Origin of the sequence: Streptomyces plumbidurans, assembly GCF_019857225.1 — a bacterium.
Classification (GTDB): Bacteria; Actinomycetota; Actinomycetes; order Streptomycetales; family Streptomycetaceae; genus Streptomyces; species Streptomyces plumbidurans.
Genome location: NZ_JAFJSY010000047.1, coordinates 1 through 56,970, shown reverse-complemented (window position 1 = coordinate 56,970; position 56,970 = coordinate 1). Strand labels below are relative to the sequence as shown.

The 56,970-nt window shown below is 71.4% G+C and carries 50 protein-coding genes and 1 pseudogene (1 of these 51 only partly in view); 19 read left to right on the top strand and 32 right to left on the bottom strand.

The features are described from left to right. Positions 1–534, bottom strand: partial view of a LysE family transporter gene (locus JYK17_RS26760; RefSeq protein ID WP_108015643.1) — the 5' portion only. It extends 96 nt beyond the left edge of the window; only the first 534 of its 630 coding nucleotides appear in the window; its start codon is at positions 532–534; its stop codon lies beyond the left edge, outside the window. Next, positions 531–812, bottom strand: a complete 282-nt coding sequence (locus tag JYK17_RS26755) for a hypothetical protein (protein WP_108015642.1) — start codon at positions 810–812, stop codon at positions 531–533. The genes JYK17_RS26760 and JYK17_RS26755 overlap by 4 nt, the downstream gene beginning before the upstream one ends. On the opposite strand from JYK17_RS26755, the gene JYK17_RS26750 reads away from it, so the two are divergent. Both JYK17_RS26750 and JYK17_RS26745 read left to right on the top strand, forming a co-directional pair. Beyond that, complete coding sequence (locus JYK17_RS26750; protein ID WP_108015641.1) at positions 811–2,010, top strand: cytochrome P450; 1,200 nt, start codon at positions 811–813, stop codon at positions 2,008–2,010. The genes JYK17_RS26755 and JYK17_RS26750 overlap by 2 nt on opposite strands. Before the next feature lie 13 nt (positions 2,011–2,023). After that, a complete protein-coding gene (locus JYK17_RS26745; RefSeq protein WP_108015640.1) occupies positions 2,024–2,218 on the top strand; it encodes a ferredoxin in 195 nt (64 codons plus the stop codon). A gap of 327 nt (positions 2,219–2,545) precedes the next feature. Here the strand turns inward: JYK17_RS26745 and JYK17_RS26740 are convergent, their stop codons facing one another. Beyond that, a complete protein-coding gene (locus JYK17_RS26740; RefSeq protein WP_222811356.1) occupies positions 2,546–3,097 on the bottom strand; it encodes a TetR/AcrR family transcriptional regulator in 552 nt (183 codons plus the stop codon). A 114-nt stretch (positions 3,098–3,211) separates the two neighbouring features. On the opposite strand from JYK17_RS26740, the gene JYK17_RS26735 reads away from it, so the two are divergent. Then, a complete protein-coding gene (locus tag JYK17_RS26735) occupies positions 3,212–3,670 on the top strand; it encodes a nuclear transport factor 2 family protein (RefSeq protein WP_108015639.1) in 459 nt (152 codons plus the stop codon). Positions 3,671–3,679: 9 nt separating this feature from the next. Beyond that, the gene (locus tag JYK17_RS26730) at positions 3,680–4,204 is read left to right on the top strand and encodes a flavoprotein (RefSeq protein ID WP_108015638.1); all 525 of its coding nucleotides are present in this window, start codon (positions 3,680–3,682) and stop codon (positions 4,202–4,204) included. A 10-nt stretch (positions 4,205–4,214) separates the two neighbouring features. On the opposite strand, the gene JYK17_RS26725 is transcribed toward JYK17_RS26730, so the two are convergent. From JYK17_RS26725 to JYK17_RS26700, 6 genes are read right to left on the bottom strand one after another with little or no spacing between them, the layout of a single operon-like run. Continuing rightward, entirely contained in the window at positions 4,215–5,516 is a 1,302-nt protein-coding gene (locus JYK17_RS26725; RefSeq protein WP_108015637.1) for an alpha-glucosidase/alpha-galactosidase, read from the bottom strand. After that, a complete protein-coding gene (locus JYK17_RS26720; protein ID WP_108015636.1) occupies positions 5,513–6,460 on the bottom strand; it encodes a carbohydrate kinase family protein in 948 nt (315 codons plus the stop codon). Before JYK17_RS26720 ends, JYK17_RS26725 begins: the two co-directional genes overlap by 4 nt. Beyond that, a complete protein-coding gene (locus JYK17_RS26715) occupies positions 6,457–7,278 on the bottom strand; it encodes a carbohydrate ABC transporter permease (RefSeq protein ID WP_108015635.1) in 822 nt (273 codons plus the stop codon). The genes JYK17_RS26720 and JYK17_RS26715 overlap by 4 nt, the downstream gene beginning before the upstream one ends. Beyond that, the gene (locus JYK17_RS26710; protein ID WP_164932112.1) at positions 7,275–8,237 is read right to left on the bottom strand and encodes a carbohydrate ABC transporter permease; all 963 of its coding nucleotides are present in this window, start codon (positions 8,235–8,237) and stop codon (positions 7,275–7,277) included. The genes JYK17_RS26715 and JYK17_RS26710 overlap by 4 nt, the downstream gene beginning before the upstream one ends. Before the next feature lie 22 nt (positions 8,238–8,259). Continuing rightward, positions 8,260–9,555 carry an ABC transporter substrate-binding protein gene (locus JYK17_RS26705; RefSeq protein WP_108015634.1) on the bottom strand — a complete coding sequence of 432 codons (1,296 nt, stop codon included), beginning with the start codon at positions 9,553–9,555 and terminating at the stop codon, positions 8,260–8,262. A gap of 7 nt (positions 9,556–9,562) precedes the next feature. Next, positions 9,563–10,405 carry an endo alpha-1,4 polygalactosaminidase gene (locus JYK17_RS26700; protein WP_108015633.1) on the bottom strand — a complete coding sequence of 281 codons (843 nt, stop codon included), beginning with the start codon at positions 10,403–10,405 and terminating at the stop codon, positions 9,563–9,565. A gap of 273 nt (positions 10,406–10,678) precedes the next feature. Between JYK17_RS26700 and JYK17_RS26695 the strand changes: the two genes are divergently transcribed. Beyond that, positions 10,679–11,650, top strand: coding sequence for an aldo/keto reductase (locus tag JYK17_RS26695; RefSeq protein WP_108015632.1), 972 nt, complete (start codon positions 10,679–10,681; stop codon positions 11,648–11,650). A gap of 44 nt (positions 11,651–11,694) precedes the next feature. On the opposite strand, the gene JYK17_RS26690 is transcribed toward JYK17_RS26695, so the two are convergent. Beyond that, positions 11,695–12,504: a phytanoyl-CoA dioxygenase family protein gene (locus JYK17_RS26690; RefSeq protein ID WP_234548526.1), complete on the bottom strand. Its 810-nt coding sequence runs from the start codon at positions 12,502–12,504 to the stop codon at positions 11,695–11,697. Between the two features lie 72 nt (positions 12,505–12,576). Between JYK17_RS26690 and JYK17_RS26685 the strand changes: the two genes are divergently transcribed. Then, positions 12,577–13,476: a helix-turn-helix domain-containing protein gene (locus tag JYK17_RS26685; RefSeq protein WP_222811348.1), complete on the top strand. Its 900-nt coding sequence runs from the start codon at positions 12,577–12,579 to the stop codon at positions 13,474–13,476. 214 nt (positions 13,477–13,690) lie between these two features. Continuing rightward, the gene (locus JYK17_RS26680) at positions 13,691–15,532 is read left to right on the top strand and encodes a ricin-type beta-trefoil lectin domain protein (RefSeq protein WP_128801087.1); all 1,842 of its coding nucleotides are present in this window, start codon (positions 13,691–13,693) and stop codon (positions 15,530–15,532) included. Positions 15,533–15,541: 9 nt separating this feature from the next. Here JYK17_RS26680 and JYK17_RS26675 read toward each other — a convergent pair whose 3' ends face one another. From JYK17_RS26675 to JYK17_RS26665, 3 genes are all read right to left on the bottom strand, one after another. Continuing rightward, positions 15,542–16,795 (bottom strand): SLC13 family permease, encoded by a 1,254-nt coding sequence (locus JYK17_RS26675; RefSeq protein ID WP_181362654.1) that lies wholly within the window; start codon positions 16,793–16,795, stop codon positions 15,542–15,544. 93 nt (positions 16,796–16,888) lie between these two features. Then, entirely contained in the window at positions 16,889–17,605 is a 717-nt protein-coding gene (locus tag JYK17_RS26670; protein ID WP_222811347.1) for a DUF4232 domain-containing protein, read from the bottom strand. A gap of 125 nt (positions 17,606–17,730) precedes the next feature. Further along, positions 17,731–19,119, bottom strand: a complete 1,389-nt coding sequence (locus JYK17_RS26665; RefSeq protein WP_222811346.1) for a serine/threonine-protein kinase — start codon at positions 19,117–19,119, stop codon at positions 17,731–17,733. A 19-nt stretch (positions 19,120–19,138) separates the two neighbouring features. Between JYK17_RS26665 and JYK17_RS26660 the strand changes: the two genes are divergently transcribed. Continuing rightward, positions 19,139–19,708 carry an RNA polymerase sigma factor gene (locus JYK17_RS26660; RefSeq protein WP_181362653.1) on the top strand — a complete coding sequence of 190 codons (570 nt, stop codon included), beginning with the start codon at positions 19,139–19,141 and terminating at the stop codon, positions 19,706–19,708. A gap of 30 nt (positions 19,709–19,738) precedes the next feature. On the opposite strand, the gene JYK17_RS26655 is transcribed toward JYK17_RS26660, so the two are convergent. Further along, positions 19,739–22,126 (bottom strand): SpoIIE family protein phosphatase, encoded by a 2,388-nt coding sequence (locus JYK17_RS26655; RefSeq protein WP_128801086.1) that lies wholly within the window; start codon positions 22,124–22,126, stop codon positions 19,739–19,741. A 189-nt stretch (positions 22,127–22,315) separates the two neighbouring features. On the opposite strand from JYK17_RS26655, the gene JYK17_RS26650 reads away from it, so the two are divergent. Together JYK17_RS26650 and JYK17_RS26645 are read left to right on the top strand one after the other, a co-directional pair. Continuing rightward, a complete protein-coding gene (locus tag JYK17_RS26650) occupies positions 22,316–25,411 on the top strand; it encodes a glycoside hydrolase family 2 TIM barrel-domain containing protein (RefSeq protein ID WP_222811345.1) in 3,096 nt (1,031 codons plus the stop codon). A gap of 151 nt (positions 25,412–25,562) precedes the next feature. Beyond that, positions 25,563–27,806, top strand: coding sequence for a glycoside hydrolase family 9 protein (locus tag JYK17_RS26645; RefSeq protein WP_222811344.1), 2,244 nt, complete (start codon positions 25,563–25,565; stop codon positions 27,804–27,806). A 41-nt stretch (positions 27,807–27,847) separates the two neighbouring features. Here JYK17_RS26645 and qcrB read toward each other — a convergent pair whose 3' ends face one another. Beyond that, positions 27,848–29,323 carry a cytochrome bc1 complex cytochrome b subunit gene (gene qcrB / locus JYK17_RS26640; RefSeq protein WP_222811343.1) on the bottom strand — a complete coding sequence of 492 codons (1,476 nt, stop codon included), beginning with the start codon at positions 29,321–29,323 and terminating at the stop codon, positions 27,848–27,850. Then, entirely contained in the window at positions 29,320–30,225 is a 906-nt protein-coding gene (gene sigJ / locus JYK17_RS26635) for an RNA polymerase sigma factor SigJ (RefSeq protein ID WP_108015623.1), read from the bottom strand. The genes qcrB and sigJ overlap by 4 nt, the downstream gene beginning before the upstream one ends. A 173-nt stretch (positions 30,226–30,398) precedes the next feature. Between sigJ and JYK17_RS26630 the strand changes: the two genes are divergently transcribed. Then, positions 30,399–31,037, top strand: a complete 639-nt coding sequence (locus tag JYK17_RS26630; protein ID WP_222811342.1) for a hemerythrin domain-containing protein — start codon at positions 30,399–30,401, stop codon at positions 31,035–31,037. A 63-nt stretch (positions 31,038–31,100) separates the two neighbouring features. Here the strand turns inward: JYK17_RS26630 and JYK17_RS26625 are convergent, their stop codons facing one another. Further along, a complete protein-coding gene (locus JYK17_RS26625; RefSeq protein WP_222811341.1) occupies positions 31,101–31,823 on the bottom strand; it encodes a 2OG-Fe(II) oxygenase in 723 nt (240 codons plus the stop codon). A gap of 11 nt (positions 31,824–31,834) precedes the next feature. Beyond that, positions 31,835–32,326 carry a methylated-DNA--[protein]-cysteine S-methyltransferase gene (locus JYK17_RS26620; RefSeq protein WP_222811340.1) on the bottom strand — a complete coding sequence of 164 codons (492 nt, stop codon included), beginning with the start codon at positions 32,324–32,326 and terminating at the stop codon, positions 31,835–31,837. Between the two features lie 147 nt (positions 32,327–32,473). On the opposite strand from JYK17_RS26620, the gene JYK17_RS26615 reads away from it, so the two are divergent. From JYK17_RS26615 to JYK17_RS26605, 3 genes are all read left to right on the top strand, one after another. Then, on the top strand, positions 32,474–32,719 hold the full coding sequence (locus tag JYK17_RS26615; protein WP_016430733.1) for a hypothetical protein: 246 nt from the start codon (positions 32,474–32,476) through the stop codon (positions 32,717–32,719). A gap of 3 nt (positions 32,720–32,722) precedes the next feature. After that, the gene (locus JYK17_RS26610; RefSeq protein ID WP_108015620.1) at positions 32,723–33,100 is read left to right on the top strand and encodes a toxin Doc; all 378 of its coding nucleotides are present in this window, start codon (positions 32,723–32,725) and stop codon (positions 33,098–33,100) included. A 446-nt stretch (positions 33,101–33,546) separates the two neighbouring features. Continuing rightward, entirely contained in the window at positions 33,547–35,154 is a 1,608-nt protein-coding gene (locus JYK17_RS26605; RefSeq protein ID WP_222811339.1) for an RICIN domain-containing protein, read from the top strand. Between the two features lie 6 nt (positions 35,155–35,160). Here the strand turns inward: JYK17_RS26605 and JYK17_RS26600 are convergent, their stop codons facing one another. The 3 genes from JYK17_RS26600 to abmR form a co-directional block, all read right to left on the bottom strand. Next, positions 35,161–36,141, bottom strand: a complete 981-nt coding sequence (locus tag JYK17_RS26600) for a 2-hydroxyacid dehydrogenase (RefSeq protein WP_222811338.1) — start codon at positions 36,139–36,141, stop codon at positions 35,161–35,163. Then, positions 36,138–37,307 carry a lactate 2-monooxygenase gene (locus JYK17_RS26595; protein ID WP_222811337.1) on the bottom strand — a complete coding sequence of 390 codons (1,170 nt, stop codon included), beginning with the start codon at positions 37,305–37,307 and terminating at the stop codon, positions 36,138–36,140. The genes JYK17_RS26600 and JYK17_RS26595 overlap by 4 nt, the downstream gene beginning before the upstream one ends. Positions 37,308–37,383: 76 nt before the next feature. Continuing rightward, positions 37,384–38,004, bottom strand: a complete 621-nt coding sequence (gene abmR, locus JYK17_RS26590; protein ID WP_234548316.1) for an ATP-binding transcription factor AbmR — start codon at positions 38,002–38,004, stop codon at positions 37,384–37,386. Between the two features lie 324 nt (positions 38,005–38,328). Between abmR and JYK17_RS26585 the strand changes: the two genes are divergently transcribed. Beyond that, entirely contained in the window at positions 38,329–38,763 is a 435-nt protein-coding gene (locus JYK17_RS26585) for a protease inhibitor (protein WP_222811336.1), read from the top strand. 209 nt (positions 38,764–38,972) lie between these two features. On the opposite strand, the gene JYK17_RS26580 is transcribed toward JYK17_RS26585, so the two are convergent. The 5 genes from JYK17_RS26580 to JYK17_RS26560 form a co-directional block, all read right to left on the bottom strand. Continuing rightward, entirely contained in the window at positions 38,973–39,206 is a 234-nt protein-coding gene (locus tag JYK17_RS26580) for a CDGSH iron-sulfur domain-containing protein (RefSeq protein WP_128801077.1), read from the bottom strand. Continuing rightward, the gene (locus JYK17_RS26575; protein WP_128801076.1) at positions 39,187–39,858 is read right to left on the bottom strand and encodes a HemK2/MTQ2 family protein methyltransferase; all 672 of its coding nucleotides are present in this window, start codon (positions 39,856–39,858) and stop codon (positions 39,187–39,189) included. The genes JYK17_RS26580 and JYK17_RS26575 overlap by 20 nt, the downstream gene beginning before the upstream one ends. Beyond that, positions 39,859–40,872 carry an iron-containing redox enzyme family protein gene (locus tag JYK17_RS26570; protein WP_222811335.1) on the bottom strand — a complete coding sequence of 338 codons (1,014 nt, stop codon included), beginning with the start codon at positions 40,870–40,872 and terminating at the stop codon, positions 39,859–39,861. 70 nt (positions 40,873–40,942) lie between these two features. Beyond that, the gene (locus tag JYK17_RS26565) at positions 40,943–41,956 is read right to left on the bottom strand and encodes a Ppx/GppA family phosphatase (protein WP_222811334.1); all 1,014 of its coding nucleotides are present in this window, start codon (positions 41,954–41,956) and stop codon (positions 40,943–40,945) included. 146 nt (positions 41,957–42,102) lie between these two features. Then, positions 42,103–43,605, bottom strand: a complete 1,503-nt coding sequence (locus tag JYK17_RS26560) for an MFS transporter (protein ID WP_222811333.1) — start codon at positions 43,603–43,605, stop codon at positions 42,103–42,105. 163 nt (positions 43,606–43,768) lie between these two features. On the opposite strand from JYK17_RS26560, the gene JYK17_RS26555 reads away from it, so the two are divergent. Both JYK17_RS26555 and JYK17_RS26550 read left to right on the top strand, forming a co-directional pair. After that, on the top strand, positions 43,769–44,101 hold the full coding sequence (locus JYK17_RS26555; RefSeq protein WP_108015610.1) for an ArsR/SmtB family transcription factor: 333 nt from the start codon (positions 43,769–43,771) through the stop codon (positions 44,099–44,101). 6 nt (positions 44,102–44,107) lie between these two features. Continuing rightward, positions 44,108–44,635: an SRPBCC family protein gene (locus tag JYK17_RS26550; protein WP_108015609.1), complete on the top strand. Its 528-nt coding sequence runs from the start codon at positions 44,108–44,110 to the stop codon at positions 44,633–44,635. 44 nt (positions 44,636–44,679) lie between these two features. Here the strand turns inward: JYK17_RS26550 and JYK17_RS26545 are convergent, their stop codons facing one another. The 4 genes from JYK17_RS26545 to JYK17_RS26530 form a co-directional block, all read right to left on the bottom strand. Beyond that, on the bottom strand, positions 44,680–47,496 hold the full coding sequence (locus tag JYK17_RS26545) for an NHLP bacteriocin export ABC transporter permease/ATPase subunit (protein ID WP_108015608.1): 2,817 nt from the start codon (positions 47,494–47,496) through the stop codon (positions 44,680–44,682). A gap of 1 nt (position 47,497) precedes the next feature. After that, positions 47,498–49,720, bottom strand: coding sequence for an NHLP family bacteriocin export ABC transporter peptidase/permease/ATPase subunit (locus JYK17_RS26540; RefSeq protein ID WP_108015607.1), 2,223 nt, complete (start codon positions 49,718–49,720; stop codon positions 47,498–47,500). Continuing rightward, entirely contained in the window at positions 49,717–50,523 is an 807-nt protein-coding gene (locus JYK17_RS26535; protein WP_128801071.1) for an HlyD family efflux transporter periplasmic adaptor subunit, read from the bottom strand. Before JYK17_RS26535 ends, JYK17_RS26540 begins: the two co-directional genes overlap by 4 nt. A 122-nt stretch (positions 50,524–50,645) precedes the next feature. Then, positions 50,646–50,861 carry a type A2 lantipeptide gene (locus JYK17_RS26530; protein ID WP_108015605.1) on the bottom strand — a complete coding sequence of 72 codons (216 nt, stop codon included), beginning with the start codon at positions 50,859–50,861 and terminating at the stop codon, positions 50,646–50,648. Between the two features lie 716 nt (positions 50,862–51,577). On the opposite strand from JYK17_RS26530, the gene JYK17_RS26525 reads away from it, so the two are divergent. After that, positions 51,578–52,969, top strand: a complete 1,392-nt coding sequence (locus tag JYK17_RS26525; protein WP_222811332.1) for a S1 family peptidase — start codon at positions 51,578–51,580, stop codon at positions 52,967–52,969. Positions 52,970–53,066: 97 nt separating this feature from the next. Here JYK17_RS26525 and JYK17_RS26520 read toward each other — a convergent pair whose 3' ends face one another. Continuing rightward, positions 53,067–55,220 carry a PP2C family protein-serine/threonine phosphatase gene (locus JYK17_RS26520; protein ID WP_128804354.1) on the bottom strand — a complete coding sequence of 718 codons (2,154 nt, stop codon included), beginning with the start codon at positions 55,218–55,220 and terminating at the stop codon, positions 53,067–53,069. A 338-nt stretch (positions 55,221–55,558) separates the two neighbouring features. Between JYK17_RS26520 and JYK17_RS26515 the strand changes: the two genes are divergently transcribed. After that, on the top strand, positions 55,559–56,164 hold the full coding sequence (locus JYK17_RS26515) for a response regulator transcription factor (protein WP_278000515.1): 606 nt from the start codon (positions 55,559–55,561) through the stop codon (positions 56,162–56,164). Between the two features lie 279 nt (positions 56,165–56,443). Here JYK17_RS26515 and JYK17_RS40695 read toward each other — a convergent pair. Continuing rightward, a pseudogene (locus JYK17_RS40695) lies at positions 56,444–56,818 on the bottom strand (ATP-binding cassette domain-containing protein); the annotation flags it as partial. Between the last annotated feature and the right edge of the window lie 152 nt (positions 56,819–56,970).

The following is a 56,970-nucleotide window of genomic DNA, read 5'->3' as shown; positions in this document are numbered from 1 at the left end:
GCCCAGCAGCGCGCCGCCGCCGGCGAGCAGCAGTTGCCAGCTCGCGGACGCGGCGAAGGCCGCCAGCACGAACACCCCCTGCTCCAGGGGAGCCACCGCCTCGGAGGTACGGGTGCCGAGCACCAGTGCCGCGAAGTAGATCACCGTGGTGGGGTTGAGCAGCGTGATCCCCAGCAGGCTCAGATACGCGCGCGCCGCACTCGGGGGAGGCGGGGCCGCACGGGCCGCGAGCCGGTGGCCGCGATACAGCCGTACGGCCACCACCGCGCCCCGGACCGCCAGCGCCGCCAGCACCAGGGCCGAGGCCCAGCGCAGCGGCACCAGCACCGGCCGCAGGGCCGCGGCCAGGGCGGAGCCGCCGAGCGTGGCGATCAGGGCGTAGAGGCCGTCGGCGGTGGCGACGCCGAGCGCGGCGCAGGCACCGGTCCGCAGGGACGTACGAGCTGTCAGGGAGACCAGATAGGTCGCGACGGCGCCGACGGGCACGGCGATGCCGTAGCCCGCGACCAGCCCCGCGACGAGCGCGGCCGTCACGACGTGGGAAGCGTGGGCCTCCGTCGTGGGCCGGGCTGCTGCTGGGACCGGACCGGGGTGGTCGCGGTGGTCAGCGGCAGGAAGGCTTCGGTCTTGGGCATGACCGGATTGTGGGTGCCGACGCCCGCCGTCCACAACCGAATTTGGATGCCTGTGCGAGCATCCCCGGCCAGAATGCCCGCGCCACCGATCTGGCCGAACTTCACGTCGTCCCATAGATGCCTTGGGCATCTAATGAAGATCTGCACGACGCACTCTTCGTCTGCGAGGTCTTCCATGCCGGAAACGGAACCTGTGGCATTCCCTCAGGACCGGACCTGTCCCTACCACCCCCCAACCGGCTACGAGCCCCTGCGCGCCACCCGCCCGCTGAGCCGCATCACGCTCTACGACGGCCGTCCGGCCTGGCTGGTCACGGGCCACGCCCTGGCCCGCGAGCTGCTCGCCGACCAGCGGCTGTCCACCGACCGCGACCATCCCGACTTCCCCGCACCCACCGAGCGGTTCTCCGCGGTGCGGAACCGGAAGGTCGCGCTGCTCGGTGTCGACGATCCGCAGCACCGCACCCAGCGGCGGATGATGGTGCCCAGCTTCACCCTGCGGCGCGCCGCGGAACTGCGCCCGAGCATCCAGCGGATCGTGGACGGGCGGCTCGACGCGATGATCGCGCAGGGGCCGCCGGCCGAGCTGGTGAGCGCCTTCGCGCTGCCCGTGCCGTCCATGGTGATCTGCGCCCTTCTCGGCGTCCCCTACGCCGACCACGAGTTCTTCGAGGGGCAGTCGCGCCGGCTGCTGCGCGGTCCCGGGGTCGAGGACGTGCAGGAGGCGCGCCGCCAACTGGACGCGTACTTCGAGGAGTTGATCGATCACAAGCAGAAGCAGTCCGAACCCGGCGACGGGGTGCTGGACGAGCTGGTCCACCGGCAGCTGCGCGAAGGGGAGTTGGACCGCCAGGAGGTCATCGCGTTCGCGACGATCCTGCTGGTCGCGGGGCACGAGACGACCGCCAACATGATCTCCCTCGGTACCTTCACGCTCCTTCAGCACCCGGAACAGCTGGCCGAGTTGCGCGGCGATCCGGAGTTGCTGCCGGCCGCGGTCGAGGAGCTGATGCGGATGCTGTCGATCGCGGAGGGGCTGCTGCGCAGGGCGACGGAGGACATCGAGGCGGGCGGCACGACGATCCGGGCGGGCGACGGCGTGATCTTCGCGACCTCCGTCATCAACCGCGACGAGGAGGTCTACCCCGCTCCCGACACCCTCGACTGGCACCGGTCCGCCCGCCACCATGTGGCGTTCGGCTTCGGCATCCACCAGTGCCTGGGCCAGAACCTGGCCCGCGCCGAACTGGAGATCGCCCTGCACTCCCTGTTCGACCGGCTGCCGAAGCTCCGTCTCGCCGTCCCGGCGGACGAGATCCCCTTCAAGCCCGGCGACACGATCCAGGGGATGCTGGAACTCCCCGTGACCTGGTAAGAGGCTGCAGGCCATGCACATCGACATCGACAAGGACGTCTGCATCGGGGCGGGCCAGTGCGCCCTGGCCGCCCCGAACGTCTTCACCCAGGACGACGACGGCTTCAGCACGCTCCTCCCGAACCGCGAGGACGGCGGCGGCGACCCCATGGTCCGAGAGGCATCCCGGGCCTGCCCGGTGGGCGCCATCACGGTGACCGAGGGATAGGACTCCACGGGTCCGCACGGTGACGCTGCGCAGCTCGGCGTCCTTCTTGGCGGCACCGGCCACTCCGGTGGGTGCCGTCACCGTGCACGAGCAGTGAGGCTCTCCGGGCCGCGCGGTGGTGCCGTGCGGCCTGGCGCCTTCCCTGTCCGGGGTGGCGTGTCCGCTGGCTTCGTGCGGCTCGGCGGCTTCCGCCTGGCCGACTGCCCGTCGGCGGGTTCGGCGCGCTCGAAGCGTGCCATCACCGTGCCCGAGTAGCACGGCTCCGCCCGTTCGCTGGTGATGCCGTGCGGCCCTGGCGCGGTGGCTCTCGCTCGGCGCCTTCGTGGGTCACGCGGATTGCAGCAGGACCGCTGCCGCTCGGCGGGCCTCCCGTGCGGGTTGTGTGGTCGCCGTGATGCCTGCGGTCACCATGGCGCCCTCCGCGAGCAGGAAGAGCGGGGCGGTCAGGGTGGCGGGGAGGCCCGCGTCGGCGATCAGGTCGGCGAGGTAGGCGCGGAACGCGCGTTTGTGGGAACGGACTTGGGCGACCACGCGGGGCGACGTGGCGCCCAGCTCGCCGTAGGAGTTTATCCAGGCGCAGCCGCGGAAGCCGTCCTCGGCGAACCAGTGCTCCAGCCAGTCGAAGACCGCGAGGATGCGCTCCTCGGGGTCCTCGCGGCCCCGCACGAACTCGGCGAGCCGGCCGCGCCAGCGCACGTCGCGCCGCTCCAGATACGCCTCCACGAGCTGCTCCTTGGCGGGGAAGAGCTGGTAGAGCCGCTTGAGCGAGACCCCCGACGCGGCCCGGATCTCGTCCATGCCGACGGCCTGGATGCCACGCCCGTAGAACAACTCCTCGGCGGCGTCCAGCGCCTGCTCACGGGCGACGGCGCGGTCCATGACGGCCATGCTGCGGGCGGCCTCCTTGACGTGAGAACGAGCGTTCTCCTACGGTAGCAGCCCAGCGGAGAACGCACGTTCTCTGCCCAGGGCCCGCCCGCCGAGGAGGAACCCATGGCCGACCGCCCGCCCCTGCCTCCGTTCACCCGTGAGACCGCCGCGCAGAAGGTCCAGGCCGCCGAGGACGCCTGGAACACCCGCGACCCGCACAAGGTCGCGCTCGCCTACTCCGAGGACTCGGTGTGGCGCAACCGCGACGCCTTCGTCACCGGCCGGGAGGAGATCGTCCGGTTCCTCACCGCCAAGTGGGAGCGCGAACTGGACTACGCCCTGCGCAAGGACCTGTGGGCCTTCGACGGCAACCGCATCGCCGTCCGCTTCCAGTACGAGTGCCACGACGCCGACGGCCAGTGGTACCGCTCCTACGGCAACGAACTGTGGGAGTTCGACGAGCACGGCCTGATGACCCGCCGCGAGGCCAGCATCAACGACGTGCCGATCGAGGAGAAGGACCGCCGCATCCACGGACCGCGCCCCGAAGCCGAACGGGGCCGCTCCTTCCCCCTTCAGTAGGGTTCCCGGGTGACCGAACAGGCCCCAAAACCCTTCCTCTACGTCGTCGTCTGCGCCGCCGGCGTCGCCGCGGACGTCGGCACACTGATCACCACCGCGCAGGAGCGGGGCTGGGAGGTCGGCGTCTTCGCGACACCGGTCGCCATGAACGGCTTCTTCGACACCGCCGCCGTCGAGGAGCGGACCGGCCGCCCCATACGCTCCGCCTGGCGAACTCCCGGTGAACCACGGCCCTTTCCGCCGCCCGACGCCGTCGTGGTCGCGCCCGCCACCTTCAACACCATCAACAAGTGGGCGGCGGGCCTGGCCGACACCCTGGCGGTGGCGACCCTGTGCGAGGCCAGCGGCCTGGGCGTCCCGGTCGCCGTACTCCCGTGCGTGGCCGACGCGTTGGCCGCCCACCCCGCCTACCGGGACAGCCTTGCACGGCTGCGCGGGATGGGCGTCCGGTTCGGTGAGCCCTACGCGGGCGAGGAACAGGACGGCGTACGGCCGCGGTTCGCGTGGGAGCGGGCGCTGGACCTGCTGGACTGACGCCGACCGGTCAGTGCCCCAGGACCTCCCGCAACTCCGGTTGCAGCAGCTCCCCGTGCGCCCGTACGAGGTCGTCGCACAGGTCCCAGATCCGCTCGACCGGCAGCGCCGCGGCCGTCGCGGGGTCCGCCATCGCCGCGTGCCGGACATGGCGCGGGTCGCCGTCCGTGGCCGCCCGGACCACCAGGTCGGTGACGGAGACGTACCCGCGGTTGAGGGCGGCGCACTGCGGGGGCAGGGAGCCGATCCGGGTGGGCTGGACGCCCAACGCGTCCACCAGGCACGGCACTTCGACCACCGAGTCGGCCGGCAGGTTGTCGATCAGGCCGTGGTTGGGGACGTTGCCGTAGACCACGCGGGGCGTGCCCGTGACCGTGCTGTGGATGATCTGCGGGGCGTACTCCAGCGTGCCCTCCACCGGCAGCGGGCGGCCCGCGGCGAGGGCCTCGCGGGTGCGTTCGTAGCTCGCCGCGTTCTCCTCGATGATCTCCAGGTAGGCGCCCACCGGCAGCCGCAGCCGCTCGATCTCGCTGTCGTGGTGCAGGTACCAGGGCACGTACTCGGAGGAGTGCTCGCTCGTCTCGGTGGGGTAGTGGCCCAGCCTGCGGTACATGTCCACGCGGACGCGGCGCAGCAGACCGGGGTCGCGGGAGATCGCCTCGTCCAGCAGGGGGTAGAGGTTGTGCCCCTCCCTTTCGAAACGCAGCACCCACGCCTGGTGGTTGACCCCGGCCGCGAGGTAGGAGACCTCCTCGAAGGGCACGTCCACCAGGGCGGACAGGTCGTGCATGGTCCAGTACACCGAGTGGCACAGGCCGGTGACCTTCAGCCGGGGGGCGATACGGCTCAGATAGAGGACGTTCATCGCCATCGGGTTGGTGTAGTTCAACAGATGGGCGTCCGGGCAGAGTTCGGCCATGTCCTCGGCGATGCCCTTGAGGACGGGGAAGGTGCGCAGCGCCCGGAAGATGCCGCCGACGCCGAGCGTGTCGCCGATCGTCTGGCGCAGGCCGTAGCGTGCCGGGATCGCGAAGTCGGTGCGGGTGGCCGCGTCCATGCCGACCTGGACGATGTTGACGACGAAGTCCGCGTCCGCCAGCGCCGGCCGCCGCTGCAGATGCGCGGTGATCTCCGGTTTCGCCCCGCGCACCTGAGCGATGTGCCGGGCGGCGCCCTCCGCGGTCGACAGCCGTTCGGGGTCGATGTCGTGCAACGCGATGTGGGCGTGCGCGAGTTCGGGGAAGGCGAACAGGTCCGCAAGCAGACCCTGCGTGAACACCACGCTGCCCGCCCCCACGAAGGCGATCTTCATCCGTTCCCTTTCAGATCGGCGGCGGCAGTTGCTTCGTCCCACGTCGGCTGGGCCGCCGTACCGCCGTGGGCGCGTGTCGACAGCGAGCCGCAGGCGGCCGCGACTGCCAGCGAGTCACGCAGGTCCAGTCCGCGCAGCCGTGCCGCGACGAAACCGGCGTCGAAACTGTCGCCCGCGCCCACCGCGTCCACCGGCTCGACCGGGACGGCACCCACGCGCAGCAGGTCCGCGCCCGAGCAGGCGAGCGCACCGTCCGCACCGTCCTTGACGACGACGGTCGGGCCGTACCGCGCCAACGACATTGCGGCATGGCCCAGTTGATCCGCCCCCGACAGCGCGCGGGCCTCGGCGGCGTTCGGCAGCAGCACGTCCGTGACCTTCAGGACCGGGTCCAGGAGAGTGCGGTCCCAGAGGGCGGCCGGGTCGTCGTTGGTGTCGAGCGAGGTGGTCGCCCCGTGCGCGCGGGCCTGCGCGAACACCTCGGCCAGGGAACGCGCGAGGCGCGGCATCAGGAAGAAGGAGCCGGAGTGCACGTGACGCGCCGACGCGAGCAGTTCGGCCGGTACGTCCTCGGGGCCCGTCGCGGCCAGGCAGCCCGACGAGGTGAGGATGGCCCGGTCGCCGTCGCCGGTGGTCACGATCGCCGTGAGCGGCGTGGGCAGTTGGGTGTCCACCGTCAGATGGGCGACGTCGACGCCACGGCTCTCCAGGGCCTGCCGTACGAACGCTCCCGCCGCGTCGTCGCCCACCCGCCCCGCGAACGCGACCGTGAGCCCCAGCCGGGCCGCCCCGCACGCCATGATCGCCGCGGAGCCGCCCAGCACCAACCGGCCGTGCTCCACGAGCTGTTCGCGCTGGCCGAACTCGAGCCCGTTCACCGGACCCACCACCACATCGGGGTTGGCGTCCCCGATCACCACCAGGTCGTACGACACTTCGGTCACCCCTTGATCCCGCTCGACGTGAGCGACTGGATGAAAGTCTTCTGCGCGAGCAGGAACGCGACCAGCACGGGCAGCACGGTGATCACATTGCCGGCCATCACCGCGGACCATTTCGTGTGGTGCTGTCCCTGGAACGTCGTCAGCCCCAACTGGAGCGTGTACTGCGTGTCGTGGTTGATCGCGATGAGCGGCCACGACAGGTCGTTCCAGGCGGTGAGGAAGGTCAGGACCGCCACCGTGGCGAGCGCGGGCCGGGCCAGCGGCAGCACGATCGAGAACAGCACCCTCAGCCGCGAACACCCGTCGATCCAGGCGGCCTCCTCCATCTCGCGCGGCAGCGAGAGGAAGAACTGCCGGAACAGGAACACCGCGAACGGCGTCACCAGTGACGGCACGATCAGCGCGCCCAGCGTGTCGATCAGTCCGAGCCACTTCATCACCAGGAACGTCGGGATCATCGTCAGCTGGAACGGCACAACCATCGTCGCCAGCATCAGCCCGAGCATCAGCCGCGACCCGCCGAACCGCATCCGCGCGAACGCGTACCCGCCGAGGGCCCCGAACAACAGGTTCGAGACGACCGCCACCGTGGACACGATCAGGGAGTTGAGGAACCAGCGGGGGAACATCGCGTTGCCGAACACGTACCGGTAGCCGCCCAGATGGATGCCGTGCGGCCACAGCGCGGGCGGGAAGCGGTTGATCTCCGCGTCCGACATCACCGAACTCAGCACCAGCCACACCAGCGGCAGCGCGAAGGCCAGCGCGAGCGGGGCGAGCAGCAGATGCCAGCCGAGCGTGGAGCGGCGTGCGGTCATCGGGTGGCCCCTTCCGTACGGCCCTGGCGGCGTCGGACCAGGTGCAGCGCGCCACCCGCCACGAGCAGCGCCACCGCGAGGACGTACGCCGAGGCCGCCCCGTACCCGGCCGTGAACAGCTGGAAGGCCTGCTGCCAGACGAAGTAGACGACAACGGTGGTGGAGTCCAGCGGACCGCCCTTGGTCGTCACATAGATCAGGTCGAAGACCTGCAGCGCGGTGATGATCTGCCACAGCACCAGGAACACGGTGACCGGGGTGAGCGCGGGCAGGGTGACGTGGCGGAGGATCTGCCGGCGGTTCGCGCCGTCCAGGCGCGCCGATTCCACCAGTTCGGGCGGCACGTCCTGCAGCGCCGCCAGATAGACCACCACGCAGAAGCCGATGCTGTTCCACAGAGAGATCAGGACCAGCAGGTACAGGGCCTGGTTGGGGTCGGAGAGGAAGCCCTGCTTGGCGACGCCCAGATGGTGCAGCAGCGCGTTGGCGACACCGAAGTCCGGGTCGAGGATGAACGAGAACAGCACGCCCTGGGCCGTCGCCGACACCACGAACGGGATGAACACCAGCGTGCGGTAGATCCCGATGAAGCGGATGCGCCGGTTGAGCGCCAGCGCGAGGGCCAGCCCGCCGACCAGGCTGAGCGGCACGTACAGGGCCGTGTACAGCAGCGTGTTGCCCACCGCCGTACGGAAGTTGGGGTCCTGGGCGAGGGCGCGGTAGTTGTCCAGGCCCACCCAGCGGCCGGGGGTGACGAGGTCGTCGGCGCGGAACGACAGCAGCAGCGACCAGATGACGGGCACGATGCTCAGGCCGAGGATCACCAGGACCGACGGGCCGATGAACGCCCAGGCGGTGGCCCGCTCCCGGCGGGCGCGGCGGCGCGCGGCCCGCCGGGCCGAGGCCTGGACGGCGGGCGCCTGCGGAGCGAGTGTCAGAGCGCGGGGAATTGAGGACATGACGGTCTCCGTACCGAGGAGGTCACCTGGGGATCAGCAGGGCCGCGTCGGCCTTGTCGGCGCATCGGTCGATGGCGTCCTTGGGGGACGCGCGGCCGAGCAGGACGGAGACGGCCGCCTCGCCGAGCGCCTGCGAGATCTGCGGGTAGGCGGCGTGGATCGGGCGGACGCGGGCGGTGCGCAGGGCGTCGGTGAAGACGTGCAGTCCGGTGGTTTCTGCGCTGTGCCGCCGCCATTCCGGCCGGTCGGCCGTCGCCGTGCTCAGCGGCAGGCTCCCCGCCGAGGCGTCCCAGCGCACGTCCTGCGCGGGCTGCATCATCCAGCGCACGAACTCCTGGGCGGCCCGCGAGCGGGCGCTGCCGTTGTCGAACACCGTCCAGGTGTCGGGCCCCGAGATGGTCACCGGCCGCCCGCTGTAGGACGGCAGCGGCACCACGTCGTAGTCGATCTTGGCGGTCATGATGTCCGGCAGCTCCCAGGGCCCGGTCGGCACCATCGCCATACGGTTGCTGAGGAACACCTGGTACATCTGCTCGCTGCCGGACTTCATGTCGACGTACACGCTCTTGTCCCGGGCGAGTTGCGCGACCGTCTCCAGGGCCCGTGCGCCCTGTTTCGCGAAGCCGATGTGCCTGCCGTCCGCGGCGACGACGTCACCGCCGAGGTCCCAGATCATCGGCCACAGCCGCCAGACGGTGTCCTCGTCGCCGACGCCCGGCCAGCCCGTGCCGAAGACACCCCGGCCGGGGTCGGTCAGCCGCCGTGCCGCAGCGGTGAAGTCGTCCCAGGTCCAGCCCGCCTTCGGGAGGGGCACACCGGCGCGCCGGAACAGCTTGCGGTTGTAGACCACCGCCAGCGAGTCCAGCACCGCGGGCGCGGCCCGCACCTGCCCGTTGACGGTCACCGCGTCGCGCACCGGCTTCCAGTACGAACTCCACGGCGTCGGCCCGTCGCGCATCACGTCGGTGAGGTCGACCACGCGCGGGGAACGCGCGACGCTCGCCAGGTCCGAGCCGAAGATGTAGGCGACGTCCGGGTAGGAACCGGCCGCGAGCGCGGCGGTCACCTTCTGCAGCATCGCGTCCGAGAGCACCCCGCCGCCGCCCGCGTCGACGTGGATCGAGGGATGCGTGCGGTTGAAGTCGGCGACCAGCTTCTCCAGCGCCTTTCGGGCCGTGTCCGCCTGCCCGTGCCACAGCTCCACGGTCACCTTGCCGTCGGCGCCCACCCCGTCCGAACTTCCGCCGGCACAGCCGCTCACGGCGGCGACCGAGGCCGCGCCCAGCAGCAGCCGACGACGTGACATACCGTCGGTCATCGTTGCCTCACCGCACCTTGCGCACATAGTCGGAGCTGCCGGGCGTCGAGACCTGCACGTCCCGGCGGACGATGCTCAGCCGGTCGCCGAAGCCCGCGAGGGCCTTGCGCAGCCCGCTGTCGGTGTACTCGATCACGATCACCCGGTCGTCGAAGGCCTTCGCGTACTGTCCGCACTCGTCGTACTCCGCGCACTCCTCGGCCACCGCGAAGTCGAGCCCGAGCCGCTTCCTGGAGCCGGCCAGTTCCACCGTGTTCTTCTGGGCGATCGCCAGCTTCCGGGCGTGCGCGTGGCGGGACAGCAGCGTGATGAAGGCCTTGGCGTCGTCGGCGGTCAGCAGGTGCCGGGAACGGGTGTAGCTGTCGTAGTTGTCGGGCTCGACGGCGTCGTAGCCCTTGTCCGCGCAGCCGTCGATCCACCCGTTGATCCGCGCCGCCACCCGCTTGCGCCTGGCCGGTGTGCGGATGTCGAGCAGGGCCTCGCCCCAGTCCTCGTCGACGACCACCTTGCCCCGTTCGTCCCGCAGCAGCAGGTCGGCGGGCCACGAGGCGCGCTCGTCCGGCTGGGCCTGGAAGGCGTTGACGTAGCAGACGTTGTAGAGGCCGGGCGCCGGTGACGCCTTGCGGTCACGGCTGACGACGCGGACGCCCGGCGGCGGGGGGTAGGCGCCCCCGATCTGGTAGTCGAAGCCGGCGTGCCGGGGCGGCAGCCGCAGTCCGTCGGTCGAGGCCGGTGACGAGGTCGCGGTCCTGGAGGAGGAACCGCACGCCGCCAGTCCTGCGACAAGCAGAACGCAGGCGCCGACGGCCGTCCCGAGACCTCCGACGCGGTAGACACCCTTGACGGGCATGTCCGCTCCATCAATCGCGGGTACGACCCCGCCTCGGACCGGGTGTCCGGTCGGTCCTGGCGACTTTGGCCGGACTTGGAGCTCGTCCGCTACCGGCTGGGCGTACCTCTGAGTGCCCCGCTGCACGCAGGGGCACGTCCCCAGGATGAAAGCGCCCGGTGAGGCCCGCCGTCAAGAGGGGACCGGTAAAGGAGAGGCGTGCGGGATCAGGGCAGGCCCTGAACGACGTACGCTCGCCACTGGTACCCCCTCCCGAAGGCAGGAGCAGCAACGATGCAGTACGTGAAGCTCGGTGCGACGGGCCTCGACGTGTCACGGGTCTGTCTGGGCTGTATGACCTACGGACTGCCCGACCGGGGCACGCACGAGTGGACGCTCGACGAGGATGCCTCGCGTCCGCTGATCCGGCAGGCGCTGGAGGCCGGGATCAACTTCTTCGACACGGCGAACGTGTACTCCGACGGCACCAGCGAGGAGATCGTCGGCAAGGCGCTCGGCGACTTCGCGAGCCGTGACGAGATCGTCCTCGCGACGAAGGTGAACGGGCGGATGCGGCCCGGACCCAATGGCGCGGGCCTGTCCCGCAAGGCCATCCTGTCCGAGATCGACCACAGCCTGAGCCGGCTCGGCACCGACTACGTCGACCTCTACCAGATCCACCGCTTCGACCCGCACACACCGGTCGAGGAGACCATGGAGGCCCTGCACGACGTGGTGAAGGCGGGCAAGGCCCGCTACATCGGGGCCAGTTCGATGTTCGCCTGGCAGTTCTCCAAGATGCAGTACACCGCCGAGCGCAACGGCTGGACCAGGTTCGTGTCCATGCAGAACCACTACAACCTCCTCTACCGCGAGGAGGAGCGGGAGATGCTGCCCCTCTGCGCCGACCAGGGCGTCGGCGCCCTCCCGTGGAGCCCGCTCGCGCGCGGCCGGCTCACCCGGGACTGGGGCACGGTCACCGAGCGCAGCGCCAACGACAACTTCGGCAGCCGTCTCTACCCGGACAGCGACCGCACGATCGTCGAGGCGGTCACCCGCATCGCGGGCGAGCGCGGCGTGCCGCGCGCCCAGGTCGCCCTCGCCTGGCTGCTGCACCAGGAGACGGTGGCGGCTCCGATCGTGGGCGCGGCCAAGCCGCACCACATCGAGGACGCGGTGGCCGCGGTCGAACTGGAGCTGAGCGACAAGGAACTCGAGGAACTGGAGCAGCCGTACACGCCCCACGCGATCGTCGGGCACAGCTGACCGGTCCTCGGCCGGGGAGGGCCTATCTCTTCGGCTGGGGAAAGCTAATGCGGCCCCTGCGGTGCGAACTCCGTGCCGCACGGGCCCGCCCCCTCGCTCTCGGGCAGCGGCACCCGCTCGCCGTCCATCGTGAGCGTGCGGTAGTGGGTGCCGATGCGCCGTGCGGACCGGCCGACGTAGTGGCCGATGAACGACCGGCGGAAGCGGTCGGCCGTGCCGTTGGGCTGCGAGCCGTGCACCAGGCTGCCGTTGAAGAACAGCACGTCACCCGGTTCCATGTCGACCGGCACGGTGGTGAGCCCCGGCGGCGGGGGAACGTACTCGCGCGCGAACGACACCTCGGAGTCGGCCAGTTCGGGGCAGAACAGGTCCATCAGATGCGTACCGGGGACGACTTCCAGACCGCCGTTGTCCCGGTCGATGACATCGCAGGCCACCCATGCCGCCACACAGGTGCCCGGCTCCACGCGCAGATAGAAGTTGTCCTGGTGCAGCGCCTGCCCCCGGGCGCCGGGCGGCTTGAAGTAGAACATGCTCTGCGCGGCCAGGACCTCCTCGCCGAGCAGGATCTCCAGCACCGAGCGCAGCCGGGCGTCGAGCAGGACGCGCCTGGACGGTTCGCTGATCTCGTGCGGGTGCATCACCCTCGGGTACGCCGCCAGCGGGTCCTTCGAGGCGCGCGGCTGGAAGTGCCCGGGCACCGGACCGGCCGCGTGCACCTCCGTGAAGTGCGTGCACAGCCGGTCGATCTCGTCGCGCCCGAACAGCCCGCGCACGATGGTGAACCCGTCCTCCTCGAACTGCCTGAGCCCGTCCCGGGTCAGCAGGGGCGCGCCGGTGGCGCTCATGTCCATGGCTGTCATCTGTCCGCTCCTCGGTCGGTCGTCCTACGCTCGTCACGCTAGGCCGCAGGCCGCGTCGAAGGGATGCCCGTGAGCGCTGACCGATTGCCCGAGACTGCTGCGCCGCCGCCGGGCCTGGTCGTCGTGGGCCGCTACGACCAGCCCGAGGGGTACGGCGTCACCCGGCCGCGCGGCGCCGCCAGCTGGCTGTTCACCTGGACCACGGGCGGGCGCGGTCGGCTGCGCCAGGGGACCGCCGAGGCGCTGGCCGCCCGGGGCGATCTGGTGGTGCTCGCCCCGGGCGTCGAGCACGAGTATGCCGTCCAACCGGGCGCGGGCGGCTGGCGGTTCTGGTGGGTGCACTGCCAGGCACGCCCCAACTGGGCACCGTGGCTGCGCCCGTACGACAGCGGTGACGGGCTCTTCGCGGTCACCCCGACGCCGGCCGCCCTGCACGAGCGGATCGAGGCGGCCTTCGGGCGGATGCTCGCCGACGCCCGCTGGACGGGCAGCGGCTCGCCGCCCGCCACCGCGCCCGGGGACCGGGTCGCCGTGGCGCACGGCACCGCGGCACGTGAACTCGCCCTGTCCTCACTGGAGGAGATCGTCCTGCTCACGGCCGCCGCCGCGCGCCCCGCGATGCCGCCGCCGGGCACCGACGCGCGTGTGCTCCGGGCCGAGGAGCTGATCGCCGCCGACCCGGGCGCCCCGCACACCGTGCGCTCGCTCGCCGACAGCGTCGCACTGTCGCCCTCGCGGTTCGCCCATCTCTTCACCCGGCAGCACGGCCGGTCCCCGATGCGGGCGCTGCGCGAGGCGCGGCTCGGTCATGCCGCCCGGTTGCTGGAGAGTACGGACCTGTCCGTGGACCGGGTGGCGGCGGCGTCCGGGTTCGCCAGCCCGTTCCATTTCAACCGGGTCTTCCGCGAGCGCTACGGCGTGCCGCCGGGCGCCTACCGCGCGAACGGTCCAATGGTGGATTGACGATTCGTCAATATTGACAATTTGTCAATTGCGCTCGACGGGCAGGTAATGCGGGAAACCGCGAGATCCCTTGTTGGGCCTCCCTCGCCTGTGCAAAAGTGTGCCCTGTCAGTAGACGGACCATGCGCATTTTCACTGTGCTGGAGCTGCTGAATCCCGTACCCATACCGGATGGTATGGACTTTATGTGCATGCCCCCGAGAGGAATGCAGCCGTGAAAGACGCCGGCCTGTCGAATTCCCCCAAGTACGACCGCCGGTTCGACGTGACGGACGAACAACTGAGCGCAGAACTCAAGAAGTGGACCGGGTCGACGCCCGCGCTCCAGCCCGTCGGTGAACTTCTCGACCGGCACTGGGAGGCGGGTTTCACTTATGCCCGGCTGTGCACCGACAGTGCCGCATCCGCTGGAATGCTCACAACTGCCGCATTCACTCGCCTTTTCGGCGAAACCCTCCGGCAGAACGGTCCGACCTCCGCATGGCGCCCCCAACTGCTCGTGACCGTGCGCCGAATCGCGGCCGAATGGGGCAATGACCACAGACGCGAACATCTGCACCCTGAGCTGTGCGCGCCCGGCGGCGAACGCGCCGCGGCCCGGCTGCTCCCCTCCGCCGACCGGCGTCTGCTCTCGGGAGCCTTCCAGCGGCTGCCCCAGTCCGCCCGCTGCCTGCTGTGGCACGTCGAGGTCGAGGCCGAACCGCTGGACGTGCCCGCGGGCCTGCTCGGCCTGGAGGTGGAGCACGCGCGCGTCGAACTGGAGCGGGCCCGCGACCGGCTGCGCGAGGAGTGCCTCCAGGTCCACCGCGAACTCGCCCCCGAGCAGGAGTGCCGGCGCTTCCTGCGGATGCTCGACGTGACCTACCGGCGCGGCGGGGCGGACGTCGACCCCGATCTCGCCGCCCACATCAACCGCTGCCGGCACTGCCTGCACACCGCCGACCAGCTCGCCCAGTTCAACCACGGGCTGGGGCTCGCGCTGGCCGAGGCGGTCCTCGGCTGGGGCGCCGGTGCCTATCTGGACTCCCGAGTCGCCTGGTTCGAGGACCCCGGCCCGCTGCCCGCTGAAGTGCCGGTCCCGCCGATACCTGGCGAGCCCTTCGCGCCCGTGGACCCCGCCTCCCGGACGGCCCCCCGTACCGGCGGCCGTGCCGCCTCGCGCCGCTCGGCCCACAAGGCCGCCCGGCGGGCCGCCGCCCGCCGCCGCAATCTGGCCGCCGCCGTCGTCACGGTGAGCGGGCTGATCGTCCTCCCGCTGGTCCTGTGGTCCGTCCTCGGCTCCGGCGACGGATCCACCGCGGCCGACGGCGCCCACCCCTCCGGGGCACCCGGCAACGGCGCGAGCACGCCGACCTCCGATCCGTCCTGGGTCGGCACCAGCACCGGCGCCCACGGCACCCTGCGCGGCAGGCTGCACAACCTCGGCTCCGGACTCTGCGTCTCCGTCGTCGGCAAGAAGGTCACCAAGGGGGCCGAGACCGAACTCGCCGACTGCTCCTCGGCCGCCGTACAGCAGTGGTCGTACGAGACCGACGGCCGGCTGCGCAGCGTCACGGACCCCGGCCTGTGTCTGGACTCCCACCTCGGCTTCTCGGTGCAGCTCGCCGCGTGCACGGGCAACGCGAAGCCGGACGCCAAGAACATCCGCTACGACTTCACGATGCAGGGCACCCTGGTGCCGCGCTGGAACCAGGACCTGGCGCTGACCCCGGCCGCCACCGACGGATCGGGCGCCCTGGTCGTCAAGAACCGCGACGGCGGCAGCGACCAGCGCTGGGTGTTCGACACCTCGAAGGCCGACCTCCAGATGCAGGCCGTGAACTGGGACGCCGACAGCAGCCCCACGGCCTCGGCCAGGCCCACCCCGAAGGCGTCGAAGCCGGCCAGTGCCTCACCGACACCGTCCGCGACCCCGACGACCGCACAGCCGGCGCCGAGCGGGTCGAGCCAGAACCCGACGAACCCGTACTGCTACTACAACCCGTACTCCTGCGGCTGGGACGGCTCCGGGTACGGCGGCTGGGGCGGCGGACACGGCGGTGGCGGCCGCCGCTGACCGGACGGCTCAGCCGATCACCCGCAGCGACAGCCACAGTGCCGCCACGGTCGGGACCAGCGCGGCCGGGGTGGCCAGCAGGCCGAGCCGGCTGAACTCCCCGAGCTCCACGTCATGGCCGTGGTGGTGCACGATGCGCCGCCACAGCAGCGTCGCCAGCGATCCCGCGTAGGTCAGGTTCGGGCCGATGTTCACCCCGAGCAGCACCGCCAGCACCGCACCGGGCCCGGCCGGGGCGGCGAGCGGCAGCAGGACCAGCACCGCGGGCAGATTGTTGATCAGGTTCGCCAGTACGGCGGCCAGCGCGGCGATCGCCAGCAGCGCGAGGAGGCCCGAGCCGCCGGGCAGCACATGGCCGAGCGCGTCGGCGAGCCCGTTGTCGACCACCGCCCGCACCACAATGCCGAGCGCGAGGACGAACGCCAGGAACGCGGGGGAGGCGGCGCGCACCACCGACACAGGGGTGGCCTTGCGCCGTAGGAGCGCACGGGCGGCCAGCACCAGCGCGCCCGCCGCCGCCACCCAGGCCGGCTCGATCCCGACCGTCGAGGCCACCACGAACCCGGCGAGCGTGCAGCCCACGGTGATCAGCGCGAACACGGGCAGCCGCGGCGTCTCGCCGGGTTCGGGGGAGCGGGCGGGCAGGGTCAGGTCGTCGCGGAAGAAGCGCCGAAGGACCAGGTACTCGGCGCCGATCGCGACCAGCCACGGCAGCGCCATCAGCGCCGCGAACCGGGTGAAGCTCAGCCCGCTCGCCCCGAACGCCAGCAGGTTGGTCAGATTCGACACGGGCAGCAGCAGCGAGGCCGTGTTCGACAGATGGGCGCAGGCGTACAGGTGCGGCCTGGCCCGCACACCGGCACGGGCGGCGGTGGCGAGCACCACCGGCGTCAGCAGCACCACGGTGGCGTCCAGGCTGAGTACGGCCGTGATCACCGAGGCCAGCACGAACACCGCCACGAGCAGCCGCCCCGCGGAGCCCGCCGCGCGCCGGGCCATCCAGGCCCCGCACGCCGTGAAGAGCCCCTCCACGTCGCAGAAGTGGGCCAGCACCAGCACCGCGGCCAGGAAACCGACCACGGGGCCGAGACTGGCGGCCTCGGCCCGCGCGTGGTCCAGGGAGATCGCCCCCGTCGCGATCACCACGGCGGCGGCCGGGACCGCCAGCGCCGCCTCGGGCAGCCCCTTGGGGCGCACCACGGCCCAGGCGAGCACGGCGACGAGCAGGACGACCGACAGGGCTTCGGCGAGCGGGGTGTTCAGGGCAGGTCCTTCAGGGCGATGCAGAGCGACGCGACGCGGGACCTCCAATGAAAACAGGTCGCGGCGGCAAGTCCGTCCGCCCGTCCCTCCCGCTCAGGCGCCGGTACCGGCGCTGAACACTGTCAGGCGCACCGAGGACGCGTTGCCCGACACCGGGACCTGACCGCCCTTCCAGGTCACCGTGAGACTGGCCCGCTCGTCGGGCGGGGTCACCAGCAGCGACGCCGCGGTTGCCGTGCGGGCGCCGCTGACCTCGGGGTTGGAGAAGGTCAGACCGGCCCAGGCGCTCCGGCCGGGCTTGAGCGTGACCGTCGCGGGCGTGCCCGGGGTCCGCTTCGGGTCCGGGCCGAGCTGCTTGCCCGAACCGTCGACGAACGCGGCGCCCGGATAGCCCCGCACCGTGCAGGTGCGCGAGGAGGTGTTGGTCAGGACGACCGGGAAGTTCTCCTGCCCGGCACCGGGGTTGTTCCGCCCGACGGTCGCCCGCAGCTCCGAGGTGTGGCACCGGCCGCCACCGCTGCCGCCGCCCGGTGTGGCGCCCCCCTTGGCCGTGCCGGTGGAGGTGGGGGCGTCCGTGGTCGCGGTCGCCGTGCTGTCGCCGGCCGCCGTACCCCCGGCCGAGGCTGACGCGGAGGCGCTCGCCGTGTCCGTGCCGTGGTCACCGGTGGCGGGCGCGGCCGTGCCCGACAGCGTCTGCGGCGAACTCGCCGTGGAGCCGTCGTCACTCCCGCAGGCCGTCACCAGGCCCAGCACCGCGACCGCGCTCGCGGCCAGGGCCGCCCGTCGGACGGAAGGGGACTTCTTCGCCATGTTTCTCAGCACTCCCGGAGATGTGACGCACACGTTCCCCCGTGTGCGTACGGCGCTCTGTGCCCCGTCATACATCTGCGATGCGCGCCGGGACGGAAAAGTTCGCCGCCGGCCCCGGCTGCCCATCACTTCGAGACACGCAGCGAGTCGAGCACCCGGTCGGTCGCCGAGGCCCGGCCGTTCTGGCGGATCTGCACGTACACCCGAGTCTGCGCGCTGCCGTGCGCCGGGGCGAGCGCGGCCTCCGTGACCGCCCCGCCGCCCGGGCAGCCGGACCAGCTGCGCAGCCTGCCGCGCCAGTGGGGGTTGGTGTAGCCGTTGCTCCCGTCGTAGTGGCAGGCGGGGTGGGTGAGGGCGTTCACCGCGGCCGTCAGGTCGCCGTGCTCGCTCAGGCCCACGAACACGCCGTTCACGTCGGCCCCCAGGTCCTGCCACTTGGTCAGACGGTCCGCGACGGCGAGCCCCGGCTCATGCCCCGGGGGCAGCCCGAGCGACCGCGGATCCCAGCCGGAGTCGCGCAGCTGCCCGGCCCAGCCGCCGGGCACGTCGGCGACGACGCGGCCGGTCGTGTCCGTGACCCGCACATCCGCGGCCGACGACGTGCCGTGCATCAGCGGAACCGTCACACCGACGGCGGCGACCACGGCGACGGCACCTGTCAGCGCGAGGGCCGTACGGCGCCTGCGCGGCCGCAGACCGGAGGCGACGAGCCGCTCCAGCTCCTGAGCGAATGACTCGGCGTCCGGCCAGCGCCGCCTGCGGTCCGGGGCCAGTGCCCGCATCAGGGCCCGCCGCACCGCCGCCGGCAGATCGGGGCGCAGCCGGTCGGGCCGCACCACCCTGCCGGGTTCGCCCGGAACCGTGCCGGTGACCAGGTGATAGCCCACCGCGCCCAGGCTGTACACGTCGGCCCGCGCGTCGATGCCCGCGCCCGCCTCCGCCTGCTCGGGCGGCCGGTAGCCCGCCGAGCCCGCGGCCTGGGTGAGCCCGGAGGCCTGTGCCAGGCTCTTGGCGAGCCCCAGATCGGCGAGCAGCACCCGCGACACGCCGTCGGCGGCGTCGGGACGGCGGGCGCCGCCGGCCGACGCGCAGAGCAGGATGTTGCTCGGCTTGATGTCCCGGTGCACGATCCCCGCCGCATGCAGCGCGGCCGCGCCGCGGGCCGCCAGCGCCGTCAGACGCAGCGCCTCGGACACCGGCAGCACCGCACCGGCCGGCAGCTCGGCGAGGGTGCCGCCGTCGGCGTACTCCATCACGAAGTACGGTCTGCCGTCCGGGAGTTCACCGATGTCGTAGACCTGCACCACCCGGTCCGAACCGGCCCGGCGCAGCATCCGCGCCTCCGACAGGAACCGCTCGCGGACGTCCATCCGGTGGGACCAGTTGTCGGCGAGCACCTTGACCGCCACCGGTGCCTCGAGCCCGTCGTCGCGCGCGAGCCAGACCGTGCCGAACGCGCCCGAGCCGAGGCGCCGTTCCAGGCGGTAGCGCCCGATCCGCTCGACAGACTGCATACGACTATCATGCCTGGCCGTGGAACCATCCAGAGCAGAACCCCTGGTAGCGCCGACCGAGGACCTGGCGCGCGACGCCGCCGCGGGCGACGCCAAGGCGCTGGAGGAGCTGCTCCAGGCGCTCGGGCCGGAGGTGCTCAGGCGCTGCGGCCGCTTCCTGCCGTGCCGCGAGGACGCCGAGGAGGCGGCGCAGGACGCCCTGCTCCAGGTCGCCCGCAAGATCTCCACCTTCCAGGGCCGCAGCCGCTTCAGCACCTGGCTCTACACGGTCGTGGCCAACTGCTGCCGCCAGAAGTACCGCGAGCTCAAGCGGCGCTCGGCCGAACAGCCGGTGGCGATCGACGCCGAGCGGCACGTCGACCCGCGGACGACGAGCGTCATCGCGGGCTCCCGCCTCGACCTGCTGGAGGCGCTGGACCGGCTGGAGCGCGAGCACCCCCAGCTGGTGGAGCCGCTGGTGTACCGCGACATCTGCCAGCTGGACTACGCCGAGGCGGCCGAGCGGGCCGGCATTCCGCTCGGCACGTTCAAGTCACGGCTGCACGAGGCGCGCAAACAGGTCAGGCCCTGGCTGACGGAAGCATCCTGAGGGACAGCGTCCCCCAGGGATCGAGCGGCGTCAGCCCTCGTCGAGCAGTGCGATCTCCGCCCAGATCGTCTTGCCCTCCGCCGTGTGCCGGCTGCCCCAGCGCTGGGTGAGCTGGGCGACCAGGAGCAGACCGCGGCCGCCCTCGTCCCAGGTCTTGGCGCGGCGCAGGTGCGGGGCCGTGTGGCTGGTGTCGGACACCTCGCAGATCAGCGTCGCCGCGTCATGGATCAGACGCAGCCGGATGGGGTGCGCGCCGTACCGGATCGCGTTGGTGACGAGTTCGCTGACCACCAGCTCGGCGGTGAAGGCGGCATCCTGCAGCCCCCATCCGTCCAGCTGCTCGACGACCTGCTTGCGGATGGGGGCGACCAGCGCCGGGTCGGAGGGGATGTGCCAGGTGGCGACCTGGGAGGCGGGCAGCCCCCGGGTGCGCGCGAGGAGCAGGGCCACGTCGTCGGGGGCGCCGCCGGTCGGCAGCAGCGCGTGCAGGACCCGGTCGCAGGTCTCGTCCAGCGAGTCCGCGTACGTCGCGAGCGCCTCGCACAGCAGTTCCTGGCTGGCGTCCACATCCCGCTCGCGGGACTCGATCAGCCCGTCGGTGTAGAACGCCAGCACACTGCCCTCGCGCAGTTCGAACTCGGTGGACTCGAAGGGCAGCCCGCCCAGTCCCAGCGGCGGCCCGGCCGGCAGGTCGACCTGCTGCGGCGCGCCGCCCGGCGGGACCACCACCGGCGGCGGATGCCCGGCCCGGGCCAGGGTGCAGCGCCGGGACACCGGGTCGTAGACGGCGTAGAGGCAGGTGGCGCCGACCTCGCCGGGGCTGCCCTCGTGGCCGGCTTCCGCGGACAGTCGTACGACCAGGTCGTCGAGGTGGGTGAGGAGTTCGTCGGGGGCGAGGTCGATGTCGGCGAGGGTGCGTACGGCGGTGCGCAGCCGGCCCATGGTGGCCGAGGCCTGGATGCCGTGGCCGACGACGTCCCCGACGACCAGGGCGACCCGCATCCCGGACAGCGGGATCACGTCGAACCAGTCGCCGCCGACCCCGGCCCGTGCCGCCGGCAGATAGCGGGAGGCGGCGTCCACGGCGGCCGTGGAGGGCAGTGAGCGGGGCAGCAGACTGCGCTGCAGGGCGATGGCGGTCTCGCGCTCGCGGGAGTAGCGGCGGGCGTTGTCGATGCAGACGGCGGCGCGTGCCGTGACCTCCTCGGCCAGCAGTACGTCGTCGGGCGTGAACGTGTCCGGGCTCTGGAACCGGTACAGCACGGCGACCCCGAGGGTGAGGCCGCGGGCCCGGATCGGCACCGACATCGCGGAGTGGATGCCGAACTCCTTGATCCGGTCCAGGCGTTCGGGATCCCAGGTGAGCCACTGCACCAGGTCGTCGGCGTCCAGCGTGGCCACGATGGAGTGACCGGCCAGCAGGGGGTCGGCCTGCGGCGAGGCGGCGGGGTAGCGGTCCATGTGCCCGATCTCCACCACGGCCTCGGGCGTGCCGGGGTTGACGGACAGATGCGCGGTACGGCGCAGGGCGATCGGGGCGGTGGGCGGTCCGGCGAAGGACTCGACGCCGGGGTCGTGCGGGTCCAGCAGGTCGACGCTGACGAAGTCGGCGAGCGCCGGTACGCACACCTCGGCCAGTTCCTCGGCGGTCCGGATCACGTCGAGGGTGGTGCCGATGCGGACGCTCGCCTCATTGACGAGCTGCAGCCGCTCGCGGGCGCGGTACTGCTCGGTGAAGTCGTGCGCGGCGACGCAGACGCCGCGGACCTTGCCCGAGGCGTCGGTGATCGGGGACATCCGGGCCAGCCAGGTGTTCACCCGGCCGTCGATGCCGATCGGGACGTACGTCTGCACGTCGTGGCCCTGGCCGGTGGTGAGTACACGGCGCAGATGGCGCTCGATGTCGGTGCTGCTGGGTCTGCCGCTCACCTCTGACAGCCGAAGCCCGCGCACATGCTCCTCCGGCAGCCCCAGCAGCTCGGCCATGACGTCGTTGAGCCGTCTCAGCCGCAGCCGGTCGTCACAGATCGCGACCGCGCAGGGCGACTGCAGGAGTCCCGCCTGATCCAGTGGATCGTCGGCCGGCCGGGGTCCGTCACCGTCCAGCGGGCTGACCACGAGCCACCTGACGGTGCTGCCGTCCTCGGCCTCGGTGCGATGGGCGAGGACCCAGACGGAGACCTCCGAGCCGTTCTGGTGGCGCAGGGTGACGAGGCCGTGCCAGCGGGATCCCGCGGGGTCGAAGACGGCGCCCGTGGCCTCACCGATCAGCAGATCGGCGGCGGGCCGGCCCACGACATCGGCCGCCGTCCAGCCGAGCAGGCGCCGGGCGCCGGTGTTCCAGCCGGCGAGCGTGCCACTCGCGTCGATCACCGCACGCGCCGTCGCGGCATCGTCGAACGGATAGACCGGACTCATCCTCGCCACTCCATTGCGCACACTCACAGTGAACAGGCGCGTCACTTGGGTTCCAGCCTAGTGCGTCCGAGGGTTCACCGGATGCCAACCCTTGCTCGAACCCTTGACGGCCCTGCCTACCCCGCAGAAAGAATCTGTTTGTTCACGATCAATTGTGAGTACTTCTGGGCCCTGATGAGGGGAAGCTCCATGACAGTGACTCGAAGATCGGTCCTCGTCGCGTCCACCGCCGCACCGGCTGCGGGGGCGCTGTTCACCACCCCGGTGGCACGGGCCGCCGAGGCCGTCGCGGCGGGATCCGGCCGCCGCACCGTCGCCCTGCGGGACGGCTGGCGCTTCGCGCTGGTCAACCCGGACGGGATCACCGACCCGAGCGGCGCCTACGCGCGGGCGGCCGACCCCGGCTACGACGACTCGGCCTGGCGCGAGGTCGCGGTGCCGCACGACTGGAGCATCGAGCAGACCCCCACCACCGAGCACGGCACGACCAGCGGCACCGGCTTCCTGCCCGGCGGCCTCGGCTGGTACCGCCTCGCCTTCACCCTGCCGTCGTCCTTCTCCAACAAGCGGATCTCGGTGGAGTTCGACGGCGTCTACATGGACTCCTACGTCTACTGCAACGGCACCGAGGCGGGCCGGCACCCCTACGGATACACCGGTTTCGCCCTCGACCTCACCGACCTGCTGCACACCGACGGCCGCACCGAGAACGTGATCGCGGTGAAGGTGCAGAACCAACTGCCCAGCAGCCGCTGGTACTCGGGCAGCGGCATCTACCGCGAGGCCCGTCTCGTCGTCACCGAGCCGGTGCACGTCGGGCGCTGGGGCACTTATGTCACCACGCCGGACATCACTGCGGAGCGGGCCGTCGTACACGTACGGACCTCGGTGGCCAACGAGTCGGACGCCGCGAGCCGGGTCGAGATCCGCTCGACGATCAAGGATCCCGGCGGCCGGACGGTCGCCCACGCGGCCACCACGGTCGATGTCACCGACACGGCGGCCGAGACCCATGAACTCACCGTCACCAAGCCGAAGTTGTGGGACATCGACACCCCGCACCGCTACACCATGGAGACCGAACTGCGGGCCGGTGGCAGAACCGTCGACACCTACGTCACCACCTTCGGCATCCGCACCTACCGCTTCGACCCCGACGAGGGCTTCCACCTCAACGGCGCCCACACCAAGATCAAGGGCGTCGACCTGCACCACGACCAGGGCGCCCTCGGCGCGGCGATCAGCATCGACGCCGTGCGCCGCCAGATGACCATCATGAAGTCGATGGGCGTCAACGCCTTCCGCACCTCCCACAACCCGCCCTCGCCGCAGATGATCCAGGTCTGCGAGGAGCTGGGCATCGTGATGATGGTGGAAGCCTTCGACTGCTGGCGGACCGGCAAGACGAAGTACGACTACGGCCGCTTCTTCGACGAGTGGTGCGAGAAGGACGCCACCGAGATGGTGCTCGCCGCCCGCAACTCGCCCGCCGTGGTGCTGTGGTCCATCGGCAACGAGATCCCCGACTCCACCTCCACCGCGGGCCTCGCCATGGCCGACCGCATCATCGGCGCGATCAGGGCCGCCGACGACACCCGGCCGCTGGTCATCGGCTCCGACAAGTACCGGTCGGTGCCCGCCAAGGGCTCCGCCGCCGACCTGATGCTCGCCAAGCTCGACGGACTCGGGCTCAACTACAACACCGCCAAGTCGGTGGACGCCCTGCACGCGGCCTACCCGCATCTCTTCCTGTTCGAGTCCGAGTCCTCCTCCGAGACCTCGACCCGCTCGACCTACCAGGAGCCCGAGCACCTCAACACCGGGGAGAACTACACCCCGGGACGGCGCGCGACCTCCTCGTTCGACAACAACCTCGCCTCCTGGACGATGAGTGGGGAGTACGGGCACAAGAAGGACCGGGACCGTAAGTGGTTCGCGGGCCAGTTCCTCTGGTCGGGCATCGACTACATCGGCGAGCCGACGCCGTACAACGTCTTCCCGGTGAAGGCGTCCTTCTTCGGCGCGGTCGACACGGCCGGCTTCCCCAAGGACATGTACCACCTCTTCCGCAGCCAGTGGATCAGCGAACCGATGGTCCACCTGCTGCCGATGAGCTGGAACCACGAGCGGGGCGAGACGGTCGAGGTGTGGGCCTACGCCAATGTCGACACCGTCGAGCTGTTCCTCAACGGAAAGTCCCTGGGCACCCGCCGGTTCGACACGAAAAGGACCACCGACGGCCGTACGTATCTGGAGACCACCGAGGCGACCGGTGACGACAAGACCTTCACCACCGGCCCCTACCCCGGCAGTTACACCAGCCCGAACGGCAGCGCGGGCAAGCTCCATCTGATCTGGAAAGTGCCCTTCGAGCCGGGCGAGTTGAAGGCGGTGGCCCGGCGCGGCGGCAGGGCCGTCGCCACGGACGTGCTGCGCACGGCGGGCGAGGCGCATGCCGTACGGCTCACCCCCGACCGCAGGTCCCTTGCCGCGGACGGGCGTTCACTGGTCTTCGTGACCGCGGACGTCGTCGACGCCCGGGGCGTGGTGGTGCCCGACGCCGAGCATCTGATCACCTTCGACGTGCGGGGCGGTTCGCTCGCCGGGCTCGACAACGGCCGGGAGGAGAGCGCCGAGCGCTATCAGGCCACCACGCGCACCGCCTTCCACGGCAAGGCGCTGGCGATCGTGCGCTCCGGGACCAGACCCGGCACCCTGACGGTGACCGCACGCGCGGACAACCTACGGACCGGCACGGTGTCCGTCCGCACCACGCACACCCGCTCGGCCGCGACGACCCCGGCGGCCGTGTTCCAGGCCGAGCACCCCGCCGCGCCCAACTACCCTCACGCGGACGCCAGTTACTCCGGCCGTCCGGACACGCTGCCCGCCGCGATGCTCGACGGCGACGCGGCCACCGGCTGGTCCAACGCCTTCGCCAAATCGGCGACGGCGCTGCTGCCCGCGTTCAACGGTGCCCGCAAGGAGGACTGGGTCTCGGTGGACTACGGGCGGGCCCGCGCCTTCGACCGGGTGGAGGTCTCCTTCACCGTGGACGCGACGCACAGTCTGCCCGCGTCGATCGAGGCGGCCGTGTGGGACGGGCGGCGGTATGTGCCGGTCAGCGGAGCGGCGGTCGACTGGGCGACCGTCTCGGACGCGCCGACGGTTCTCACCTTCGACGCGGCGCGCGGCTCCCGCCTCCGCCTCACGCTGACCAGCGCGCATCCGGGCGAAGCGGCCGGTGCGGTACGGATCAGCAAGCTGGAGGCGCCCGGCGGCTGAGCCGGAGTCGACGGTCCGGACGGGAAAACCGGTCCCGTCCGGACCGTTGACGGGTGTCATGGCGCGAACAAGCATGAGCTGCGTCCGCATCTGGGAGCGCTCCCATCGCATTGGCGAGCGTCACCCGTACCTCCGCCCGAGGAGCCCAGACGTGAAACGACGCAGAACCGTGCTGCTGGCCGTCGCCGCCCTGCTGGGAGCGGCGCTGAGCGCGCTGCCGGCCGGACCGGCCGCCGCCGACGAGGCCGAGCAGCTCAAGAACGGCACCTTCGACACGACCACCGATCCCTGGTGGACCACCGCCAACGTCACCGCAGGTCTCACCGACGGACAGCTCTGCGCGGACATACCGGGCGGCACCGCCAACCGCTGGGACGCCACCGTCGGCCAGAACGACGTCACCCTGGTGAAGGGGGAGTCGTACAAGTTCAGCTTCAAGGCGTCCGGTTCGCCCGAGGGGCATGTGGTGCGGGCCGTCGTGGGCCTCCAAGTGGCGCCGTACGACACCTACTTCGAGGTCAGCCCGCAGCTCAGCGTCTCCGGCGACACCTACTCGTACACCTTCACCTCGCCCGTCGACACCACCCAGGGCCAGGTCGCCCTCCAGGCCGGCGGCAGCGCGGACGCCTGGCGGATGTGCATGGACGACGCGTCACTGCTGGGCGGGGTGCCGCCCGAGGTGTACGAGCCGGACACCGGACCGCGGGTGCGCGTCAACCAGGTCGCCTATCTGCCCTCGGGGCCGAAGAACGCCACTCTGGTCACCGACGCCACCACGAAGCTGCCCTGGCGGCTGAAGAACTCCGGCGGCGCGACCGTCGCCCACGGCTGGACCGTGCCGCGCGGCACCGACGTGTCCTCCGGACAGAACGTCCACTCGATCGATTTCGGCCGCTACCGCAGGGCGGGCAAGGGCTACACGCTCGTCGCCGACGGCGAGACGAGCAGGCCCTTCGACATCGGCACCGGCGCCTACGAGCAACTGCGGCTGGACTCGCTGAAGTACTACTACACCCAGCGCAGCGGCATCGCGATCCGGGACGACCTGCGGCCGGGGTACGGACGCGCCGCCGGGCACGTGAACGTGGCCCCGAACCAGGGCGACGACAACGTGCCCTGCCAGCCCGGCGTGTGCGACTACACCCTCGATGTCACCGGCGGCTGGTACGACGCGGGCGACCACGGCAAGTACGTCGTCAACGGCGGCATCGCCACCTGGGAGCTGCTGAGCACCTACGAGCGCGAACTGCTCGCCCGCACGGGCGAGTCGGGGAAGCTGCGCGACGGCACCCTCGCCATCCCGGAGAGCGGCAACAAGGTGCCCGACATCCTCGACGAGGCCCGCTGGGAGCTGGAGTTCCTGCTGAAGATGCAGGTGCCCGACGGGCAGCCGCTGGCAGGCATGGCCCATCACAAGGTCCACGACGAGCAGTGGACGGGTCTGCCGCTGCTGCCGAGCGAGGACCCGCAGAAGCGTGAACTGCACCCGCCGTCCACACAGGCGACCCTCAACCTGGCGGCGACCGCGGCCCAGGCGGCCCGCCTCTACCGGCCCTACGACCGCGCCTTCGCGGCCAAAGCCCTGACCGCCGCCCGCAAGGCCTGGTCCGCGGCGCTCGCTCACCCCGCGATGTACGCCTCCGCCGCCGACGGCATCGGAGGCGGCACCTACGACGACACCGACGCCACGGACGAGTTCTACTGGGCGGCGGCGGAGCTGTATCTCACCACGGGGGACAAGCAGTTCGCCGACTACGTCCTGAACTCCCCGGTGAACACCGCCGACATCTTCGGCCCGCTCGGCTTCGACTGGGGCAGGACGGCCGCGGCCGGACGCCTTGACCTCGCGACCGTGCCGAGCGGACTGCCCGGCCGGGACAAGGTGCGCCGCTCCGTCGTCGAGGGCGCCGACCGCTATCTGGCCACACTGAAGTCACAGGCCTACGGCATGCCCTACGCGCCCCCCGGCAACCTCTACGACTGGGGCTCCAGCCACCAGGTCCTCAACAACGGGGTCGTGCTGGCGACGGCGTACGACATCACCGGTGCCGCCAAATACCGTGACGGCGCGGTCCAGGGCATCGACTACCTCCTCGGCCGCAACGCGCTGAACATGTCCTACGTCACCGGCTACGGCGAGGCCAACTCCCACAACCAGCACAGCCGTTGGTACGCCCACGAACTCGACCCGAACCTGCCGAACCCGCCGCACGGCAGCCTCGCGGGCGGGCCGAACTCGTCCATCCAGGACCCCTACGCACAGAGCAAACTCCAGGGCTGCGTCGGACAGTTCTGCTACATCGACGACATCCAGTCCTATTCGACCAACGAGACCGCGATCAACTGGAACGCGGCCCTGGTCCGGATGGCGTCCTTCGTGGCGGACCAGGGCTGACGCTCCATCACTGCAGACGCTCCCATCAGTGCTGAGGCCCCTCAGGGCTGAGGCTCGCGTTCCACGAGTTCACCCTGCTCCTGCCGGTGCGCGGTCAGGGTGAACAGCTCGGCCTGATCGAGCGGCTGGTGCACCTCGACGTACTCACCGTGCGGCAGCCGCTTGATCACGCCGGTCTCCCGGCCGTGCAACACCAGCTCCCGGTCCCTGAGTTGGAGGCCCAGACAGATGCGGCGGGTGGCGACGAAGACGATCGCCGGCAGGACGAACACCGCGACGCGCACCGTCCAGGTGACCGTGTTGATGGACAGATGCAGCCGGGTCGCCACGATGTCGTTGCCGCCGCCCGCCAGCAGGATCAGATAGAGGCTGATCCAGGCCGCGCCGATCGCCGTGCGCACCGGGCGGTTGCGCGGCCGGTCCAAAATGTGGTGCTCGCGCCGGTCACGGGTCACCCGCGCCTCCAGGAACGGGTAGATCCCGATGAAGACCAGGAGCAGCGGGAAGACCACGACGGGGATCAGCACGCCCAGCACCAGGGTGTGGCCCCACAGGGTGATCTCCCAGCCGGGCATGACCCGCACCAGCCCCTCCGCGAAGCCCAGGTACCAGTCGGGCTGCGCGCCCGTGGAGACCTGGTCGGGGCGGAAGGGACCGTAGACCCAGACCGGGTTGATCGAGGCCACCGCGGCGATGATCGACAGGGCGCCGAAGACCAGGAAGAAGAAGCCGCCCGCCTTGGCGAGGTAGACAGGCATGAACGGAGCGCCGATCACATTGCGTTCGGTCCGTCCGGGGCCCGCGAACTGGGTGTGCTTGTGGTAGACGACCAGCAGGATGTGCGTGACGACGAGCGCGGCCATCACGCCGGGGATCAGCAGGATGTGCAGCGAGTAGAAGCGGGCCACGATGTCATGCCCCGGGAACTCCCCGCCGAACAGGAACATCGACAGGTACGTGCCGACGACGGGCACCGACAGAAGCGCCCCGTTGACGAAGCGCAGGCCCGTTCCCGACAGCAGGTCGTCGGGCAGCGAGTAGCCGAACAGGCCCTCGAAGAGGCCCAGGAACAGCAGCGTCCAGCCGAACAGCCAGTTGACCTCCCGGGGTTTGCGGAAGGACCCCGTGAAGAAGTGCCGCATCATGTGCGTGACCATCGCGGCGACGAAGACCAGCGCCGCCCAGTGGTGCAGCTGCCGCACCAGCAGCCCGCCGCGCACGTCGAAGCTGATGTCGAGCGTGGAGGCGTACGCCTCGGACATCCGGATGCCGTTGAGCGGGACGTAACTGCCGTGGTACGTCACCTCGTTCATCGACGGATGGAAGAACAGCGTGAGGTAGACGCCGGTGAGGATCAGCACCACGAAGCTGTAGAGGCATATCTCCCCGAGCAGGAACGACCAGTGGTCGGGAAACACCTTGCGCAGGTACTTCCGCCCGAGGGAATGGATGCCGAGGCGGCCGTCGAGCCAGTCGGCGACCCGCTCGCCCCGGCCGGGGGTCTCGATGGCGGTCACTCCTCCTCCTTGTGCACGTGCGTGAGCTTGTCGGGGTTGGTGACGACATAGATCCCCGAGACCCGGTCGCCCTCGGGGGTGAGGTCCATGACCATGACGGCGTACGGGGAGTCGCCGTCGAACAGGACGGCGGCGTCGTCGCCGTTGACGCGGCGGTAGCGCAGTTCGAGGTCGCTGTGCCGCACGCCGTCCCGCTGCGCGTACGCGGTGAGGAGGCGGACCGCCTTGTCCCGGCCGTGCACCGGACGCAGACCGGCCGGCTTGCGGTTGCCGCCGCCGTCCGTCCACACCGTGACGTCCGGCGCCAGGATCTCCATCAGCTCCGCGATGTCCCCGCCGAGCGCCGCCCGCACGAACCGCTCGGTCGCCTCCCGGCGCACCCGCGGATGCGCCCGGTAGCGCGGTCGCCGGGCGTGCACATGCTCGCGCGCCCGGTGCGCGAGCTGCCGTACGGCCGCAGGGCTGCGCTCGATGATCTCCGCGATCTCGGTGTGGGCGTACCCGAAGACCTCGTTGAGGACGAACACGGCGCGTTCCAGCGGGGTGAGCGACTCCAGGACCACCAGCATCGCCAGCGACACGGACTCGGTGCGTACGGCCGGGTCGTCGGCGCCCGTGTCGTCGGCCACCAGCGGCTCGGGCAGCCACGGGCCGACATAGGTCTCGCGGCGGCGGTTGACCGAGGCCCGGCGCTGCAGGGCGTGGTTGACGGAGATGCGGACCAGATACGCGCGCGGGTTGGCGACCCCCTCCGTGCCCCGGCCCGACCACGACAGCCAGGTCTCCTGCAGCACGTCCTCGGTGTCGGCGACGCTGCCCAGCATGTTGTAGACGAGCCCGAACAGCAGCTCGCGGTGGTTCATGAAGACGTCGGTCGCCTCGTCGACGGCGCTCTCGGACATAGGTGGCCTCCCCAGTGACGCGCTCACTACTTCGAGGCGCGGGAGGGGCCGTTCTGTGACATGACGCAGGGGTTGTGTGACCTAGCTCTCAGCAAAATCCGCCCGCGTCACACTCTCCCGGCGCCCCGCCCTCTTGAACGGGAGTGAATCCACTGACCGGAAGAAGCCATCCGATGACGGACAGCAAGCAGAAATCCATCGACTTCACCGCGATGTACGCCTCGCACGACGCCTTCCGGCGCGATCTGGAACGCCTCGCGGCCGCCGTCGCCGAGGGCCGGGCCGCTTCGCCCGCGGTCCGCGCCGGCTGGGAGAACTTCGAGCACCAGCTGCACATCCACCACACCGCCGAGGACAGCGACCTGTGGCCACGGGTGCGGGAGCGCGTCGCGGGCCGCCCGCGCGACCTCGCCCTGCTCGACGAGATGGAGGCCGAGCACTCCCGCATCGACCCGCTGCTCCGTTCGGTCGACACCGCGCTCGCCGACTGCGCGCCCGAACTGCCCGATCTCGTACGGGCGTTGGCGGCCACCCTCGACGACCACCTCAAGCACGAGGAGGACAGCGCCCTGCCGCTGATGCAGGACGTCCTGACGACCGCCGACTGGGCCCGCTTCACCGGCCGTATGCGCGAGGTGCAGGGCCTGCGCGGTGCCGCGCTGTTCGTGCCGTGGGTCGTCGACGGCACCCCGCCGGCCGACCGCGCCGCCTTCCTGGGCTCCATGCCCCCGCCGGTCCGTGCGCTCAACCGCCTTTTCTGGGAGCCGGGTTACCGGCGCAGGGGACTGTGGGCGGGGCCTCAGGGGGTGTAGGGGGTCTAGGGGCCTGGGGGGCCAGGGGCCTGGAGGTCTGGGAGGCTCAGCCCTTTTGCTGCGCTACGACGCGTCGTGGAAGACGAGGCCCAGGGCGCGCCGGTGGCCGGAGCGGACGGTGCTCACCCCGTGCCGCATCGCACCGGCCGACCAGCCCCGCTTGGTGCGCACCGGCCGGTCCCGGGTGGTGAAGACCAGACCGTGCCCCTGCCGCAGCGCGGTCGCGGTGCCCCGGGACTGGGCCCTGGGCCGCTGCTCGACCATCAGGAACTCGCCGCCGGTGTGGTCGACGCCGTACTCGTCGAGCCCGACGACCACCTGGAGCGGGAAGACCATGTCGCCGAACACGTCACGGTGCAGGGCGTTCCAGTCACCCTCGCTGTAGCTCAGCAGGATCTGCGCCGACCGGTCCTGTCCGGCCGCATGGCACGCCTCCAGCCACTCCTCCAGGCAGTCGGGCCAGGGCGCCGGGCGGCCGAGCCGGGCCGCCCAGTCCCGCGCGATCGGCAGCAGCCGCGGGTACAGGGCCGCGCGCAGGGCGGACACCGGCGCGGGCAGGTCGTGGGTGAAGTAGCGGTACTGCCCGGAGCCGAAGCGGTGCCGGGTCATGTCGACCGTGGTACGGAACAGCTCCGGCTTCTCGTACAGCGCCGCCAGATCACGGCACTCCGCGGCTGTCAGCAACGGTCCGGTGGGCGCGCTGCCGCAGAGGTCCAACTCCTCGGCGAGTGCGGCCCATTCGGTGCCCGCGACGCGCCTTGCGGCCTGTGCCTCGGTGAGGGTCATGTCGTCTCCCGTCATACGAGCATCTGCTGCAGCGCACCCTCGTGGGTGAGCAGCCGCACCTTGCGCTCGACTCCGCCCGCGTAGCCGCGCATCGAGCCGTCCGCGACGATCACGCGGTGGCAGGGGCGGACGATCAGCAGCGGATTGGCGCCGATCGCGGCACCCACGGCCCGGATCTCCTCCCGCGGCACCTCCAGCCGCGCGGCGAGTGCGCCGTAGGTCGTGGTGGTGCCGTAGGGGATCTCGTCGAGCGCCTGCCAGACCCGCTGCTGGAACCGGGTCCCCTCGGGGGCGATGTCCAGGTCGAAGCGGGTGAGCCGGCCCTCGAAGTAGGCGGTGAGCTGCCGCGCCGCCTCGCCGAAAGCCGTGTCGTCGCGCCGCCGGTCGGAGCGGACGGCCGGTGCGTTGCGTTGCCCCGGCATGGACAGCGAGACCAGTGCGGTGCCCTCGCCGACCAGGAGCAGTTCACCTACGGGACTGTCGATCGTCGTGTACGTCTTCATGCCTTCAGTCTGCTGTTCCGGCCTGTCCGGAACCGGCGGGAATCGGACGTGGTCCTCGGCCTTGGGTGGTCGTCGCGAGGTACCGTCGGTGGACCGCTGTGACCAGGGCTTATTTACGAGAAAGTGCCCCGGCGGTACCGTGAAGGCATGCCAGCTCTGAATGTCGAGTTCAGCGACCGCGAGCTCGAGGACCTGCGGCAGATCGCCAAGGAACGCGGTACGTCGATGAAGGCTCTCGTGCGCGAGGCCGCCGCCGCGGACATAGCCCGGCACCGCGCGCTGCAGGAGGGCGCGGAGGCGTTCCGCCGGTTCTTCTCCGCCCACGCCGACGAGTTCGCGGCCGCCTTCCCCGACGACGAACCGGCCCACGCCGGCGAAGGGCGGGTCGCCTGACCGATGGCCCCCGTCATCCATATCGATGTGCCGTGGCTGCTCCAGCGCCACGAAGAGGTCCTGCCCGACCAGCCGACCGTCAACGACTTCTCCGCGCTCGTCGCCGCCGTCGCCCGCCATCGCGTCGATCCGCCCCGTCTCGGTGTGGACTCCGACCCGGCCTGGCGTGCCGCCGCCCTGCTGCACACCCTCGCCCTGCTCAGACCGCTGCCGTCGGCCAACGCCCGTTTCGCGTGCGCGACCGCCGTGGCGTACATGTTCGTCAGCGACGTCGGCATCGATCCGCCCTACGGCGCGCTCGTCGACCTGGCCCGCGATCTGATGTCCGGCAAGACCGATGTCTACGGCGCCGCCGACCGGCTGCGCTCCTGGCAGATCTGAGGGCCGCCGACCGAGCCGGTGCAGTCCCGCCCCCCGGGGCCGCCGACCGAGGGCGGGAGGAACAAGGCCGGCGGCCCGTGTGGCGCAGGAGAGCCGCCGTCCTGCGCCGGGCCTCCGAGAAGGGCCACTGCCCAGTGCACTACGGGGTGGTGCGCGCCGGGAGCGTGCGCGGGGCTCCGGCGCGTGCGCCTGTTTCACACGGGGCGCATGGAATGGTGAATGCTCAAGCGAGCGCGATGAGTTGCCGCTGTTTCTGACCATCTTTCAAAGAGGCGGATGTTGCCCGAGTGCCTTGTTGGTCATGAGTGTCCTGTGCAAGGGTGAACCGCCCGTGCGGGGGGTGTAATGACCGGGTGTCGAAGGCCCTATCGGTAACCGGGTCGAATGGACCTGCCTGAATTCACGCCCTCCTGTGTGTCCCCAGCGCGTGGGAAGGAATCCCCTCAGTGCCCACCCCCCACCCACCTCGCCCCCCTTACCCGCCGTCCGGTGGGGTGCCCGGAGAATCCGACGAGGACCTCGCGGCCCGGCTGAGGGGCCGCCCCGACGGCGAGGTCGCCCGAACCGTCGCGCTGCTGATGGCGCGGCACTGGCAGCCCGCCCGCGACTACGCGGCCATCTGCCTGGCCTCCCCGTCCGAGGCCGCCTCCATGGTGACCTCCGCCGCCTTCCACCAGGTCCTGGACCGGCTGGCGCTGGGCGAGCCCGCGCTCGCGGTGCGCCCCCGGCTGCTGGTCGCCGTGCGCGACACGGTCCGCCTGTGGTCCGCGGAAGAACGCATATCGGCGGTTCTGCCGGAGCTGCAGAAACCCGCCGGAGGCCGCGGTATGCGCTCGGCGAAGTCCATGACGCCCGAAAACCGCAAACTGGCCGAGCGTTCATTCCTCGGACTGCCCGGGTTCCTGCGCTGTCTGCTATGGCACTGCGAGGTCGAGGCGGAGTCCATTGCCGTTCCCGCCGCTCTGCTCGGCATGGATACCGAGACCGCGTCGGCCGCGCTCGAACAGGCGCGTGAAAAACTCCGAGAGGGTTGTGTACATGCCCATCGGGAACTCGCGCCGAGCAAGGATTGCCGGTTCTACAACCGCCTCCTCGACGTTCCGATGCGCCGCGGCGGAGCCCTGCTGCCCGATGTCCAGCAGCATCTGGCGGAGTGCCGCTACTGCCGTTTCGCGGCAGAACAACTGAGCCATTTCGAGGGCGGGTTGGGGGTGCTGCTCGCCGAGGCGGTGCTCGGCTGGGGAGCCCGTCGCTATCTGGAGACCCGGCCCGGCCGCACCCGGCAGCGGACGCGCCCGCACGGCCCCTCACGGCACGGCGGCGCACGCTCGCGCATCCTGCCCCGTATCCCCGTGCCCGGCCGAAGACCTCCGGGCGCGCCCAGGAACTCGCGGGCGCTGCTGACGGGCGTGGGGGTCGTCTCCGCCGGGCTGCTCGTGACGGTCTTCACGACCGGACTGTTCTCGCACGACGACGGCGTCGACCCGGCCTCCTCCAAGAGCGCGGGCGGCGTCACGGCGCCCGGCGCGGGCTCCCGCTCCACTCCGGGCACCGCCCGACTCCCCACGATCCCGGGGCGGTCCAGGCTGCGCAACGCCGGCGCCGACCTGTGCCTGGACGTCAAGGGCAGCGTGAAGGCGGGCGCCCAGGCGGTCCTCGCGACCTGCTCGGACGCCCTCACTCAGCAGTGGTCGTTCGAGAGCGACGGACTGCTGCGCAGCCTCGCGGACGCCGCGCTGTGCCTGGACTCGCACGTGGACGCGGGAGTGGTGGTCCTCGGCAGCTGCGCCGACCAGAAGGACAAGCGCAACCAGGACGTGCGCTACGACTTCACCGTGCAGGGCGAGTTGCTGCCCCGCTGGGACGAGCAGCTCGCCCTTTCCGCCACCGCCGCGAAGCCGGGCGCGGACATCGTGGTCAAGGTCCGCGACGGCTCCACGGCACAACGCTGGCTGGCCGACCCGACGACCTCGGCGAGCCCGGGCTCACTGTCGATCACCGGGACCCGGGCCCCGCAGGTGCGGCCCGCCGAGTTGTCGGGACAAAGCGGCTGAACGAGGTCAGCTCACCACGTCCTTGAGCTGTTCGCCCGTCAGGAACCCGGTCACGTTCTGGACAGCGGCGAGCGCGATGCGCACCAGCGTCTCCCGGGTCACGCCGCCGACGTGCGGGGAGAGCACCACGTTCGGGGCCTTGAGCAACCGCAGGGCCGGGGTGGGCGGTTCGGGGTCGAAGACGTCGATGCCCGCCCCGGCCAGGGCGCCCTTCTCCAGTGCGTCCGCGAGCGCGTCCTGGTCGATGAGGGCGCCCCGCGCCGTGTTGACGACGAACGCCGACGGCTTGAGCAGCGCGAGCCGTTCGGCGTCGAGCAGGTGCCGGGTCTCCTCGGTGAGCGGCGTGTGCAGGGACACGTAGTCGGCGGTGCGCAGCAGCTCGTCGAGCGGGACGTGGCGCGCCCCGCCCAGCCGGGCCTCCGTTTCCTCGGGCACCCTGCGACGGCCGGCGTAGACGACGTTCATGTCGAACGCGACCGCACGGCGGGCCACTTGCTGCCCGATGTTGCCGAGTCCGACGATGCCCAGCGTCTTGCCGGACAGCTCGGTCAGGGAGCGCTGGAGGCGGGGGAGTGCCCAGTCCGCGTCGACGAGCGCGGTGTGCGCCGGGATCAGCTGCTTGGCGAGCGCGAGCATCAGGGCGAAGGTCTGCTCGGCGACGTTCTGCGCCTCGGCGCCGCTGGAGCCGATGTTGGCCACCGTCACCCCGCGGGCGCGCGCGGCCTCCAGGTCGACGTAGTCGAAGCCGTGGCTGGCACACTGCACCAGCTCCAAGTCCGGTGCGGCGGCGAGGTGTTCGGCACTCACCGGAGCGAGCCCGGTGATGATCACATGCGCGCCGCGCAGGGCCGCCGGATCCTCGCCGGCCGCCTCGACGACGGTGACGTTCGCCTCGCCGGGAAAGAGCGTGGCGAGCCCGGCGCCCGCGCTGCGGCCGCCGACGTGCGCGCTGATGACGGCGAGGACGTTCTTCGGCGCGGCGGTCATGCGGACTCCTCGACGAGGTCGGCGGGGCCGATCGTGGCGGGAGTGGCGTGCCCCGACAGGGCGAAGGTCAGGTCGAGTTCGGCCAGCAGACAGCGGATCACATGTTCGACGCCCGCCTGTCCGTCGAGTCCGAGCCCGTACACGTACGGCCGACCCAGCAGCACCGCCCGCGCGCCGAGCGCGAGCGCCTTGAAGACGTCGTCGCCGGTGCGGACACCGCTGTCGAACAGGACGGTCAGCCGGTCGCCGACCGCTTCGGCCACCCTGGGCAGCGCGTCGGCGGCGGCCACGGAACCGGCCACCTGACGGCCCCCGTGGTTGGAGACGACGACGCCGTCCATCCCCGCGTCGGCGGCCAGCCGGGCGTCGTCCGGGTGCAGGATGCCCTTGAGGACGATCGGCCCGTCCCAGTTCTCCCGCAGGAAGGCCAGGTCCGGCCAGGTCTTGCCGGGGTCGGCGAACATGCCGACGAAGTGCATCACGGCCGCGTTCGGGTCCTCGGTCACCGGTTTGGCCAGACCCGCCTGGAAGGCCGGGTCGGAGAAGTAGTTGGCGGTGCCCACGCCGTGCAGGAACGGCAGATAGGCCTGGTCGAGGTCGCGCGGCCGCCAGGCCAGCAAGGGTGTGTCGAGCGTGACGATCAGCGCGGTGAACCCCGCCGCCTTGGCCCGGTTCAGAAAGCTTCGGGCCACCTCGACGTCCTTGGGCCAGTACAGCTGGAACCAGCGCTCGCCGTCCCCCATGGCCTCGGCGACCTGCTCCATGGGCGTGCTCGACGCCGAGGACAGGACGAACGGCACGCCCTGCGCGGCGGCGGCCCGGGCGGCGGCCGACTCGGCGTCCGGGTGCATGACCGACAGCACACCGACCGGCGCCAGCGCCAGCGGGGCGGGCAGCGGGCGGCCCAGCACCTCCACCGACAGGTCCCGCTCGTGCACGTCCCGCAGCATGCGCGGCACGATCCGGCGCCGCTCGAGTGCCGCCCGGTTCGCGCGTGCCGTGCTGCCGTCGCCCGCACTGCCCGCGACGTAGCCGACGGGCCCGGGACCGAGCCGCTGCTCGGTCAGCTCCTCCAGGCGGGTCAGATCGGTGGGCAGCCGCGGTACGACACCCGTCATCCCGTTGAGATAGATCTCGTACTGGAAGTCCGCCCAGTGCTTGGCCATGAGGAGCATCCGCCTCTCGTCGCTGAGAACGCCGATGCCGACCCTACCCGTGGGAACGGGACCGGGAAGCAGCCGGTCACGCGGGCCCTCCGGAGGATTCCGCCCGGTCGTCGGGTGCGGTGTCCTGCGGTCCGGTGTCCTGCGATGCGGTGTCCTGCGCTCCGGCTTCCTGCGGTCCGGTGTCCGGGCCCTGCGCCCGGACGCGCCGGACGTGTTCGAGGGAGTCGCGCAGCTCGGTGAGCCAGTCGTCGGTGTGGCGCTGGACCAGACGCACGCACCAGGCGAGGGCGTCGCTGCGGCTGCGCGCGACGCCGCCCGCGATCAGGGTGTCCAGGACCTGGCGCTCGGGCTGGCGCAGCCGGGTCATCACGGGCGCGGCGACATGCGTGAACAGGGCGCGCTCACCGCCGCACTCCACGCCCCAGGAGACCTTGCGGCCGAACCGGTGCTCGGCCTCGCGCGCCACCTCGACGCGCGACTGCCGGGTGCGCTCGCGGAACTCCTGGATCCGGCCCTGCACCGCGGCGTCGCGCTCGGCGTCCGAAGCGCCCTCGGCGAGCCGGGGTCCGGGTATGCGGCCGATCACGGTGATCTCCTCGCGGTCGACCGTGAGGTCGGTCAGCTCCTCGAAGAGGTCCTCGGGGACGCGGCCGGCGAACCAGCCGCGCAGGGTGTCTCGCTGCTCTGAAGTAATCATGTAATGACGATTACTCGCCCACACCATGAACACAAGGGGGTGCGCGGGAGTCCGCCGACAGCTCAATCGGAATGTTTCAGGCCTATTAACAAAGCGCAGGAAATCGGCCAGTTGGCTGCATCGAGCGATCAAGTTCCGCTCAGTTCCGGGGTTTGCACATTCAAAGTCCGTGACTTCACGCCACTGATTGAACACACAAGGTTACTGAAACGCGTGGGGTCGAGGTGTGTTTCGGCGCCGGACTCGGCAGACTCGCGCTCGCCGGTCCGGCACCGATCCGAGACGGTCCGGCACACCCTCGACATCAGCGGAAGGATGCACACGATGCGGAACACCGCGCGCTGGGCAGCAACCCTCGCCCTCACGGCCACCGCCGTCTGCGGGCCCCTCACCGGAGCCGCGCTCGCCGCCCCGGCCACTGCCCCCGCCTCGCTCTACGCCCCCTCGGCCCTGGTGCTCACCGTCGGCCACGGTGACAGCGCCGCCACGGCGACACCGCAGCGGGCCGTCACCCTCAACTGCGCGCCCTCGGCCTCCGGCACCCATCCGGCTCCTGTCGCGGCCTGCGCCGAACTACGCGGCGTCGCCGGCGACTTCGCCGCTCTGACCGCGAGAGACGACGTGCTGTGCACCAAGGAGTACGACCCGGTCGTGGTCACCGTCGACGGCGTTTGGGAGGGCAAACGCGTCTCCTACGAGCGCACCTTCGCCAACGAGTGCGTGAAGGACTCGTATCCGACGACCGTCTTCTCGTTCTGAGCGACCGGTCGTTCCGAGACCGGGATCGCGGAGTCCCCGTGAGCATCTGAAGCGGCCCGCAGGTGGGGAGTGCGAGTCCTTGGCGCGGGGCATCCGGCGATCTCGTACCAGGGGTCGGGCGGGCGGAGTGGGGCCGCCCGCCCGGCTGCTGGGTCAGGTCCGCCCCTTCCCGGGGAGAACAGGGAGGGGCGGAAGCCGTTTTCCGGATCTCAGGAGGCCGGGTCGCCGTCGTCGGTCCGGCGGCTCTTCGTACGTTCGCGGTGGCTCGTGTCGCACCACGGGAATCGGCGGCTGCGGCGGCAGGTGCACAGCGCCACCCGGAAGCGGTCCGAGCGGACCGTGCTGCCGTCCTCCAGCTCGACCTCGACCGGGCCCTCCACCAGCAGGGGGCCACGGCGCTGGACCTTGATGCGGCGCGCGGGTTCAGCAGGGGAGTTCGGCACGGACGACCACCAGCTCTTCCTTCTCGTCGTCGGACACCAGACCGCGCTGCCGCAGCCAGTCCGCGCGCGAGTGCAGCACCGGCCCGAAGGCGATTTTGCGGCGGTGGGTGACGGCCGCCCGGAACCCGGCGTCGTGCAGGCGGCCCAGCGTCCGGTCGGGGTCGCTGAGCGCCGAGTGCACCATCAGCAGGACACCGCCGGGGCGCAGCACCACCGGGGCCTCCCGGCAGATCCGGTCCAGTACGAGCCTGCCGTCCTCGCCCGCGTCCCAGGCCCTCGCCGCACCGCGCGGCGGGGCACCGGCGGTGGGTGCGGGGACGTAGGGCGGGTTGGAGAGGATCAGGTCGAACGACTGACCCCGCACCGGCGCGAACAGGTTCCCGCGCCGGGTCCGCACCGGAACGCCTGCCAGCCGGGCGTTCAGGCGTGCCGTCCACACCGCCCGCCACGAGACGTCCACCGCGGTCACGCGGGTGCCGCGCCGTGCGGCCGCCAGCGCCAGCGCGCCGGCTCCGGTGCCGACGTCGAGAACGTCGGCATTGGGTGAAAGAGGTTCTTCGGACAAGGCTCCGACCAGGAGGTCCGTATCGTCCTGCGGGGCGTACACACCCGGGGGCACCAGTGGTTTCACCGGGCTCAAGTACCCCGACATTCAGGAGATAAAAGAGATTTCCGAAAAGACGGGTGTGCGCAGTGACGACCTGCCCTCGCGCCAGTTGCCGAGCAGTTCGTCGGCGAAGCGGCCCTCGAGGTACTCGGTGGCGTCGATGCCGAACGCCACGTCGGACGCCAGATGCGGCTCCTCCGCGAGCAGCCCTCCGATGACCTCATGGCGTACGACCTGCTCGTGGACGGCGTCGGCCTCGACGTGCTCGTCGTAGAAGTGCTCGGCGGCCGGACCCGCCCCGGTGCGGCGCATCGCCTCGGCCAGGCGCCGGGACCCGGGGGAGGAGGTGATCTCGACCGAGGCGAAGTGGCCCACCAGAGCGCCCCGCAGGGCCCGGTGCAGGCCGAAGAGCGACATGAGGTTCACCGTCGCGAGCATCCGGGCGCTCGCCGCGTCGAGATAGCGGCCGTACGTCGTGTCCAGGCCCAGGTCCGTCATCAGGGCGGCGAACAGGTGCGCGTGCACCCGGTCGGGGCGGCCGCCGCCGAACTCGTCGAACTCCACGGCCGCCATGCCCGCCTTGGCGCGGCCCGTGAGCCGCGGCAGCACCCAGGCGTGCGGGTCGGCCTCCTTGAGGTGGTAGAGGGAGCGTTGCGTCGCGTACTCGCGCAGCTGCCACAACTCGCCCTCGTCGCGCAGGAAATGGGAGACGCCGTCGCCCTCGGCCGGTTCGACGAGCAGGTCGGCGAGCGCGTCGTCGACGGTGTCGTGCACCGGGGTGTCAGCGCGCAGGGCGGACAGGAAGCGGTGTTCGAGCGCCGCCCGGGTGCGCAGCAGGTCGGGGTCCCACTCGCGGTCCGCGGGCACGCCCGCGAAGCCGCGGTAGTGGAGCTCGTAGCAGAGGTAGAGGGCGAGCTGGAGGTCGTCGCCGTAGGCGGGGGCCGCCGCGACCGCCTCGGGGCGCGGCAGCGGGCCCGCGTCGAGCAGGTAGTCCTTCACTGCGGCCGAGACCGGTCCCCGGGGCTCGGGGAGCCGCGGTCCTTCGTGGTCGTGCGTCATACGGGCCGGGTACCCGGACAGCGGTGGGTCATCCACGGCGCGGGAACGCGCGCCGGACACCTGCCCCGGGTCAGCGGGTCAGGCTCGGGATGCGCAGGGGCAGCGGGTCCGGGGAAGAGGGTTGGGGCATCTCGTCGAGGCGGCTGATCTGCGCCCACCAGGACGAGCCCTCCTCGATGTGGCGCAGCAGGATGCCCTCGCGGATCGCCCACGGGCAGATGCTGACCGTCTTCAGGCCGGTCAGCTTCATCGCGGTGTGGCCGACCACCGCGCCGGCCAGGCTCTGCCCGGCGCGCGGCGCCGAGATGCCGGGCAGCCTCGCGCGCTCGGCGGCGGGCAGGGCCGCGAGCCGGTCGATCGCCGCCCGCAGGTCCCCGCGCCGCATCTGCCGCGGCACGAACGGCCCCTGCCGCCCCGGCGCCGCTCCGCACAACCGCCCCAGCTGCTGGAACGTACGGGAGGTGACCACCGCGGTGCGCGGGCCCTCCCAGCGGATCCGCGCCGCCACGTCCCGCAGCTGGTGACGGACCTTGCGGCGCAGCGCCCGCACCTGGTCCGGCGCGGGCGGGCCGTCCTCCGCGAAGAACTCATGGGTCAGGCGTCCCGCGCCGAGCGGCAGAGAGGCCACGAAGTCCGGCAACCGGCCGCGCCCGAAGGCCACTTCGAGCGAGCCGCCGCCGATGTCCAGCAGGGCCAGCGGCCCCGACTGCCAGCCCATCCAGCGCCGCGCCCCGAGGAAGGTCAGCTCGGCATCCAGCTCGCCCGGCAGGGTGCACAGCGCGACGCCGGTCCGCGAGCGTACGGCCCGCAGCACCTCGTGGCGGTTGGGGGCGGCACGTACGACAGCGGTGGCGAAGGCCTGCGGTCCTGCGGCGCCCCAGCGGGTCGCGGTACGGCTCGCCTCGCTCACCGCGTCGACGAGCCGCTCGACGCACTCCTCGGGGATACGGCTGCCGGGCCTGACCTGTTCGGCCAGTCGCAGCCGCCACTTCGCGGTGTGCACCGGCAGCGGAACCCCGCCCTCCGCGTCCGCCACCACGAGCCGGACCGTGTTCGAGCCCACATCCACCAGGCTGAGTCTCATGAGCCTGTGGGTACCCATGTGTATACGGGCCAATCACACACGGTGGCCGTGCCGGACGCCGGACCCCGGACGCCGGGCGCACGCGAGGGGCCGCCGTCTCCCTGCGGACGGCGGCCCCTCGGATCATGCGGCTCGGTGCGGTGGGATCACATGTGGACGACGGGTGCGGCGTCCGCGTCCTGCTGCGGGAGCCCGCGGCGGTAGAGCAGGAAGGCGATCACCGCGCCGGCGGCGAACAGCACCGCCGACCACCAGAACGCGGTGGTGTAGCTCTCGATCGTCGCCCGGGCCTGCACCAGCTTGTCCGTCGGGTCCTTGCCGGCCAGGTAGTCGGTCGCGGCGCTCGCGGCCAGGGTGTTCAGCAGCGCGGTGCCGATCGAACCGCCCACCTGCTGCATGGCGTTGACCGTGGCGGACGCGACGCCCGCGTCCTCGGCCGCCACTCCACCGGTGGCCAGCTGCATGGCCGCCGGCATCACCAGGCCGAGGCCGACGCCGATCACGATCAGCTGCGGCAGCACCGCGCTGACATAGCTGGAGCCGATGCCGATCCCGGTCAGCCAGGCCATGCCGACCGCGGCGACGGCGAAGCCCAGCGGGACGACCGCCTTCGGTCCGATCCGCGGCACCAGGGTCGTGGTGCCGAGCTGCGCCGCCACCATCAGCGCGGCGACCATCGGCAGGAACGCGACACCGGTCCTGGTGGGGCTGAAGCCGAGGTTCAGCTGCAGGTAGTAGGTGAGGAAGAGGAACACACCGAACATGCCGCCCGCGGAGATCAGCACGGCGACGAAGGAGGCCGAGCGGTTGCGGTCGAGCAGGATGCGCAGCGGCAGGAGCGGGTGCGCGGCACGGGTCTGCCACCAGGCGAACGCCGCCAGCAGGATGCCGCCCGCGATCAGGAAGCCCCAGGTCAGGGGCGAACTCCAGTCGTGCGTCTCGGCGTTGGAGAAGCCGTAGACGAGGGAGAACAGACCGGCGGCGACGAGCACCGTGCCGGGCACGTCCAGCTTGGCGCTCTGTGCGTCACGGTGGTTGGTCAGCAGCATCCAGCCGCCGACGAAGGCCACGACGGCGATCAGCACGTTCACGTACAGCGTCCAGCGCCAGTCCAAGGCGTCCGTCAGGACACCGCCGAGCAGCAGGCCCACGGCACCGCCGGCACCGGCGATGGCGCCGTAGACGCTGAACGCGCGGGCCCGCTCGCGGGCGTCGGTGAACGTCGTGTTGAGCAGGGAGAGGGCGGCGGGAGCGAGCAGTGCGCCGAAGGCACCCTGCAGGGCGCGCGCGGTGACCAGCATCCCGAATCCGCTCGCGGCACCGCCGAGCGCGGACACCCCGGCGAAGCCCACGACCCCGACGAGGAAGGCGGTCTTGCGGCCGAACAGGTCGGCGATCCGGCCGCCGAGCAGCAGCAGGGACGCGAAGGCCAGGGCGTAGGCGGTGACGATCCACTGGCGGTTGCCGTCGGAGAACCCGAGGTCGGCCTGTGCCGACGGCAGCGCGATGTTCACGATGGTGGCGTCGAGCACCACCATCAGCTGGGCGACGGCGACGACCGCGAGGATCCACCACCGCTTCCGGGAGGCCGCGGACGGCGCCTCGACCGCACCCTGCCGGGTGTCGTCGGTCAAAGTCTTCTGGGACATGGGAGAACCACTCCAGGGAAGTCGTTCGAGTGCTGCCTAAACGAAACCGTTTCGTACACGTCGAGGCTAAGCCACGCCGAGCGAAACGGCAACGTTTCGCTGGACGTGACGCTCGTCATGTATGCCTTGACGGGCATATAACCTCGGCGGCATATTGGATTTCATGTCCGACGGCGCACTCTGGACCGCTCTCGCGGACCCTCACCGCAGGGCCATCGTCGCGCTCCTCCTGGAGCGGCCGCGGCCGGTGGGCGAGATCGTGGAGGCGAGCGGCCTGAGCCAGCCCAGCACCTCCAAGCATCTGAAGGTGCTGCGGGAGGCGGGGTTGGTCCGGGTGCGGCAGGACGCGCAGCGTCGCGTCTACGCCCTCGACCCGGCGCCGATCGCCGAACTCGACGCCTGGCTCGCGCCCTACCGCAGGCTCTGGAACCGCAGCCTGGACGAACTGGGCCGGCGACTGGACGAAACCGCGCCGGACGATTCCGAGGAGGACTGATCTGTTGTGGCCGCTGATCTCACCGGCACCTATCTGACCCTGGACGACGGTCGTCCGGCCGTCCGTTTCAGCCGTACCTACGACCATCCGATCGAGCGCGTCTGGCAGTTCGTGACGGACGCGGAGGAGCTGGCCCGCTGGTTCCCCTCGCGTGCCGAGATCGATCCTCGCCCGGGCGGCACCATCACGTTCAGCGGCGACCCGAACATGCCCGAGTCCACGGGCCGGGTGCTCGCGCTCGACGAGCCGCGCCGACTGGCCTTCGAGTGGGGCGGCGACGAACTGCACTTCGACCTGGAGGCGCTGGACGACAAGCGCACCCGGTTCACCCTCACCAACGTCCTCCAGGCGGCCGACAGCGCGGCCCGCAACGGCGCGGGCTGGGAGGTGTGCCTGGCCGCACTGGACGCGCTGGCCCGGGGCGAGCGGTCCCAGGGGCCGCACGCCGGGACGAGCGCACCGTGGAAGGAGTTCTACGCCGGCTACCTCGACGCCGGTGTGCCGTCCGGGGCCCCCGTTCCCGGACTGGACTGACCCGTCCCGGGACGGAACTCACCCGTCACGGACGGGACGATCCCTCAGGCCATCTGACGCCGCACCAGTTCGTGCAGCCGCCCGCCCGTGTCCGCGAGCAACTGCGCGGGCGGGCCCTGCTGGGCGATCCTGCCGTCCTCCATCACGATCACGCGGTCGGCGTCCAGCACGGTGGACAGCCGGTGCGCGATGACGATGCGGGTGGCGTTCAGCGCCTTGGTCGACTCGATCACCGTGCGCTGCGTCTCGTTGTCGAGGGCGCTGGTCGCCTCGTCGAAGAAGAGGATGCGCGGCCGCCGGATCAGCGCCTGAGCGATCATCAGGCGCTGCCGCTGGCCCCCGGAGACGGCACCGCTGCCCGAGACGATCGTGTGCAGACCCATCGGCATCCGCTTGATGTCCTCGGCGAGCCCCGCCATCTCGGCCGCCGCCATCGCCTCCTCCGGCGTGTACGGCTCCGTACCGCAGATGACGTCCAGGATGGAGCCGGTGAACGGCTGCGCGTGCTGCAGCACCACACCGCACTGCCGGCGCACCGCCGACTGGTCGAGCGCGGACAGGTCCTGGCCGTCGTACAGGACACTCCCCGAGACCGGCTTGTCGAAGCCGATCAGCAGCCTGAGCAAGGTCGACTTGCCGCAGCCACTGGGGCCTACCACCGCCACGAACTCGCCGGGACGCACCTCGAAGGACAGGTCGTCCAGGACGAGCGGACCGTCGTCGGAGTACCGGAACGACAGCCGCCGGGCCTCGATCGCACCGGTAAGCGGGCCCGGCCGCGTGCTGCCCGTGCGCACCTCCGGCGTGGCCTCGAACACCGGCTTGATCTGCTCGAAGAGCGGCATCGCGGCCACCACGGAGACGAACGCGCCGGTCAGCTGGGTGACCGAGGTGAGCACCATCGTCACCGAGGTGTTGAAGGTGAGGAACGCGGCCGCCGACATCACCCCGCGCGCCGGGCCCGCCAGCAGCATGAACATCAGCAGGGTGCACAGCGGCAGATACACCGCGCCCATCACCGTGGTGAGGTTCTTGATCCGCCCCACCTTCTGCTGCAGTTCACGGCTGTGCGCGAACTGCGAGGCCCACGCCGCGTAGGCGTAGTTCTCGGCCGCCGCCACCCGGAGCTTGGGCAGCCCGCGCAGGGTCTGGAACGCCTGGTTGTTCAGCTTGTTGCCGAGCACGACCAACTTGCGCTGCCAGCGCACCTGCCACAGGCCGAGCCCGAGGAAGACGGCCCCGATGACGACCAGCATGCCGATCGCCGCGAAGGCCATGGAGGCGCTGTACCAGAACAGCAGCCCCAGGTTCATCGCGCCTATGGTCACCGACTGGGCGACCACGGGCCCGACTCCCGCCATCAGCCGGCGCATCGCGCTGATGCCCATGGCCGCGCTGGCCAGCTCACCCGTCGAGCGCTCCGTGAAGAACTTGGTCGGCAGTCTCAGCAGCCGGTCCCAGACGGCCGGCTGCAGCGTGGCCTCGATCCGTCCCTCGAGACGGAGGATGGTGAGGTTCTCCAGCAGCATGAACGCCGCCGCCACCACGCTGGTGAGCATCACGGCCAGACAGACCTGGACGATCAGGTTCGTCTGCGCCTTCGGCACGAACTCACCGAGCACCTTGCCGGTGGCGATCGGCACCAGCGCGCCGATCGCCACCGTCACCAGACCGCTCATCAGCAGGTTGGTGAGGTCGCCGCCCGTTCCCCGCATGGTGAACCGCAGCAGCCTGAGCGGGCTGAGCCGGCGGTCCGGCAGCGGGCGGTAGAACATCACCGCGCGCGGCTCGAACTCCTCCGCGTTGGCCTTCTCGATCGGCGTCTCACGACCGGTCGCCGGATGTACGGCGACGTAGCCGCCGCGCCGCCACAGCAGCGCGACCGGCGCGCCCGACAGCGCCCGGTGACCCACCAGCGGGCCGACGTTGTCCCGCCACCAGCGGCCCTCCAGCTGCACCGCCCGGGTGCGCACGCGGGAGGCGATCGCCACCAGCTCCACCGGGTCGAGGCGGTCGCTCCCCGTGCCGCTCTGCGCGGGTTCGGCAAGCTCGATCCCGGCCGCGTCGGCGACCAGCTTGCACGCCGCGTACGAGGCGTCGGCGTCGGCGGCCGTGGTCCGCTTCGACGACGACTTGCCGATGGAGGCGAGCAGGGTGCGGTCGGCCTGCGCCCGGACCGCCTCACCGGCCTTGATGCCGGCCGCCGTCCGGGTCTCGTGCGTGCGCTCCAGCTGCTCGATCCAGCGGTCCAGCGTGGTCAGCAGCCGGTACTCCTGGTCGACCATGCTCTGCCAGACCCCGGGGTCCATCAGCAGGTCGGCCGCCGCCTCGGCGCCGTACAGGGAGCCGTACTGGACGCTGCCCGGCGGCACCTGCATCCAGAAGACGTCGTCGTCGGTCAGCTCGGCGGCGCGGTCGTTCGCCATCGGCGCCTGGAAGAGGATGGACAGGCTACGGCCGACGCCGAGCGCGAGGGCGTACTCCAGCGGGCTCGTCTGCGGCGGGACGTACTGGGGGTTGCCGTACTCGTCGTAGGACCACGTCTGGGTGTTGGCCGGCTGGTACAGCTCGCGCAGTCCGATGCGGTGCACCACGCAGTCGCGCAACGGGCGCGCCACCAGGGTGTGCTGGGGGCCGGGGACCGGGCCGAGCAGCAGCGAGCCCGCCTCCAGACGGCCGAGGTGGTGCCAGTGGCCCTGCTGGACCGCGTCCACCGCGAACAGGTCGAGGCTGCCGGACGCGACCAGCCACAGCACCTGCGGGCCTTCCAGGTCGAGCCGGTTCAGGCCCGTGCAGTCGATGCGCGAGCCCATGGACCCGAGCGCGCCGAGGACCAGGTCGCCTTCCTGAGAGGTCGTCATCTCACCGTTCCCTGACCAGCGCGGCGTACGCACCGCCGCGTGCCACCAGGTCCTCGTGCCGTCCGCGTTCCACGATCGTGCCGTGCTGCAGCACCACGATCTCGTCGCTGTCGCGCACCGTGCTCAGCCGGTGCGCGATCACCACGCAGGCGCAGCCGCGCCGGCGCAGGTTGTCCATCACGGCCAGTTCGGTCTCCGCGTCCAGCGCGCTGGTCACCTCGTCGAGCACGAGGATGCTGGGCCTGCGCACCAACGCCCGTGCGATCTCCAGGCGTTGGCGCTGCCCGCCGGAGAAGTTACGGCCGTCCTGCTCCACCTTGCTGTGGATGCCGCCGGGCCGGCGCAGCACCACGTCGTACAGCGCCGCGTCCCGCAGCGCCTCGACCACCGCCTCGTCGGGGATCGACGGGTCCCACAGCGCGATGTTGTCGCGGACCGAGCCCTCGAAGAGGAAGACCTCCTGGTCGACGAAGGACACCGAGGAGGCGAGCGCGCCGCGCGGGATGTCGTCCAGGCGCCGCCCGTCGATGCGGATCACGCCCTCCCAGGGGGTGTACAGGCCCGAGATCAGCCGGGACACGGTGGACTTGCCGCTGCCGGAGCCGCCGACCAGGGCGACCTGCTGGCCGGGACCCACGGTCAGGTCGAAGCCGGTGAGCAGCGGCTTGTCGAGCGGGTTGTAGCCGAAGGAGATGTTCTGCAGCTCCACGTGCCCGTGCAGCCGGCGGGTTGAGTCGCCGGCGCCGGGGCGGCCGTAGAGCGGGTCGGCCTGGAAGTTCTCGACGTCCTTCAGGCGGGCCACGTCGGCGGCGAAGTCCTGGATGCGCCCCGCGACGCCGTTGAGGCGGGTGATCGGCGCGGTGAAGCGGGTGACCAGCGACTGGAAGGCGACCAGCAGGCCCACCGAGATGCCGCCCTCGACCGCGCGCATGCCGCCGATCCACAGAATCACCGCGCTGTTCAGCGAGGCCAGCGTCGGCGCGACCACGCCGAGCCAGGCGCTCGGCACCCCGAGCCGCTGCTGCTCCTCAAGCGTGGTGGCGTGCTGTCCGGCCCACTTGCGGAAGTAGCCGTCCTCGCCGCCGGTCGCCTTCATCGTCTCGATCAGCTGCAGCCCGGTGTAGGCGGTGTTGGTGAGCCGGGCGTTGTCGGCGCGCAGCTTGGCCGTCCGGGTCGCGCGCAGGCGGATGACCACCCGCATGGCGACGATGTTGAGCAGGGCGACGCCGATGCCGACGAAGGTGAGCTGGGGATCGTAGGTGTAGAGCAGGACCGCGTAGAGCACTACGACCACGCAGTCCACGCCGGCCGCCGCGAGGTCGCGGGCCAGCGTCTCGGCCACCTGGTCGTTGGACTGCAGCCGCTGCACCAGGTCGGCCGGGCTGCGCTGGGAGAAGAACGTCACCGGCAGCCGCAGCAGATGGCGCAGGAAGCGGGCGCTGGAGAGCGTGGAGGAGATGATGCGGCCGTGCAGCAGGTTCGACTGCTGCAGCCAGGTCAGCAGAACCGTCAGCAGCACGCACGCGCCCATCGACGCGAACAGCACGCCCAGCAGCGAGGTCTTGCCGCCGATCAGGAACTCGTCGATGTAGGTACGGCTGAGCGCGGGCACCGCAGCGCCGACCAGCACCAGGAGCAGGCTCGCCAGCACGGCTGCGGGCATCGTGCCCGCCGTGCCGCGCAGCCGGGCCGGCATCGCGCCCAGGATGCCCGGCTTGCGGCCGCCCTTGGTGAAGCCGTCGCCGGGTTCCATCACCAGCACGACGCCGGTGAAGCTGCCGTCGAAGTCCTCCATGGGCACGAAACGGCGGCCCTTGCCGGGGTCGTTGATGTAGACACCGCGGCGGCCGAAGCGGCGCCCCATGCCGTCGTAGACGACGTAGTGGTTGAACTCCCAGAACAGCACGGCCGGGGTCTTCACCTCGGCGAGGGCCGCCGTGTCCATCTGCATGCCCTTGGCCGTCAGGCCGTAACTGCGCGCCGCCTTCAGCAGGTTGCTGGCCCGCGAGCCGTCACGCGAGACGCCGCACGCGATGCGCAGCTCCTCCAGCGGGACGTGCTTGCCGTAGTGCCCGAGCACCATCGCGAGGGAGGCGGCGCCGCACTCGACGGCCTCCATCTGCAGGACCGTCGGCGTGCGCACGGTCTTCGACTTGCCCGTGGGCACGGGGCGCTTGGGCGGAGCGGCACGGCGCCTGCTCCGCGTCTCCTGTGCGGTGCTCACGGCAGCAGCCAATCGACGGGACGCTGATCGGACAGCCGGATCGAGCCCGAGGCCATGGTCATGGAGGAGAGATGGAAGGGCGGCCCGTCCTTGGACGACCACTTGTAGCCGCTCTTCGTGCTCGACGACTTGTCCAGTTTGACCAGCACGGCCACCGGGCGGCCCTTCTTGGTGAACTGCTCGCCCAGCTGGCTGTCGCCGAGGAAGGCGGCGATCTGCTGGGGGGACTGCGCGGAACGGTCCACCGACTTCACATGGCCGCGCAGCACGCCGTACGTCTGGGTGGGCACCGACGAGACGGTCAGGTCCACGGTGGCGTCGGCCGGGATGGAGGCCGCGTTCTCGGCGGGGACGTAGACCGTGGCGTAGAGGGGGTCGTCGGGCTTGGCGACCTTCTCCACGGCGGCGACGTTGGCGCCGGTCTGGATGATCTGGCCGATGGTGGCGGCAAGGCCGGTGATCCGGCCCGCGGCGACCGTGCGTACGACGGTGGAGCCCTGGGCCGTCCTGACCTTCAGGACCGGGGCGTCGGCCGGCAGTTGCTCGCCCTGTCTGGCGAGGACGGCGGTGACCTGGCCCGCGACGGGGCTCTGCAGGATGTAACTGCCTTCGCCGTGCGTGAGGATGGCGGGCGCGCCGACCGTGGAGGCGACCGAACCGGTCACCGCCCACACGGACGCGGCGGCGATCGCGACGACCGTCACGGACAGCACGAGCCAGCCCTGCGGGCGGGCGAAGCGCACCGGAAGATCGAGCTCCTCCGGCGACTGGAGCTTGGCGAGGGCCTGTTGGCGGAACTGCACGGAAACTTTCCCTCACCTGAAAACGAGAGAGGACCGGCTCTCCGGAGCCGGCTGCGTCGAGACAACCGAAGGCCCCGGAGTCGCGACACGACTCCGGGACTCGACGATCACAAAAGGTGCGATCAGAGACCGGCGACCAGACCGGTGACCGGAGCGGTGCTCAGGCCGGTGACACCCTCGACGGTGCCGACAGCGGTGTCGACGATGCCGGAAACCGGGGCAATGCCGTCCAGGGCACCCGTGACGGTGTTGACCGCGTTCACGGAGAGGCCGCCGGAGACGTTGTCGAGCTCGGCGTCGGAGATCTCGACGGTCTCGACACGGGGGGTGGAGTTCATGATGGAACTTCCCTTCGTATGGATATTCACAAGGGGGGAGCGGCCCCCCTCTGGGGGACAGAGCGACGGCCGCGACCGCGAGCGCCGGGCGCCCGTTGCCGGGAACCCTTCGCGGCCCCCGCGGTGCGATGGATCAAAGCACGCTGCGGGGTCGCCCTTCCAATCAACCATGCGTCTCACCAGGCAACTTGGATCACAGGGGTACCGATCGGTGCAGGGCTGCGCACGAGACGATGGCGACTTCTTCACATGCGTCACGGCATTGGTTCGCCCGCGGTCTTGCCGGTGGATCGACTAATCAGACACTCCCGTCACAACGGCATGGCGCAAGACGTGTGCGTGTGCAGATCCCTCGCGCCCGGTGACCCCGATGCGCAGTGGCTGTGCAGATTGGTTGAAGCTTGGATTCAGAACCGTGTTCTGGACGGGCCGTGGTCGTTCGACTGCGGACCGTGACGGGGTGGCCGCCGTCGACGCGGCCGCCAACGACACGAGGACCTTGTCGGCCTCGGCGGTGGTCATCGCCATGGGGGCGATCGTTCCCGCGCCGGTCGGCCGAAGGTGGGTCATGGCCGATTCCGCATCGCGCCAAGAGAGTTGGCAAACGGAATTGAACGCACCGCGCGGCCCGTGCGTACCAACAGCCATCCAGGCGCCCGAACACAACCGCTGCCGAACGGCGGCAAGACTCCGGTCCCCCCAGGAGGTCGAGAAGTTTGAGTCACAAGCGAATTCCGAAGCGCAAGGCCGCGATCGCGGCCGGCAGCGTCGTGGCGCTCGGCGCGGCCGCCATCCTGCTGCCGAACGCCATGGCGTCGCAGGACAACTCGTCGACCGACGCTGCCCCCAGGACCATGAAGGCGACCGACGCCTCGGATCTCGCCGCGCAGCTTCAGGGCCAACTCGGCCAGGCCTTCGCCGGTTCCTACTACGACTCCGCGAGCCGGCAGCTCGTCGTCAACGTCATATCCGGCGACAACAACGTGGTCGCCCAGGCGAAGAAGGCCGGCGCGAAGGTCCGCGAGGTCAGCAACAGTCTCGCCGCATTGAAGGCGGGCGCGCAGACCCTGAAGGCCAAGGCGACCATCCCGGGCACCGCCTGGGCCGTCGACCCCAAGACCAACAAGCTCGCGGTCACCGCCGACAGCACGGTCACCGGCGCAAATTGGGACAGACTGACGTCGACGGTCAAGAGCCTCGGTGACGGCATGGCCACCGTGAAGAAGAGCTCCGGAACCTTCAAGACGCTCATCTCCGGCGGCGACGCCATCTTCGCCCAGGCGGACGGCGGCACCGTCCGCTGCTCCCTCGGCTTCAACGTCAAGGCCAGCGACGGCAGTCCGGCCTTCCTGACGGCCGGTCACTGCGGCGTGGCCGCCAAGCAGTGGTCCGACTCCCAGACCGGGCAGCCCATCGCCACGGTCGACCAGGCCACCTTCCCCGGCAACGGCGACTTCTCACTGGTGAAGTACGACGACCCCAACACCCAGGCGGCGAGCGAGGTCAACACCGGCGAGGGCCAGGCCGTCCAGATCACCCAGGCCGCCGATGCCACCGTCGGCGAGCAGGTCTTCCGGATGGGCAGCACCACCGGGCTGCACGACGGCACGGTCACCGGCCTCGACGCCACGGTCAACTTCCAGAGCGAGACCGACCCGAACGGCGTCGACACCGTCACCGGCCTCATCCAGACCGACGTCTGCGCCGAGGCCGGCGACAGCGGCGGCTCCCTGTTCACCCAGGACGGCGCCGCGGTCGGCATGACCTCCGGCGGCAGCGGTGACTGCACCAGCGGCGGCGAGACCTTCTTCCAGCCGGTCACCGCCGCGCTGCAGGCCACCGGCGCGACGCTCGGCGACCCCGGCGCGGGCGCCGGTGACCAGGGCGGCGCCGCCGACCAGTCCGCCTCGGCGGGCGACCAGGCCGGCGGAGGCGACGCGGTGGGCGGCGGCGACGCGTCCGCCACCGCCGACCCGTCGGCGACCGCGAGCGACGGCTCGGGTGACCAGTCCGGTGCCGGTGCCGGCGACCAGTCCGGAGCCGGAGCGGGTGACCAGAGCGGGAACGGCGCGGGCGACGGTTCGTCGTCCCTCACCGAGACCCACTGATCGACCGGTTCGAGGTTGGCAGTGGACGGTCCGGCCTTCCGGCGGGAGGGCCGGACCGTTGCCGTTGCGCCACGGTCTTTTTCGGGTCTCGGCCTTCTCAGGTCTCGGCGCGGGCCCGCAGGAGCAGCAGCGCCACGTCGTCGAGTCGTTCGCGTGCGGCCGGACTGTGCGCCACGAGATGGTCGGCCAGCTCGTCCAGGGGTAGTTCGCCGGCCTCGGCGAGCCGTCGGCCGAGTTCGGCGAGCGCGTCCTCGATGTCGGTGCCGGGGGACTCGATCAGCCCGTCCGTGTAGAGGGCGAGGACGGAACCGGGCGCGAGATCGACCTCCGTGGTGGGATAGCCGGCCGAACCGTCGATGCCGAGCAGCGGGCCGCCCGCGAGATCCAGCACCCGCACCCGCCCGTCCGGGCGCCTGAGCAGCGGCGGCGGATGACCCGCGCGGGCCATCACGGCCCGCCCGCGCGCGGGATCGAGCCGCAGGTACAGACAGCTCGCGAACAGGTCCGCGCCGAGGTCGATCAGCAGCTGGTTGGTGCTGCGCATGACCTCCTCGGGCGCCTGCCCGACCGTCGTGTACGCGCGCACCGCGGTACGGATCTGCCCCATCAGGCCGGCCGCGGTCACGTTGTGGCCCTGCACGTCCCCGATCACCGCCGCGGCCACGCCCCGCGAGGACACCAGGTCGTAGAAGTCGCCGCCGATCTCCATGCCGTGCGTGGCGGGCAGATAGCGGGCGGCGGCCTCAAGGCCGGGCAGCGTCGGCAGCGAGTGCGGCAGCAGGGCGGCCTGCAGCCCCTGCGCCAGCTGCTGCTTGGCGTCGTAGAGCACGGCACGCTCCAGGGCCTGCGCGATGAGACCGCCCAGGCTTGTCAGCACCGCCCGTTCGTCCGCGGGGAACGCGTGCGGCTCGGCGTAGGCGAGCACACAGGTGCCCACCGGGCGGCCCGAGGCGATCAGCGGCAGATACGCCCAGGCCGCGAAGCCGTCGGGGGTGGCGTGCTGCGACGGATACAGGCGCTCCAGCTGCTCCCGGGAGTCGAAGAAGGCGGGCACCCCGGTGTTCAGGGCGTGGGTGCCCGGTGTCGGCTCCGCGAGCGGCAGCCCGTCGAACCGCTCCACGACGTGCGGGTCCTCGTAACCACGGTGTCCCAGCACATGCAGGCGTCCCGCGCGGGAGCCGAGCACCACCAGCGCCTGGCTGCCCACGGCGGGCGCGATCTCGTCCGCGACCAGCTGCACCACGTCCTGCACCCCCGCGGCCTCGGTCAGCGCGCCCGCAAGGGTCAGCACCTGGGAGATGGTGACCAACCGGGACGGGGTGTCGTCCGGATGCGGCGGGGCCCGGTGCATCTCCGCCACCGCCCTGGCCCGGGTGAGCCGCACGGTGAGTCCGGTGGTGGTCGGGTACAGCCGGAACGACAGCCAGTCGCCGGGCGGGCGCAGCGCCACGAACGAGGTGGTCTGCTGGCTGAACAGCGCGCCCCGGTATCGGTCCTCGTAGACGGGGTCGTTCAGCCAGGGCACCGACGCCCACAGCTGGGTGCCCAGCAGCCGGCTGGCGGGAACCCCGATCAGCTCGGCAGCCGCCGCGTTGGCGTAGCTGATCCGCCCGTGCAGATCGAGCGAGCACAGCCCGTACGGCAGCCGCGACACCATCCGCGCCGCCTCCACCGAGCCCAGCGAACCCGCCACGTTGCCCGGCGCGGGCACGCCGAGCAGATCGGGCTCGGGCAGCAGCGGGCGACTCTCGTCCAGGGCACGCTCCAGCCGCAGCGCGAGCCGGTCGCAGGCGGCGGTCAGATGCTCGCGCTCCCGGTCGGACAGCACCGGCGGGTGGCCTCCGGGCCAGGTCACATAGACCGCGCCGTACGTCGTCGTCCCCGTCGCCACCGGCAGCGCGGCGAGCGAGAAGTGGTACGGCAGCACGACGGCTATCCGGGGATAGCAGCGCGCCATCTCCTCCTCGCCGCCCACCCACACCAGCCGCCGCTCCCGCACGGCGTCGGCCACGGGGATGGGTGCGCTCAGGCCCACCCGCTCCCAGGGCGCGGCGAAGGCGCGGGGCAGCCCCGCCGTCACGGCCATCTCCAGGACGGGCTCGCCGGGCGCCAGCAGATACACGGCGCCGGAGTGCGCGTGGACCTCGTCCATCATCGAGGCCAGCGCCAGGGACAGCAGCGGCCGGCCCACCCGCGTCCGTGTGGTCGCCGGTGCCTGCGCGGACCTGTGTCCACCGGACACGCCGACCACCTCCTCGCACACCCGAAGGGGCGCGTCCCAGGGACTAAATCTGCCCTGTGACGGCCGGTCGCGCACGGCGAGCGGCCGCCGCGGCGCCGCACGGTCCCGCGCATGAGCACGGGAGCACCCGGCGCGGTGAAAGGACGGGCGGGTACCCCCTCCGCCCGAAACGATCCCCCCTCGGCTTACGCGCGCGATGGTGCGCCGACCGGGGCGCTCACTCCGGCACCCACCCCGGCGCCCGGTAATGGCCGGAACTACGCGCTCCTCGGATGCTCACGGGCGCTCAGATTGGGCACGCGTTCACCACTGACATGACCGGCGGACGGAAAGCTGAGGGGCGGGCAGTGATCCGGGTATTACTGGTGCACGATGCGTGTCTGGTGCGATCGGTGCTGGCGGAGTGGCTGAGGCGGGAGCCGGGCCTCCGCGTGGAGGACACCCCCTGGCGGGGCGCGCCCGGCCGGGTACGGCTGCTGCGGCCCGATGTGTGCGCCGCGGACCTCGAAGTCGACTCGTACGGCGTCCCGCCCCTGAACGAACTGAACTCACGGGGCCCGGACGGGTCACGTCCCAGACTCCTGGTGCTGGCCAGCGCCCACCGGCCCGGGCTGCTGAAACGGGCCATCGAGGCGGGGGCGCTCGGCTATGTCGACAAGGAGGGCGCGCCCGATCACCTCGTGCGCGGGATCCGCCGGGTCGCCGCGGGCGAACGCTTCGTCGACGACTCGCTCGGCTACGGCTTCCTCAAGGCCGCCGAGATGCCACTGACCAGGCGCGAACTGAGCGTGCTATCCCTCGCCGCCGAGGGCGCCTCGGTCGCGGAGATCGCCGGCAGCCTCCACCTCTCCCACGGAACCGTGCGCAACTACATGGCGGCCATCACCCGCAAGACCGGGGCCCGCAACCGCATCGACGCGATCCGCATCTCCCAGGGGGAAGGCTGGCTGTGAGGGCACCGGCCCCCAGCTGCCGACGAGTTCCCGGTACAGCGCCGAGGTCTCCAGCAGCTCGTCGTGGGTTCCGCACGCCGTGCCGCGTCCGTCCATGACCAGCACACGGTCCGCGCGCCTGGCCGAGCTGATGCGGTGCGCGACGACGACGAGCGTGCCGCCCGGCCGCCGCGCGAAGGCACGCTCCGCACGCTCCTCGGCCTCCGGGTCCAGATGACAGGTCGCCTCGTCGAGCAGGGCGAGCGGGGCGTACGACAGATACGCCCGGGCCAGCGCGATCAGCTGGCGTTCACCGGCGGACAGCGCCGCCGGGTCGACCTCGGCACCGAGACCACCGAGCCTCGCGAGCAGCGGACCGAGCCCGACCGCGTCGGCCGCCGCCAGTAACTCCCGCTCTGGCACCGGGTCCTGTCGCAGATGGGCGAGGTTGTCGGCGACGGTCCCGGTGAAGACATACGCCTCCTGCGGGATGAGCACGCGGTGCCGCGCGGCGTCGGCGGAGGGAACGGGGGCCCCGCCGACCCGGATCTCCCCGCGCCGGGGCGTGAGCATCCCTGCGATCAGGGCGGTGAGCGTCGACTTCCCGATGCCGCTGGGTCCGACGACGGCCAGGTGGGCGCCGGGGGCGAGGGTGCGGTCGAGGTTTTCGATCACGGGGGTTGCGGCGGGGCCGTAGGCGAAGGTCACGGAGGTGAGGGAGACGGCGGGGGGTTGTGCGGCTGGAGGGCGGGTCGCGGGCGCCGGGATCTTGGGTGCGGGATCTGGCGCGGGATCAGGCGTGGGATTGGGTGCGGGATCGGGCTTGA

Bases quoted from the DNA above. Each gene is read 5' to 3' on its own strand.
- JYK17_RS26750 (WP_108015641.1), top strand. From the start codon at position 811: ATGCCGGAAACGGAACCTGTGGCATTCCCTCAGGACCGGACCTGTCCC.
- JYK17_RS26755 (WP_108015642.1), bottom strand. From the start codon at position 812: ATGGAAGACCTCGCAGACGAAGAGTGCGTCGTGCAGATCTTCATTAGA.
- JYK17_RS26745 (WP_108015640.1), top strand. From the start codon at position 2,024: ATGCACATCGACATCGACAAGGACGTCTGCATCGGGGCGGGCCAGTGC.
- JYK17_RS26740 (WP_222811356.1), bottom strand. From the start codon at position 3,097: ATGGACCGCGCCGTCGCCCGTGAGCAGGCGCTGGACGCCGCCGAGGAG.
- JYK17_RS26735 (WP_108015639.1), top strand. From the start codon at position 3,212: ATGGCCGACCGCCCGCCCCTGCCTCCGTTCACCCGTGAGACCGCCGCG.
- JYK17_RS26725 (WP_108015637.1), bottom strand. From the start codon at position 5,516: ATGAAGATCGCCTTCGTGGGGGCGGGCAGCGTGGTGTTCACGCAGGGT.
- JYK17_RS26715 (WP_108015635.1), bottom strand. From the start codon at position 7,278: ATGACCGCACGCCGCTCCACGCTCGGCTGGCATCTGCTGCTCGCCCCG.
- JYK17_RS26710 (WP_164932112.1), bottom strand. From the start codon at position 8,237: ATGTCCTCAATTCCCCGCGCTCTGACACTCGCTCCGCAGGCGCCCGCC.
- JYK17_RS26705 (WP_108015634.1), bottom strand. From the start codon at position 9,555: ATGACCGACGGTATGTCACGTCGTCGGCTGCTGCTGGGCGCGGCCTCG.
- JYK17_RS26700 (WP_108015633.1), bottom strand. From the start codon at position 10,405: ATGCCCGTCAAGGGTGTCTACCGCGTCGGAGGTCTCGGGACGGCCGTC.
- JYK17_RS26695 (WP_108015632.1), top strand. From the start codon at position 10,679: ATGCAGTACGTGAAGCTCGGTGCGACGGGCCTCGACGTGTCACGGGTC.
- JYK17_RS26690 (WP_234548526.1), bottom strand. From the start codon at position 12,504: ATGGACATGAGCGCCACCGGCGCGCCCCTGCTGACCCGGGACGGGCTC.
- JYK17_RS26685 (WP_222811348.1), top strand. From the start codon at position 12,577: ATGCCCGTGAGCGCTGACCGATTGCCCGAGACTGCTGCGCCGCCGCCG.
- JYK17_RS26670 (WP_222811347.1), bottom strand. From the start codon at position 17,605: ATGGCGAAGAAGTCCCCTTCCGTCCGACGGGCGGCCCTGGCCGCGAGC.
- JYK17_RS26665 (WP_222811346.1), bottom strand. From the start codon at position 19,119: ATGCAGTCTGTCGAGCGGATCGGGCGCTACCGCCTGGAACGGCGCCTC.
- JYK17_RS26655 (WP_128801086.1), bottom strand. From the start codon at position 22,126: ATGAGTCCGGTCTATCCGTTCGACGATGCCGCGACGGCGCGTGCGGTG.
- JYK17_RS26650 (WP_222811345.1), top strand. From the start codon at position 22,316: ATGACAGTGACTCGAAGATCGGTCCTCGTCGCGTCCACCGCCGCACCG.
- sigJ (WP_108015623.1), bottom strand. From the start codon at position 30,225: ATGTCCGAGAGCGCCGTCGACGAGGCGACCGACGTCTTCATGAACCAC.
- JYK17_RS26630 (WP_222811342.1), top strand. From the start codon at position 30,399: ATGACGGACAGCAAGCAGAAATCCATCGACTTCACCGCGATGTACGCC.
- JYK17_RS26625 (WP_222811341.1), bottom strand. From the start codon at position 31,823: ATGACCCTCACCGAGGCACAGGCCGCAAGGCGCGTCGCGGGCACCGAA.
- JYK17_RS26620 (WP_222811340.1), bottom strand. From the start codon at position 32,326: ATGAAGACGTACACGACGATCGACAGTCCCGTAGGTGAACTGCTCCTG.
- JYK17_RS26615 (WP_016430733.1), top strand. From the start codon at position 32,474: ATGCCAGCTCTGAATGTCGAGTTCAGCGACCGCGAGCTCGAGGACCTG.
- JYK17_RS26610 (WP_108015620.1), top strand. From the start codon at position 32,723: ATGGCCCCCGTCATCCATATCGATGTGCCGTGGCTGCTCCAGCGCCAC.
- JYK17_RS26600 (WP_222811338.1), bottom strand. From the start codon at position 36,141: ATGACCGCCGCGCCGAAGAACGTCCTCGCCGTCATCAGCGCGCACGTC.
- JYK17_RS26595 (WP_222811337.1), bottom strand. From the start codon at position 37,307: ATGGCCAAGCACTGGGCGGACTTCCAGTACGAGATCTATCTCAACGGG.
- abmR (WP_234548316.1), bottom strand. From the start codon at position 38,004: ATGATTACTTCAGAGCAGCGAGACACCCTGCGCGGCTGGTTCGCCGGC.
- JYK17_RS26585 (WP_222811336.1), top strand. From the start codon at position 38,329: ATGCGGAACACCGCGCGCTGGGCAGCAACCCTCGCCCTCACGGCCACC.
- JYK17_RS26575 (WP_128801076.1), bottom strand. From the start codon at position 39,858: ATGTCGGGGTACTTGAGCCCGGTGAAACCACTGGTGCCCCCGGGTGTG.
- JYK17_RS26570 (WP_222811335.1), bottom strand. From the start codon at position 40,872: ATGACGCACGACCACGAAGGACCGCGGCTCCCCGAGCCCCGGGGACCG.
- JYK17_RS26565 (WP_222811334.1), bottom strand. From the start codon at position 41,956: ATGAGACTCAGCCTGGTGGATGTGGGCTCGAACACGGTCCGGCTCGTG.
- JYK17_RS26560 (WP_222811333.1), bottom strand. From the start codon at position 43,605: ATGTCCCAGAAGACTTTGACCGACGACACCCGGCAGGGTGCGGTCGAG.
- JYK17_RS26555 (WP_108015610.1), top strand. From the start codon at position 43,769: ATGTCCGACGGCGCACTCTGGACCGCTCTCGCGGACCCTCACCGCAGG.
- JYK17_RS26545 (WP_108015608.1), bottom strand. From the start codon at position 47,496: ATGACGACCTCTCAGGAAGGCGACCTGGTCCTCGGCGCGCTCGGGTCC.
- JYK17_RS26530 (WP_108015605.1), bottom strand. From the start codon at position 50,861: ATGAACTCCACCCCCCGTGTCGAGACCGTCGAGATCTCCGACGCCGAG.